The organism is Streptomyces sp. NPDC088747 (assembly GCF_044751025.1).
Classification (GTDB): Bacteria; Actinomycetota; Actinomycetes; order Streptomycetales; family Streptomycetaceae; genus Streptomyces.
Genome location: NZ_JBIVKZ010000008.1, coordinates 300,511 through 356,660, shown reverse-complemented (window position 1 = coordinate 356,660; position 56,150 = coordinate 300,511). Strand labels below are relative to the sequence as shown.

Genomic DNA, 56,150 nt, shown 5'->3' with positions numbered 1-56,150 from the left:
TCCATGCGGGCGAGCGCGAGGAACCCGGCGGTCTCCGGCACGTCGATCGCGTCGAAGGTCCGCCCGGTGGGCAGCAGGATCGACGCCGTGGGCTGCTTCGCCCACATCCGGCGCGCGACGGTCGCACTGCCCGTGGCCTGCGTCGACCAGTCCTCGCGCGCCGGATGCGCGCCGGGCGCGGCGCACGCCTTCTCGCCGCAGGAGCAGCGCTGCGTCCCGTCGACGGCTTCCAGCCAGGTGCCGGGGAACACGTCCCAGTGGCGCTCCTCTGCGTAGCGCACGGCTGTGTCCTGCAGCGATTCGCCGCGCTGCTGGGGGATCTGCGCGGTCTCGGTGCCTGCGATGGTCTCGTCCACGTGGAACTCAACTCCCGCGTCCACCTCGGGTTACGGGGGACGCGCGCGCGGGGGAGGAGCATCGATTCCGCACGTGGGGCGCATGGATGCACGGGTGGGGGCGCGCATGGGGAATCGCGGCGGGTGCCGGGTAACCACGTGAGGGGTCGGGGCCACCGCCTCTACCCCGGCAATCCTCACATGTCTCGCATCTTCGCCGTGTTCGCGGGGCATTGATCTTCATGGCCGACTTCTTTCGCTCTTCCACGGGGGTCCGGCCGCTGAGGGCACGTCAACTCGGTGCGCGGGAAGGCACCGCAGCCACAGGGGGTACGCCAATGGCCGCAAGGCCGCTCGTCGCGCGGCAGCCGAACGAACGACTGCAGGCGCTCATCCAGGAAGCGGGATGCTCGAACGCCGGGCTGGCCCGCAGGGTCAACATGTGCGGCGCGGAGCACGGTCTCGATCTGCGGTACGACAAGACGTCCGTGGCGCGCTGGCTGCGCGGACAGCAGCCGCGTGGGCGGGCCCCGGCGATCATCGCCGAGGCGCTCGGCCGCAAGCTCGGCCGTACGGTCACGATCGACGAGATCGGCATGGCCAACGGCAAGAACCTCGCGTCCGGCGTCGGCCTCCAGTTCTCGCCGACAGTCCTGGGAGCCATCGAGCAGGTCTGCGAGCTGTGGCGCAGCGACGTCGGCCGCAGGGACTTCCTCTCCGGCTCGTCCGTCGCCGCCTCCGCGCTCGTCGAGCCCAGCCGGGACTGGCTGATCTCCTCGCCGGACTCCCAGGTGGCGCGCTCGGCGGGGCCGCGGGTCGGTGTCTCGGACGTGGCCGCGGTCCGGGCGATGACCCAGGCGCTGGTCGACCTGGACCACCAGTACGGCAGCGGGCACGTCCGTCCGGTCGTCGTCCACTACCTGAACAGCGTGGTCTCCGGGCTCCTCGCGGGCTCCTACCGGGAGGCGGTCGGACGCGAACTGTTCGCCGCGGTCTCCCGGTTGACGGAACTCGCCGGCTACATGGCCATCGACACCGGCCAGCCCGGCCTCGCCCAGCGCTACTACATCCAGGCGCTGCGGCTCGCCCAGGCGGCCGGTGACCGGGCGTACGGCGGGTACGTACTGGCCGCGTCCATGAGCCACCTGGCGGCGCAGCTCGGCAATCCGCGGGAGATCGCGCAACTGGCGCGCGCCGCTCAGGAGGGGGCGCGCGGCCGGGTGACTCCGCGGGCGGAGTCGATGTTCCACGCCGCTGAGGCGCGCGGGCACGCGCTGCTGGGCGACGCGCGCGCCGCCCAGGCGGCGTCGGGGCGGGCCGTGAGCGCCCTGGAGTCCGCCGACGCGGCCTCCGGGGACGACCCGACGTGGATCAGGCACTTCGACGAGGCCTATCTGGCCGACGAGTTGGCGCACTGCCACCGGGACCTCGGCCAGGCGGAGGCGGCCGCGCGCTGCGCGGAGGAGTCCCTCGCCGGGCTTCCCGAGTCCAAGGCCAGGCGGCGGGCGATCGGTTATGTGCTGCTCGCCACCGCGCAGGTCCAGCAGCGCGAGGTCGAGCAGGCCTGTCACACGGGGCTGCGCGCCGTCGAGTTGCTCGGCACGCTCCGTTCCAACCGGGGCGCGGAGTATCTGGAGGACTTCCAGCAGCGCCTGGAGCCCTATCAGGACGAGCCGGTGGTAAGGGAGTTCGGGGCACGGATGGACCTGCAGGCGGCGGCGTGAACGTCCGCAGGCCGAGGGCGTGAACGCACGGCAAACGATCAAGGAGGTTGCGGGGGGCGGCAGATGCGGCGCGAGGGGAGCGGTTTTGTTACCGCGGTCACAGGGGTAGGGGTCTGGGTCTGTGCTGCGTGGCACCGGGTTGTCGGGACCCGGTAGCGTGAGCCGATGATTCCGAAGGTCCCCCATTCGTAGGAGTCCCGGTGACGCAGAGTGGACAGGGCGAAGAGCCTTCGTCGCGACCCGCGCGCGAAGGCATCGTGCTGCCCTCCGACGGCGGCGCGCCCTTGTTGCCCGGCACGACGGGCGACCGTACGACCCCGGCGGGCGGCCAGTCCTGGGACCGGCCCTGGGGCCCCGACCAGCAGGCCGCGCCCGACCCGCAGCCGGAGCAGCAGCCCGACCAGGGCTGGGGAGCGCCGGTGAACGGCACCCAGACCTGGGGCGCCCAGCCGCCCCAGGCCGCCCCCGCCCCGGACTGGGGCACCCCCGAGGCCTCCCGGGGCTGGACCCCGGCGCAGCCGCGACCGGGCTGGGGCGACAGCCCGGCCCAGCAGCCGTCCGGCCCCGACGGCTACGGCGCCCAGGAGTCCCCGGGCGCACAGGGCGCTCAGCAGCAGGGCTTCACGCCACGCCCCGCGCCCGGCGCCGGACCCCTGCCGCCCGAGGGCACCCAGAGCTCGTCGTACGGGGGTACGCAGCCTCCGTCGTACCCGGGCGCGCAGGCTCAGTCGTACGAGGGCGCGCAGGGTCAGCCCTACGAGGGCGCGCCGGCTTCGTACGACGGCACACAGGCCCAGTCGTACGAGGGCACACAGGCCCAGTCGTACGAGGGCACGCGGTCTTCGTCGTACGAGGGTCGTGGCGGCGTCGTACCGCAGGGCCGGGGTGGCTATGGTCCCGGCGCGGGTCAGTCGTCCTCGCCGTCCGCCGCGCAGCCGCTGCCGCCCGAGAGCGCGGGCATGGGAGCGGGGCCCGGTGCGCCGCTGCCGCCCGTCGCCGAGGAGGGTGTGACGCAGTACATCCCGCACATTCCGGCGGCCCCGGGCGGTGACGAGGGTGCGACGCAGTACATACCTCACATACCCCCCGCTCCTTCCGCGCCCGACGAGGGCGCCACCCAGTACATCCCGCCGGTGGGCCCCGGGGCGCTGCCGCCCGAGGTGCACGCCGACGCCACCCAGTACCTGGGCCGGCAGGCCCCGGGGAGCGCCGCGCCGTCCGCCGCGCACCCCGACGCCCAGCCCACGCAGTACATCCCGCCCGTTCCCGCGGAGCCGGACGGGGTGTCCTACGGGATGCGCCCGGCCGCCTCCGAGGACCGGCAGCCGCCCGCGGAGTTCGACAACCTGTTCCGCAGCGAGCCCGAAGGGCCGCCCTCGACACAGCAGTTGCCGCGATTCGACCAGGCCGCCCCACAGGCCCCGTACGGCGCGCAGGCTCCCGGTGGGCCCGGAGCACCCGGTGGGCCCGGCGGACGCGCCGCCGCTCGGCGCGGGGGCGGTAACGACGGCGGAGGCGGGCGCCGCGGCTCCCGCGTGCCGCTGATCGCCGCGGTCGGCATCGGCATCGTCGTGCTCGGCGTCGGCGCCGGTGCGCTGCTCAGCGGCGGCGGCGACGAGGACAGCGGCGACAACAGCGCGACCGTGTCAGCGACGGCTCCCGCCACCGAGGGCTCGCCGTCGGCCTCCACCGACCAGGCCAAGGCGCAGGCCGTCGAGCTGGACAAGCTTCTCGCGGACGCCAACGCCGGCCGCGACTCGGTGATCAACGCCGTGGCCAACGTCACGGCGTGCAAGAACCTCGGCCAGGCGGCCACCGATCTGCGCGACGCGGCCAACCAGCGGGGCGAGCTGGTCACCCGGCTCGACGCCCTCACGCTGGACCAGCTCCCGAACCACGCCGAGCTGTCCACCGCGCTCACCAACGGCTGGAAGGCCTCGGAGTCGGCCGACAACCACTACGCGGCCTGGGCCGACCAGGCGGCAGGCAAGAAGGGCTGCAAGGACGGCCGCGCCCGCGGCACGGGCCAGAGCCAGGCGGGCAACCGGGACAGCGGCACGGCCAGCACCGCGAAGGAGAAGGCCGCGAAGCTGTGGAACTCCATCGCCTCGCAGTACGGACTCACCGAACGGACCCGGACCCAGCTGTAGGGCAGGTTCCGGGACGCGTCGGTCCCGGTCGAGCGCCGGTCGGGGCCGGTCCCGCAGTCGATGCGGGGCCGGCCCTTCGCGTTCGCGCTAGTTCGCACTAGTCCGCGCTAGTCCGCGCTCTCCAGGGTGTCCGACATGTTCACGAAGCCCTTGCGGGCCGTCGCCAGCTGGCCCTTGCGTACGACCTGGAAGGTGACGTCGGCGTTGACGAGGCGGGGGAAGTCGACCGCCGCGATCATGTCCTCGAAGCGCCAGCTGAGGGTCGGGGTGAGCCCGCCGGTGGTCACCTTGAGGCCGTCGTCGAGGGTCCGCCGGATCGTCAGCGCGTTCACGTCACCCTCGCCGAGCGACTCGACGGCCTTCGCCAGCACGGTGTACGCGATCCAGGTGGTCTGCACACCCGCGTCCGCCGGGTCCACCCGGTTGTCCTCGAAGGCGTGCTCGGTGATCACCTTGCGCATCGAGTTCCAGCTCGGGTCGCTCGCGGGCGGGTACCAGCCGGTGACGAACGCGCCCTCGTACGGGCTCGACGCGCCGCCGGTCGAGTTGATGACCGACTGGTCGACACTGCCCAGGACGGTGCCCACGCCCACCTTCGGGTAGGTCTCGCGGTCGCGCCGGAAGGAGTCCATGAAGTTGTCCGTGCGGTCGCCGAGCGCCGGCACCACGCAGCCGTTCCTGTCCGCGTCGGAGGTCGCGTTCTGCAGGGCCGCCCGGGTCTGCCCGGAGTACTCGGTGGCGTCGTCGGCGGCCCGCTGGTCGGTGACGGACGCGTGGTCCGCCGCCTTCAGACCGGAGTCGATCAGCACCGGCAACTCGTCACCGGCGATGGTGTCGGGACGTATCAGCGAGACCGGACCGCAGGTCCTGCCGAGCTGCTCGCCGAGGCCGGCCAGCAGCGCCGGCTCGCCGCCGTTGACGGGGTAGGACAGCGGGCTGGTGAACTCGTCGTCGGTGACGCCGTAACCGCCGATGTACGGGATTCCGGCGCCCTCCAGCGGCGCGAGGAAGGAGCGGCCGTGCTGGCTGTAGGAGCCGACGACCGCGACGACGTTCTCCTTGACCGCGCGCCGGGCGCAGGTCGCGGCGTCCACGCTGTTGTTGTGGTCGTTGCAGGTGAGGATGTTGAGCTTGTGGCCGTTGATGCCGCCGTTGCTGTTGACCCAGCGGGCGTAGGCCTTCGCCATGGCGGGCATGCCCGGCTTGTTGGTCGCGGCGGTGTTCTCCGGCGCCCAGGTCATGACCGTGATGGAGCCGTCCCCGGAGCCCCCCGAGACCCCGGGGACGACCCCGCATCCGACGGCGATCGACGTACACGCCAGCAGCGCGCCCGCGGACAGCAACGTGGCTCTGAGGCGCCGGGGTGATGTGGGGGAGGTGGTGCTCGTTCGTCGCCTGCCGCTCATGCTCACGCACGATTCCCCCACACCAATAACCCGATGGTGACCGGCGGTCAACGAAGGGTGGCGCAGAGGTGAATTACGGGGGCGGATGATCTGTTTTTCACAGGGAACGTACGATCGGTGACCGTGCAAGGTTCGGAGAACTCTTCCCGTCGCGGCCGTCGCTCGCCCACTATGGGCGACATGCCACTGAACGACATGCCCTGGTGGCGCTGGCGCAGCAATGTGCGCTCCGCGCTGCACATGCTTTCCGACACCGACTTCCAGCGAGGCGTCTGGCTCGCCGGCGTCGAAGGGTACGGCGACGTCACCGACGCCGTGTACCGCCTGGTCGAGGACACCTGGCTGGACAACTGGTCCGCCGAGAAATACGTCGGCACGATCTTCCGCGACTCCCAGGAGGCGGCGCTCGTCGACACCGCCGTGCTCCGCGTCCTGCGGATCATGCACCAGGTGGGACCCGACGCCCTGGTCTCCACGTATCTCGACCACCAGGGCTGGCCGGACGCGGTGCGCGCGGCGCGCGACGCGCATGTGCGCCTCGCGGTGAGTGACGGGGAGGATCCCGACCTTCCGCCGCGCACACTGAAGGTCCTGAAGATCCTCACGCGGTCCGCGTAGACCCGCCGTGATCGGCCGCCCAGGACGGGCGGCCGGACCCGTACCGCCCCCTGACCTGGTCCGCCTGGCGGGACGACGGCACGTCCGAGGCGGGTGGTATGGGACCCTGTCCCGCATGAACGAGCAGTCCGTCCGCGGGGCAGCACCCGCCGAGCAGTACGTCCTGACCCTCTCGTGCCCCGACAAGCAGGGCATCGTGCACGCCGTGTCGAGCTACCTCTTCATGACGGGCTGCAACATCGAGGACAGTCAGCAGTTCGGCGACCACGACACGGGTCTGTTCTTCATGCGCGTCCACTTCTCGGCGGAGCCTCCGGTGACGGTGGACAAGCTGCGCGCGAGCTTCGCGGCCATCGGTGACGCCTTCCAGATGGACTGGCAGATCCACCGGGCCGAGGACAAGATGCGGGTCGTGCTGATGGTCAGCAAGTTCGGCCACTGCCTGAACGACCTGCTCTTCCGTGCGCGGACCGGCGCGCTGCCGGTCGAGATCGCGGCCGTGGTCTCCAACCACACCGACTTCGCCGAGCTCGTGACCTCGTACGACGTGCCCTTCCACCACATCCCGGTGACCAGGGACACGAAGGCGGAGGCCGAGGCGCGGCTCCTGGAACTGGTCAGGGCCGAGGACGTCGAACTCGTCGTCCTCGCCCGCTACATGCAGGTGCTGTCGGACGACCTCTGCAAGCAGCTCAGCGGGCGGATCATCAACATCCACCACTCCTTCCTGCCGAGCTTCAAGGGCGCGAAGCCCTACCACCAGGCGCACACCCGGGGCGTGAAGCTCATCGGCGCCACCGCCCACTATGTGACGGCCGACCTCGACGAGGGCCCGATCATCGAGCAGGAGGTCGAGCGCGTCGGCCACGGCGTGACGCCGGACCAGCTCGTCGCCATCGGACGCGACGTCGAATGCCAGGCGCTGGCGCGGGCCGTCAAGTGGCACGCCGAGCGGCGCATCCTGCTGAACGGCCGCCGGACGGTGGTTTTCGGCTAGGGCGAGACCCTTCAGCCCGTCCGGCGCTTGAGGACGAGCGCGTAGCGCGAAAGGCGCGAAAGGGGGGTCTGGGGGCGCAGCCCCCAGGAACGGGACGGGAAGGGGCGGAGGGGGCGAAAAAACCCACGGCCGCCCCCCGCCGCCGACCTACATCCGGCTCAACGCCGCCGCCGCGAACAGCACATCCCTGATCGCCTCACGGTCCCCGTCCTGCCCGGCGGCCGCCTCCTCCGGCGACACGTGCCCCGCCGCCAGCCGGCAGAACTCCACACCGTCCAGCGCGACATGCGCCACCTCGCGCTCCGCGGAGGCGACCGCGCCGGGGGAGTCGAGCGGAATGAGCCACTCGCCGCCTCCGGAGCCCTCGATCTCCAGGCGCAGGCTGCGTCCGGGCTCGCCCGCCGCGACGAGGTGGCGGGGCGGCGGCGCGGAGAGCCCCGCCCGGCGCCGCTCGGCCAGCGAGGCGGGCAGCATGCGGACCGCCAGGTCGATCATGCCGTGCAGGTGCCGCGGGGCGGGCGGGTCGTAGGGATAGTCGACCGCCTCCGCGATGTCCGCCGCGTGCACCCAGCACTCGAAGGCCCGGTCCAGCATCGCGTCGCTCAGCGGCAGTTCGAAGTCGCCGTACGGCACCGGCAGGCGCCCGGAGCCGCCGCCCGCGAACGACACCGTACGGACGAGGTTGTGGCTCTGCTCACGCCAGGGCCCGCGCACCGAACGGGTGGGCGGGAAGTGCGCTGCGTTCCAGTACTCCTCGGTGCGGGCCGTCGGCGTCGAGGGGCGCGCGGGCGTGCCGAGCGGGTCCTCCAGGCCCAGCGCGACGGCGACCAGTCCGTCGACGGTGAGCAGGTGGGCGATGACCCCGGCGACGGTCGTACGGCGGCTGGCGGGGTTGTCGCCCTCGAACCAGCGCAGCCGTACGGGCGCGTGCCACTCGGCGTCGCCTATGTCCTGGAGCAGCGCGTCGAGCCGGGCGGTCTCCGCGTCGTACGGAGTCGCCCAGTCGGGCACCGGGATCCGCGGCGGGCGCCGGCCGAGGCAGCCCTCCAGGACGCGGGTGCGCAGCGCCGGGTCGAGATCGAGGCTCTCGGGCGGATGCAGCAGCCCGACCGCCTCACGCAGCCGCAGGGCCTCGTCCGCGCAGGAGCCGCAGTCCCCGAGGTGCAACTCGACGGCGGCGGTTTCCGCCGCCGAGCACGCGGCGAGCGCCCAGGCACCCAGCAGCGCCGTCAGCACCCGGTGATCGAGGACGAGGGGTTCGGCCGCGGGAGCGGGGGCGGCCGTGGGCAGCGGCAGTCCGGTGTCCTCGACGGAGGAACGCGGCAGGGGTATGCGAGGCGGCCCACCCGGCACGTCGTCCCGGCCGCCGACCGGCCGGCCGGGTCCCCGCGGACCACCGGGACCGTCGGGGCCCGACTCCTGCGGACCGTCGAGACCGCCGGGACCGCCGGGACCGTCCGGGCCTGACTCCCGCGGACCGCCGGGACCGCCGGGACCGTCCGGGCCCGACTCCTGCGGACCGCCGGGACCGCCGGGACCGCCGGGACCGTCCGGGCCTGACTCCCGCGGACCGCCGGGACTGCTGGGACCGTCCGGGCCCGACTCCTGCGGACCGCCGGGACCGCCGGGACCGTCGGGGCCCGACTCCTGCGGACCGCCAGGACCGTCCGCGCCCGACTCCCGCGGACCGCCGGGTTCCCCGGGGTGTGCCGGATCCTTGCCGGTGCCGCCGCCGGTCTCCTCCCGGTGCTCGTCCGCGTCCTTCTCCTGCTCCTCGCCCTCGTCCCCGTCCTGGCCCCCGGCGCTTTCGCCGAACGACTCGAAGCGGTCGGCCCTTCCGCTCACCTGGCACCCCCGTACCCGGGCGGCGGTGCCCCGGAGGGGCCGCCGGCGTCGTGGGCGGTGGCGAGGAGCTGGAGGCCGAGGCGGAGCCTGCGGCGGGCCTCGTCCTCGGTGACGCCGAGGTCGGCGGCGGCCTGGCGGTAGTCGCGGCGCTGGAAGTAGGCGAGGTCCAGGGCGGCGCGCAACGGGGCGGGCATGGACGTGACGATGTAGTCGGCGCGGGCGGCGACGGAGGCGCTGCGCACCTTGCGCTCCAACTCCTCGGTGGTGCCCAGCCCGCCACGGGCGAGCGCGGCGGTCTCCGTGGCGCGCAGTCGCCGGACGGCGAGGCGGTGGGTCAGCGTGGCGACCCAGGAACGCAGCGGGCCCTGCTTGGGGTCGTAGGCGTCGGGGTTCTCCCAGACATGGGCGAACACCTCACGCGTGACGGCGTCGGCCGCCCGCTCGTCGCCGAGCACGCGGTGGGCGAGGCCGTGCACCAGCGAGGCGAACCGGTCGTACAGCTCACCGAGCGCGGCGGCCTCCCCGCGCGCGAGCCGCTGCTGCATCTTACGATCCCAGCGAGGCGGTGCGTCCTGCGTGGTCATGCGGCCCCCTCACCTGGTCGTGCCCGGCACCTGTCCCTGTGTCCTGCCCGCGTGTCCGCCTGCCCGTGCTGTGTCCAGCCTGCGCCCACTCCTTGTCCCGAATGTAGTCGGCACGTCCGACAGCGCACGCCCCTTTGCGTCATTGTGCGCCCCTGGCGGTCCAGGAATGGTAGGCGCCTGCCCTGTATCGATCAGATCAGAACGCATGCGACCGAAATGACTCGCTCGTCACGCGCTTTCGACCGTAGAACGACGTTTCTTCGTGCCCGGACCGGTGTTTCATGGAACGACAGTCGGGCAGGCGCCGAGAAACGAAGCGTACGAATCACTTCCGTTTCCGGTGCGTGAGGCACGTACCGCGTCGGGCAGTCAGACGCCGTCAGGTGCAGTCGGGCGTACGAAGCGGTTGAGACCTGTGCGGCGGCCGGGACCCGCGATTCACGCGGGTCCTGCGAGGCGAGCGAGAGGCATGGCGGTGACGGTGACGCTCAAGGTGACCGGGGGCGAACAGAGCGGCTGGGCCGTGCTCCGGGTGTCCGGCGAGATGGACCTCGTGTCGTCGCCCGTCCTGCGCCAGCGGGTGCACGACGTGGTGGCCGAGGGCTGCCACGACATCGTCCTCGACCTCTCCGAGGTCCTCTTCTGCGACTCCAGCGGTGTCGGCGTCCTGATCGCCGTCCGCCGCCTCGTCCGGTCCTGCCAGGGGCGGCTGCGCCTGATACTGCCCGCGCAGGGGGCGGTCGACGGCTCGCACGTCAACCGGGTCCTCGCGGCCCTCGGCGTGCGCCGCCTCTTCGACGTCTACCCGGACGTCACCGAGGCCGTGGGCGAGGAGTCCACCCCGCTGTCGGCGTGAGTGACGCGCCCCGCACCGGCGCTTCATGATCACCTGGCGTGAGGAATCCCTCACCGGGGGAAATGACGCGCCACACACCGTTGTCCCGGAATTCCCGCAGTCTTGGTACAAGCGTCGTTTTCCCGCTCCCGGGGTGCCCATGACGTCGTACGCTCCGTCCCAGACTGACCCTCACGTGACGTAAGGCGGCCCGAACGACATGGCCAACAGCGAGTACGAGCGCAGGATCGCTGCCCGGTTCTCCGGCTTCGACCAGGACGGCAACGGCTACATCGACCGGGAGGACTTCAACGCCGCGACCAAGGCGGTCCTCGCCGAGTTCGGTACGGCGGCCCGGTCGGACAAGGGCCAGGCCCTCTACATGGGCGCGGAGGCCTTCTGGCAGGGCATGGCGGGCATAGCGGACCGTGACGGCGACCAGCGCATCACCCGTCAGGAGTTCGTGAACGGCGCGGTCAAGCGGCTGCGCGACAACCCCGACCGCTTCGCCGAGATCGCCCGCCCGTTCCTGCACGCGGCCCTCGCCGTCGCGGACACCGACGGGGAAGGCACGGCCACGGTCGATCACGCCGCGCGGGTGCTCAAGGCGCTGGGCGCCCCCGAGGACGTCGCCGCCGCCGCGGCCGGCACCCTCGACACGGACGCCGACGGCCGGATCGGCGAGGTGGAGATCGTGACCGCGTTCGCCCGCTACTTCACGGTTCCCGAGTGAGACCCTGTGAATAGCGCTCCCTGAGCTTGTACTTGAGCACCTTGCGCAGGGTCTCGTTGCGCGGGAGGGCGTCCACCACCTCCAGCTGTTCCGGCAGCTTGTGCACGGACAGCCCTTCCGCGCGCAGGTGGGACGTGATGGCGGCGAGGGTCAACTCCTCGTCCCCCGGCGACTGTTCGGCCGTCTCGATCACGGCGCAGACCCGCTCGCCCCGCTCGGCGTCCGGCAGCCCGATCACGGCGGCGTCCCCGACGGCCGGATGCCGGTGCAGCAGGTCCTCGATCTCCTTCGCGGAGATGTTCTCGCCCTTGCGGATGATGACGTCCTTCAGCCGCCCGGTGAGCACCAGGTGCCCGCTCTCCGTCAGATGCCCGACGTCACCGGTGATCAGGAACCCGTCCGGGTCGAAGGCCTCCGCCGTCTGCGACGGGTCCAGGTACCCCTGGCAGACGGCCTCCCCGCGCAGCCGCACCTCGCCGTCCACGATCCGTATCTCCATGCCCTCGGGCGGCCGTCCCTCCGTTGTCGCCAGGTTCTCCACCGAGTCGTCCGGTGACCCCATGGTGATCATCGGGACCTCGGTCATCCCGTACCCGTGGGTGAGCTGGACGCCCATCTCGCGGACGACCGAGTGGTAGACCTCGGGCGGTTTCGGCGCCCCGCCGCCCGCCAGGAGCCGCAGGGTTGGTATCAGCGGTTCCCCCGGCCGCTTGCGCTGCTCGGCGAGGAACATCGAGTAGAAGGCGGTCGAACCGCCCGCCACCGTCACACCGTGCCCGCGGTAGTCCTCCAGGGCCGCGGGCAGCGCGAAGTGCTCGAACATCACGGCGGGGAAGCCGTAGAGCAGCAGCATCACCGTGTAGTCGGGCCCGGCGATGTGCGCGTACGGGAAGGCCATCGAGCCGACGTCGTCCGCGGACAGCCGCAGCGCGTGCGCCAGGCAGGAGCCGCCCGCGATCAGCGAACGGTCGGTGTGCAGCACGCCCTTGGGGTCCGAGGTGGTGCCCGAGGTCCAGTAGATCCAGCGGACCGAGGTGCCGTCCGAGGGCGGGGCGGGGAGTACGGAGGGATCGCCGTCCGGCAGCCGGTCGTACGCCTCGAAGACGCCCTTCGCGCCCAGCCGCCGTGCCATCGCCCCGTGGTCGAACCCCCGCCACTCTCCCGGTACGGCGAAGAACTCGGCCCCCGACTCCCGCAGCGCGAAGCCGACTTCGCGGTCGCGGTAGAAGGGGATCACCGGGGACTGCACGGCGCCGATCCTGGCCAGCGCGAAGGACAGCAGGGCCGTCTCGATCCGGGTGGGGAGCTGCCAGGCGACCACCGTGCCAGGGCGTACGCCCATGTGGTGGAGACCGGCCGCCACCCGTTCGGCACGGTCGCGCAACTCCCCGAAGCTCAGGGTCCGGTCGCCCTGGAGGAGGACGGGCCGGTGCGGGGTGAGGGCGGCGCGGCGGGCGACCAGTTCCCAGAGTGTGCGGGAGGAACCCAGGGCGTGTGCGGTGTCGTTCACTTCGACCCCCTGTCGTCGACCGGCGGCCGGCCGGTCGGTATCTGACGTTCAGTCAGATCGTGCGCAGAGCGTAGAGCCCATCGCCTTGTCGGTCCATAGACGCGGGGTTAGCCTGCGTTCTGACGAACTGTTCTGACGAACCATCAGATCGCTTGACGGGTCACGCACTTCCCCATCGGCTCCCACCAGTGGACGGGCAATGGATCTCGCGTACACGGAGGAAGAGGAAGACTTCCGCGCCCGGCTGCGCGAGTGGCTCGCCAAGGCCCTCCCCGCGCTGCCCCCGAAACCGTCCCCCGACGACTGGCCGGGACGGCGCGTGTACGACCTGGGCTGGCAGCGGATGCTGTACGACGCCGGCTACGCCGGGCTGCACTGGCCCGCCGACGCCGGCGGCCGGGGCGCCACCCCGACGCAGCACCTCATCTACCTGGAGGAGACGGAGAAGGCGGGCGCGCCCTACGTGGGCGCCAACTTCGTCGGGCTGCTGCACGCGGGCCCCACGATCGCCGCGGAGGGAACCCCAGAGCAGCGGGCGCGCTGGCTGCCGCCCGTGCTGCGCGGCGAGGAGGTCTGGTGCCAGGGGTTCAGCGAACCGGACGCCGGTTCGGACCTCGCGGCGCTGCGCACGCGCGCACGGCGGGACGGCGACGACTACGTGGTGAGCGGATCCAAGATCTGGACCTCCCACGCGGAGGTGGCCGACTGGTGCGAACTGCTGGTCAGGACCGACCCGTCGGCCCCGAAGCACCGCGGGATCAGCTGGCTCGCCATGCCCATGGACGCGCCCGGGATCACCGTACGGCCGCTGCGCACCCTCGCCGGTCCTGCCGAGTTCGCCGAGGTCTTCCTCGACGAGGTGCGGGTACCGGTGGCCAACCGGGTCGGCGCGGAGAACGACGGCTGGCGCGTGACCATGGTGACGCTGTCCTACGAGCGCGGCACCGCCTTCGTCGGCGAGGTCGTCGCCTGCCGCCGGGTGCTCGGCGAGATCGCCCGCGAGGCGCGCGGGAACGGCCGCTGGGACGACGACGTGCTGCGCCGCCGCCTCGGCCGGCTGAACGCCGAGTTCCGCGCGCTGTGGCGGCTCACGCAGTGGAACGTGAGCGAGTCGCAGCGGAGCGGGGGAGTGCCGGGCGTCGGCGGCTCCGTCTTCAAGCTGCGGTACTCGCAGGCGCGGCAGGAGTTGTACGACGCCGCCGCCGAGGTGCTGGGCCCCGGTTCCCTCGACCTCGGTCACGAGTGGACCCTCGACCGGCTCTCGTCCCTCTCCTACACCATCGCCGCCGGCACCTCGCAGATCCAGTCGAACATCGTGGCCGAGCGGATCCTCGGCCTGCCGAAGGGGCGGTGACTTCGTCTCCGTGGACTTTCAACTCGACGACGACCAGGTGGCGTTGAAAGCGGGCGTGCGCGAACTGCTGGCCGCGCGCTTCGGCCGTGACAGCCTGCGGGCCGCCGTGCGCGAGGAGCCGGTGCTCGACCGGGCCCTGTGGCGCGAGCTCGGCGAGAAGGGCTTCTTCGCGCTGCGGCTGCCGGAGGCCGACGGAGGCGCCGGACTGGGGCTGCCGGAGGCCGTGTTGGTCTTCGAGGAGGCCGGCCGGGTGCTGCTGCCCGGTCCGCTGGTCGCCACCCACCTGGCGGCGGGCACCGTGGAAGGCGCCGCCACCGGCGAGACCGTGGTGACCGCCGTGGACGGGGAACTGGTGGAGTGGCTGGTCCAGGCGGACACCGTACGAGGGGACGCGGCCGGCGCCGAGCCGCTGAAGCCGGTGGACCCGCTGACACCGCTGCACCGGGTGCCCGTGCCCCAGGAGCCCGACCCGGCCGACGCGCTCCTCACCTCCCTCCTCACCGCGGCCGAACAGCTCGGCGGCGCCGCCAGGGTCTGCGAACTCGCGGTGCAACACGCCCGGACGCGTGAGCAGTTCGGGCAGCCGATCGGGGCCTTCCAGGCGGTGAAGCACCTGTGCGCGGGGATGCTGGTGCGGGTGGAGGTGGCACGCGCCGCCGTCTACGCCGCCGCAGTGACGGGTGGACCGCAGGATGTCGCGGCGGCCCGGCTGCTCGCCGACGACGCCGCCGTGCGTGGCGCCCGGGACTGCCTCCAGGTGCACGGCGGCATGGGCTTCACCTGGGAGTCGGACGTCCATCTCCATCTCAAGAGGGCCTGGACGCGGGCACGACGTACGGGCGGCGCGACACGGAGTGAGGAACTGCTGGCGGACGATCTGGTGGCCTGAGCGGGCCGGGCAGGGCCCTGTGCAGGAACGGTTCTGGAAGTGCCGCAGACGGATGTCGCGGATCGTGGCACGCGAAATCACGGAGCGTTGATATCGGGTTGTGTCCTAGGCGTGACTCGTCACGGCCCGGAGTCGGTGCCACGCTCCGGTACCTTGTGTGAGATGCGAGTGGTTCTGAGCTTGAGCCATGCCGGTGTTGCCCGAGAGGCGGCTCCGGACCCGGCGATGCACGGCGCTCGCAGGGCAGGGCGAATCCTCGCGCCTGCCTGTTCGACTCCCCGTGGCGAGCGTCGCACAGTATCCCGCACGCGTACTCCTTCGCGCTGGAATATGCCCGAAGCGCTTGTTGGGGTGACTGTACGTCAACCAAGCTGTCTCACAAGGGAATCACGTTCCGTGATCCTTGTTCTGGCCATGCAGAATATGGCCACGATCGTGGCCCTTGTGCGGCGCGAGGCGATGTGTCCGCCGGTTCGGATGGTGTGAGCGGTGCAGGTGCTTCAAGTGCAGCTGGAGATTCGGCCCGACCCCGCAGAGGTGGGGCGAGCGCGGAGGTGGGCGCGCTCCCGGCTCGCCGGGTCCGGGATAGAGGCTGACGAGCCGCTGGCCGAGACGCTGATCCTGCTCGTCTCCGAACTCGTCACCAACGCCGTCGTGCACACGGGCTGTCCCGCCGTGCTGCGGCTGTCGTTGCCGGGTGGCGCGGAGATCAGCACGGTCCGTCTCGAAGTGGCCGACTCCAGCACCCGGCCCCCGATCCCCCGGCATGCCGAGGGCGACGAGACCAACGGCCGCGGCCTGGAGCTCGTCGACGGCCTCGCGGACCGCTGGGGCTGGAGCCCCGAGGGCGCCGGCAAGCGCATCTGGGTCGAGGTGGACCGCTGTTCGCCGGGTGCGACGGCGGGAGCCGCGTATCCGGGATACGAGGACTTCGCGTACGAGGCGGTCTAGCGCACCGGAACCCCGGTGCGAGGCCGCACGTTCCCGCGTGCCCGTACGGGCGCCGTTCCTTCGCATATATGCGTGAGCGCAGCTCCGGGGCCTCGGACGGCGGCCGAATGCGCCGTGCCGTGCTTCCGTGCGCGCCACCATGAATGGGGCGTAAGTGATAAATCTCCGAACGGGTGTTGACGTGACGTGTCCGTTTGATCACGCTTGTTGTCAGCGATTCGCCGCGAGGGGACGGCAAGGGTTCCGGTGACGGGAGCCCTCGCCGAGTGCGGGTCGCGACTCGGCGTCAGCTCCTGCGGGGCAGCGGGAGTGGAGCGGATACGCCGGAGCCGGATGGCGGCGCGCGGTGCCGCGCTCGGGGCGAGCAGGAGCGCGCCGCCAGCCGACGCCCAGGCGTGCCGTCGCTACAGCACCGCCACGGGCGCCACCGGCGTCCCCGTGCCGCCGACGAACGGTTCGGGCATCGCGGACAGCAGGAACGCGTACCGTCCGACTTCTCCACAGGCTGTGGACAACTCTTCGAGATTCCAGTTCTGGCCCTGGAGCATCCCCATCTCGACCAGGTCGAGCGCGTGCACGGGCAGCCACAGGTCCTCGATCTCGGGCGGAAAGATCTCGAAGGTGAGGGTGTCGTTGGCGACGGCGGCGACATCACGCGCGTGGAACCACTCGGGGGCGCGTACGGAGAGGCCGGGCGAGGGGTACCCGTAACCCTGCTTGTCGCCCGCGAGGTACAGCCGCATCTGCCCGGTCCTGACGAGCACGATGTCGCCCGCCCGCACCCGTGTCCCCGCCAACTCCTCGGCCGCCTCCAGGTCTTCGGGTGTCACGGCGTGGCCCCCGTCGAGCCGGTCCCGGCCCCGGGCGCGCGCCACGTCGAGCAGCACGCCGCGGGAGACTATGTGCCGCGGTTTGTCGATGCCGCCGAACTCGGCGCCGCCGTGCGGGGTGACGGTGCCGGCCGGGCGGCCGTTGTAGAGCTTCCCGGAGTGCGAGACATGGGTGAGGGCGTCCCAGTGGGTCGCCGCCTGGAGCCCCATCGTCACGGCGTCGTCGCTGCACGCGACGGTGCCGGGGCCGAAGATCTCCTGGTTGATCTGCACCATCACATGCAGGGGGTTGACCCGTCCGGGGATCAACCCGGTCTGCACGCCGTCCTGCTGGAGGGGGAGGGCGAGAGGAACGCGGCGGCCGGTGCGGACGGTGGCGGCGGCCTCGCGCACGACCTCGTCGGTGATCAGGTTCAGGGTGCCGATCTCGTCGTCGGCCCCCCAGCGCCCCCAGTTGTTCACGCGTTTGGCGATGTCACGGAACTCCGGGTGAAGCGCCGGCGCTGACATGGGTCCTCCCGGGGGCTTGTCTCCAGGTATCTGACGGGCCGTAGAATCCAGTTGAATCTAACGGACCGTCAGAAACCGCGGGAAGGGGCCGGGCGTGGGGAACTTCCTGGCAGGCAAGGTCATCGCCGTCACGGGGGCCGGGCGGGGCATCGGGCGTGCGGTCGCGCTGGCCGCGGCGGCGGAGGGGGCCTCGGTCGTCGTCAACGACTACGGGGTGTCCATCGAGGGTGCCCAGCCGACGAGTTCGGTCGCCGAGGCGGTGGTCAAGGAGATCGGGGCGGCGGGCGGCGACGCGGTCGCGGTGGCCGACGACGTCTCGACGATGGCGGGCGGGCAGCGGATCGTCGACGTGGCGCTGGCCTCGTACGGGCGCGTCGACGGTGTGGTGTGCGTCGCGGGGAACCTGCGCGAGCGGATGCTCTTCAACATGACCGAGGAGGAGTGGGATCCGGTCCTCGCGACCCATCTGAAGGGCACGTTCACCGTCTTCCGGGCGGCCTCGGCGGTGATGCGGAAACAGGGCTCGGGGACGCTCATCGGGTTCACCAGCGGCAACCACCAGGGGTCCGTCTCGCAGGCCAACTACAGCGCCGCCAAGGGCGGGATCATCTCGCTGGTGCGCAGCGCGGCGCTCGGACTGCACAAGTACGGGGTGACGGCGAACGCGGTCGCGCCCGTCGCCCGTACCCGCATGTCGGCCAACGTCCCCATGGAGCTGACGGAGATCGGCGAACCGGAGGACGTGGCCGCCCTGGTGGTCTACCTGCTGTCGGAGCGGGCGCGCGAGGCGCGGATCACCGGGCAGGTCTACACGGTCGCCGGGCCCAAGATCGCGGTGTGGGCGCAGCCCCGGGAGCTGCGGGCGGCGTACGCGGAGGGTTCCTGGACTCCGGAGAGGATCGCGGACCTGCTGCCGGGGACGGTGGGAGTGGATCCGATGCCGCTCCTGGAGCGGGTGGCGGAGATGGCCAGGGCGGCGGCGGAGAAGGGCCGGCCGAACCGGTGAGGGTGTCTTTCGGGCTGGGCGGGAGGGGCGGCGCGTGGAGTTCGGATTCGGTTCTGAGGACGAGGTCTTCCGTGGTGAGGTGCGCGGCTGGCTGGCGGCGCACCTGGACGGCGTACCGGCCCGCTCGGCCTGGGAGCGTGAGCTCGGCCGGGGCGGCTGGATCGGCCTCGGGTGGAGCGAGGACGGGTACGGCAACCGGCGGGCGAGCCTGACCCAACAGGTCGTCTGGGCCGAGGAGTACGCCCGTGCCAAGGCGCCGCCGCGCTCGGGCCACATCGGCGAGAACCTGCTCGCGCCGACCCTCATCGCCCACGGGACGGACGAGCAGAAGGCCCGCTTCCTGCCTCCGGTCGCCCGCGGCGAGGAACTCTGGTGCCAGGGGTACAGCGAGCCCGGCGCGGGTTCGGACCTGGCGGGGATACGCACAACCGCCGTACGGGACGAGGGACATGATTCCGGGGACTCGTACCGCGTGACCGGCCAGAAGATCTGGACCTCCCTCGCCCACGAGGCCGACTGGTGCTTCGTCCTGGCCCGTACGCGGCCGGAGTCGACGCGCCACCACGGGCTGACCTTCCTGCTCGTACCGATGGACCAGCCGGGCCGGATCGAGATCAGGCCGATCCGGCAGCTGACCGGTACGAGCGACTTCAACGAGGTCTTCTTCGACGGCGCGGTGGCCCGTGCCGAGCACGTCGTGGGCGGTGAGGGCAACGGCTGGCGGGTGGCGATGAGCCTCCTGGGCTACGAACGCGGTGTCTCGACCCTGGCCCAGCAGATCGGCTTCGCCGAGGAGTTGGGGCGGGTGGTGGAGACGGCGGTGGCGAACGGCGCGGCCGGCGATCCCGTCGTACGCGATCTCCTCGTACGGCAGTGGGCGGAGCTGCGGACGATGCGGTGGAACGCGCTGCGGACGCTGGGGAGTTCGGGCGGGGGACAGGGGGCGGCCGGGGCGCCCAGTGTGGCCAAGCTGCTGTGGGGGCGGTGGCATCAGCGGCTCGGGGAACTGGCGGTGCGGGTGGGCGGCGCCGGAGCCGCGGTGGGTCCTGCGGACTGGTCGGCGGACTCGCCCTACCGACTGGACGCGTTCCAGCACCTGTTCCTCTTCAGCCGGGCCGACACGATCTACGGCGGCTCCGACGAGATCCAGCGCACGATCATCGCCGAGCGGGTGCTCGGCCTGCCGAAGGAGCCCCGGGGATGAGCCGGGGGGAGAGGGGAGCCGGCGTGATGCGAGGCGTGGTCTTCGACGGGAAGCGGACCGAGGTCGTCGACGATCTGGAGATACGGGACCCCGGACCCGGCGAGGTGCTGGTCGAGGTCTCCGCGGCCGGGCTGTGCCACAGCGACCTGTCGGTGGTGGACGGGACCATCCCCTTCCCCGTTCCGGTGGTGCTCGGCCATGAGGGCGCGGGGGTCGTGGCCGCGGTGGGCGCGGGCGTCACCCATGTCCAGCCCGGCGACCACGTGTCGCTGTCCACCCTCGCCAACTGCGGGACCTGCGCCGAGTGCGACCGGGGACGGCCGACGATGTGCCGCAAGGCGATCGGGATGCCGCAGCAGCCGTTCACCCGGGCGGGCCGGCCGCTGTACCAGTTCGCCGCCAACTCGGCTTTCGCGGAACGCACGTTGGTGAAGGCGGTCCAGGCGGTCCGCATCCCTGAGGAGATCCCGCTGCCGGCCGCCGCGCTCATCGGCTGCGGGGTGCTGACGGGGGTCGGCGCGGTGCTCAACCGCGCCCGGGTGGACCGGGGCGACACCGTCCTGGTGATCGGCACGGGCGGCATCGGCCTCAACGTCATCCAGGGCGCGCGGATCGCGGGCGCCCTGACGATCGTCGCCGTCGACGCCAACCCGGCGAAGGAGGCGATGGCCCGCCGGTTCGGCGCGACGCACTTCCTGACCTCGACGAGGACCGTCAAGGACATCCTGCCCACCGGCGCGGACCACGCCTTCGAGTGCGTCGGCCGCGTCGAACTCATCCGTCAGGCCGTCGACCTCCTCGACCGCCACGGCCAGGCGGTGCTGCTCGGCGTACCCCCCGCCACCGCCGAGGCGTCCTTCCTCGTCTCCTCCATGTACCTCGACAAGTCGATCCTCGGCTGCCGCTACGGATCCTCCCGCCCGCAGCGCGACATCGCCCTGTACGCCGAGCTCTACCGCCAGGGACACCTGCTGCTGGACGAGCTGGTGACGGCGACGTACCCGGTCGAGGACTTCGAGAAGGCGGCGCAGGACGCCCACGCGGGGAGGGTGGCGCGGGCGGTGCTGACGTTCTAGGCGTTGAGGGCCTGGGCGCCGAGCAGGCCGCCGTCCGCGTCCGGGACGGCGGACGTGCTGCCGGACCGGAAGGTGCGCCGGTAGGCGGTCGGGGTGACGCCGAGGGCCGTCTGGAGGTGCTGGCGCATCGACTGGGCGGTGCCGAAGCCGGATTCGCGGGCCACCTGGTCGATGGACAGGCCGCTGGACTCCAGCAGGTGGCGGGCCCGTTCCACGCGCTGCTGGGTGAGCCACTGGCCGGGGCTGACGCCGACCTCCTCACGGAAGCGGCGGGTGAAGGTGCGCACGGACATCGACTCCTGCTCGGCCATGTCGCGGAGCTGGATCGGCTCATCGAGGCGGCCCAGCGCCCAGGCGCGGGCGGCGGTGGTGGTGGCCGCGCGTGCCTCCGGAACCGGGCGCTGGACGTACTGCGCCTGGCCGCCGTCCCGGTGTGGCGGTACGACGGTGCGGCGGGCCACGTCGTTGGCGACGGCGGTGCCGTGGTCGCGGCGTACGAGGTGGACGCAGAGGTCGATGCCGGCCGCCACACCGGCGGAGGTGAGGACGTCGCCGTCGTCGACGAAGAGCACGTCCGCGTCGACCCTGACCTTCGGGAAGAGCTGCTGGAAGTGCTCCGCGTGCATCCAGTGCGTGGTGGCCGGGCGGCCGTCGAGCAGGCCCGCCGCCGCGAGGACGTATCCGCCGGTGCAGATGGAGACGAGGCGGGTGCCGGGGCGGATGTGGGCGAGCGCCGCGGCCAGTTCCGGGGTGAGCTCGCCCTTCTCGTGGACGGGGCCGAGCTCGTAGGAGGCGGGGATCACGACGGTGTCGGCGGTGGCCAGCGCCTCGGGGCCGTGCCCGACGAGGACCGCGAAGTCGGCGTCCGTCTCCACCAGGCCCGGCGGCCGCACCGAGCAGGTGACGATCTTGTACAGGTGGTGGCCGTCCGCGTCGCGCGCCTTGCCGAAGATGCGCTGCGGGATGCCGAGCTCGAAGGGCAGCAGCCCGTCGAGGGCGAGGACGACCACACGGTGTCGGCGGGGCCTCCCGTCGGGGCCGGGTTCTTGCGCTTGCTCTCGGCTCATGGCCCGATCCTAGCTAATGCTGACCTTCGGGCCACTCGTTCGGGGAGATCGGGGGCCCGAAGCTCTATGACGTGAACCAGACGACCGACTCCGCCGACTCCGCCGACGCTCACGCCGCCGCCGCCGACTCCGCCGACGCTCACGCCGCCGCCGCCGACTCCGCCGTGACCGGGGGCTCTGCCGAGACGGCGTCCTCGATCGAGACCGGGGGCTCCATCGATGCCGTGAGGTCCGTCGGGGACGCCCGCTCCGTCGGGGACAGCCGCCCCGTCGGGGACGCCCGCTCCGTCGGGGACGCCCGCCCCGTCGAGGACGCCCGCCCGATCAAGGACAGCCGCCTCATCGAGGACAGCCGTCCCGGCGACCTTGCCGGGCAGCCGCGTCCCGTCGCGCGGCACCGTATCCACCGCGCGTGGTTCGTCGCCGCCGTCACCTTCGTGACGATCATCGGCGCGGCGGCCTTCCGCTCGCTGCCGGGGCTGCTGATCGACCCGCTGCACCAGGAGTTCGACTGGTCACGCGGCACGATCGGCGCGGCGGTGTCGATCAACCTCGCGCTGTACGGGCTGACGGCGCCGTTCGCCGCCGCGCTGATGGACCGCTTCGGGATACGGCGGGTGGTCGCGATCGCCCTGCTCGTGATCGCGCTCGGCTCGGGGCTGACGGTGTGGATGACGGCGGCCTGGCAACTGCTGCTCTGCTGGGGGCTGCTGGTCGGGCTCGGATCCGGTTCGATGGCGCTCGCCTTCGCGGCCACGGTCACCAACCGCTGGTTCACGGAGAAGCGCGGCCTGGTGACGGGCATCCTCACCGCGGCCTCGGCCTCCGGCCAGCTGATCTTCCTGCCGGTGCTCTCCTGGATCGTCACCGAGCACGACTGGCGGCCCGCGGCCGTGACGGTCTCGCTCGCCGCCCTCGCGGTGGTCCCCTTCGTCTGGCTGCTGCTGCGCGACCACCCGGCGGACGTGGGCCAGAAGCCCTACGGGGCAACGGAGTTCGTGGAGAAGCCCGCCCCCGTGCCCGGCGCCGCCCGGCGTGCGGTGACGGTGCTCCTGTCCGCGGTCCGCACCGGACCGTTCTGGCTGCTCGCCGGCACCTTCGCGATCTGCGGCGCCTCGACGAACGGCCTGGTCCAGACGCACTTCGTGCCCGCGGCCCACGACCATGGCATGCCGATCACGGCGGCGGCCTCGCTCCTCGCGGTGATCGGCGTCTTCGACGTCGTCGGAACGATTGCCTCCGGCTGGTTCACCGACCGCTACGAACCGCGCCGTCTGCTGGCGGTCTACTACGCGCTGCGCGGCATCTCCCTGCTCTTCCTGCCGATACTGCTGGCCCCGACCGTGCACCCGCCGATGATCTTCTTCATCGTCTTCTACGGCCTCGACTGGGTGGCCACGGTCCCGCCCACGCTGGCCCTGTGCCGGGAGCACTACGGCGAGGACAGCGCGATCGTCTTCGGCTGGGTCCTCGCCTCGCACCAGATCGGGGCCGCCCTGGTGGCGTTCCTCGGCGGCGTGGCACGGGACGCCTTCGGCTCGTACGACGTGGTCTGGTACGCGTCGGGAGCGCTGTGCGCGGCGGCGGCGCTGATGGCGCTGGTGATCCGGAGACGACCGGCGCGGACGGCGTTGCTGGTGGCCTGAGGGGGGCCTCGTCAGGGGTGACCGTGCCGCGGCCTGAGGGACCCTCCTCACGGGGTAGCCATGTCCTCAGGCGAACCGGCCCCGGTGGAACAGCAGCGGCGGGGTCTCGTCGTCGCCCGTGCCCAGCGCCTCCACCCGGCCCACCACGATCAGGTGGTCGCCGCCGGTGTGCACCGCGTGGATCGTGCAGTCGATCCAGGCGGTGGCCTCCGCGAGGCGTGGGGAGCCCGTGACGGGCGCCGCGTCGAACACGACCCCGGCGAACTTGTCCCCGCCGCGCACCGCGAAGCCACGGCACAGTTCGCCCTGGTGCGCTCCGAGCACGTTCACGCAGAAGACGCCCGCGCGGGCGATCCGCGGCCAGGTCGAGGACGTACGCCCGACCATGAAGCAGACCAGCGGAGGGTCGAGGGAAAGGGAGGAGAACGACTGGCAGGCGAAACCGGCGGGACCGGATCCCGGGCCGCCGACCTCGTGGCCGGCGCCCTCGGGACCGTCGGTGGCGGGCGCCGTGACGACGGTCACCCCCGTCGCGAAGCTCCCCAGCACCCGGCGGAACTCGGTCTGGTCGAGCGGTGCGCGTTCGTCGTCCGCGACCGCCCTCAACTCCGGTCGTGGCAGCGCCTCGACGGGCTCCGCGACCGTGGGTGCCCCGACCGACCTGAGGTATCGGACAGCGGTGGCCGCCATCCCTGCGTGTCCCATCACAGTGTCCATTGAAGCTGACGGATCGTCAGAAGTGAATGCCGCGGGGCGACTCACTCCGCTCCACTCCGGTTCGACGGGGTCGAACCGGGTCAGCGTCCGCGGTACTTCGGCTCGCGCCGTTCCACAAAACTCGCCACTCCCTCGTTCGCGTCCACCGTCGTCATGTTGATCTCCTGGGCGGCTGCCTCGGCGGCGAAGGCCGTGGCGCGGTCGCTCTCCAGGGAGGCGTTGACGAGCTGCTTGGTGAGGGCGAGCGCGCGGGTCGGGCCGGTGGCGAGACGCTCGGCCCACCCGCGCGCCGTGGACTCCAACTCCCCTGCTGGTACGACCTTGTTGACGAGCCCGAACCGCTCCGCGTCGGCGGCGGGCAGCGCGTCGCCGAAGAACATCAACTCCTTTGCGCGCCGGGGACCGATCAGCCGGGGCAGGAGATACGCGCCGCCGCCGTCCGGGACCAGGCCGCGGCGCACGAACACCTCGATGAACCTGGCCGAGTCGGCGGCGAGCACCAGGTCGCACGCGAACGCGAGATGCGCGCCGATCCCGGCGGCCGTGCCGTTCACCGCCGCGATCACCGGCTTCTCGCAGTCGAGAACCGCGGAGACAAGCCGCTGGGCGCCGAGACGGATCGTACGGGCGACGTCGCCGGGCACCCGGTCCCCGGCCGGCGGCCCCCCACGCAGGTCCGCGCCCGCGCAGAACCCGCGGCCCGTCCCCGTGACGACCACGGCCCGCACCTCCGGGTCGGCGGAGGCCGCCGCGAGCAGGCTGATCACGCGTTCCCGCTGGTCCCAGGTGAGGGCGTTCATCGCCTCGGGCCGGTTCAGGGTGATCCACGCGACCGCGTTGTCAGTGGCGTGAAGTATCAATGAGTCGAGGGATCTTTCGGGAGGATCGGGAAATTCGTGAGAATCCGTGAGTGCGGCGGATTTGGGAGGGGAGCCGGACATGGGGGGACTCCGTTTCGTCCGTTCGGTACGAGCAGCGGTGGGCCTCGCGCTCAGGGGGTGCGGCCTTCGCCTCCTGCCGGGGAGGCGCGGTCGTTCAGTGGCACACCACCAGCGCGTCGAGCGCCACCGCCCCCTGCCCCCGGGGCAGCACCATCAGCGGATTGATGTCCAGCTCCGCGATGTCGTCACCGAGTTCGAGCGCCATGCGCTGGACGCGGATGACGACCTCCACCAGCGCGTCGATGTCGACGGGCGGAGCGCCGCGGACCCCGTCCAGCAGCGCCCGCCCCCGCAGGTCGGCGAGCATGGCGCGGGCCTGGTCGTCGCCGAAGGGCGGCACACGCACGGCCGCGTCGCGGAGCACCTCGACGAGGACACCGCCGAGACCGACGGTCACGGTCGGCCCGAAGAGCTGGTCGTGCGTGACGCCCACGAACATCTCGACGCCCCGCTCGACCATCTGGCACACGAGCACCCCGTCGAGCGAGATCCCCTCGTAGCGCGCGATGTCGGTCAGCTCGCGATAGGCGTCGCGGACCTGGCTCGCGGAGGTCAGGGGAAGCTTCACCAGACCCAGTTCGGTCTTGTGGGCGATCTGCGCGCCGGAGGCCTTCATCACGAGGGGGTAGCCGATCAGGCCCGCCGCGCGCACCGCCGCCGCCGCGCTGGTCACCAACTGCTCCCGGGGCACCCTGATCCCGTAGGCGCGCAGCAGTTGCTTCGCCGCGTGCTCGCTCAGCTGCCGGCCCGGCCGCATCAGGGCCTGCGCCTTGCGGAAGGAGGGCGAGGGGGTGCGGGGAGCCTCGTCGAAGGGGGAGCGGTAGGCGGCGGTGAACCGGTGGTGATCCAGGTAGGCGCGTACGGCGGTGATGCAGTTGGCGAACGTACGGAAGGTGGCGACCCGGGACGACCCGAGCAGCGTCTCCCGGTACGCGGCCTCCGTGCCGACCGGCGACCCCCACACCACGCACACCAGCTTGTCCGTCTGCTCCGCCGCGTCTACCAGGTCCTGCGCCAGCTTGTCGCTCATCGGCGGGAAGGGCCCGGTGATGGGGCAGATCAGCACGCCGACGGACGGGTCGGCGAGGATCGCGTCGATGATCCTGCGGCCGCGCCAGTCGCCCACCGGGTGGCCGCCGTTGTCCACGGGATTGGCGACGTCGAGGTAGTCGGGTATCCACTCGTGCAGTTCGGCCTGCTTGTCGGGCGACAGCGTGGGCAGGGACAGCCCCGCCTCGCTCGCCAGGTCCGCGAAGTGCGCGCCCGTGCCGCCCGAGATCGAATAGACGGCGACCCCTTCGGCGCGCGGGGCGCGGGCGCGGGCCAGCAGGGCGGCGGTGTCCTGGAGTTCGTCGAGTCCGTCGACGCGGATCACGCCGTACTGCCGCATCGCCGCGTCCACGACCGTGTCGGCGCCGGTCAGTTTGCCGGTGTGCGACGCGGCCGTGCGGGCGCCGGTCTCGGTGCGGCCGACCTTGACGGCGACGACGGGCACCCCGCGCCGGGCGGCGCGGTCGGCGGCGAGCAGAAAGGAGCGGCCGTCCTTCAGTCCCTCGATGTAGCAGGCGATGGCGCCGACCTCGGGCCGTTCGGAGAAGTAGGAGATGAAGTCGGCGGTCTCCAGGTCGGCCTCGTTGCCGGTGGGTGCCCAGTGGGAGAGCCGCACCCCCAGCTCCTGCATCGAGAACACCGGGCGGCCCTGGTGCCCTGACTGGGTGATGAGGGCTATCGCCGGTCCTTCGAGGTCGTCGCGGAACCTCTCGAAGGCGTTGAGGTTCGTGTTGGGCCCGAGGAGCCGCAGGCCCGAGCCGGAGACGGCGGTGGCGAGCCGGGCCTGCGCGAGGGCTCCCTCGGCTCCGGTCTCGGCGAACCCGGAGGCGAAGGCGACCGCGAACCTCACCTTGGCCTCGGCCAGCTTCTCGATCACCGGAAGGGGATCGCCGACCAGCAGCACGGCCAGGTCGACCTGTTCGGGCAGGTCCGAGACGGAGGGGAGGCACGGGATGCCGAAGACGGACTGACGGGTGGGATGCACCGGGTGCAGCCGCGCGCCGCCCCGCTCGGCCCAGGCGATCAGCTGTCGGGTGATGCCGGTGTTCGGCCTGCCCTCGGCGTCCGAGGCGCCGATCACGGCCACGGACTCGGGACGGAAGAACCGGTCCAGATCGGGTACGCCCGCGTAGAGCGGACGGCCGCTGACGTCCAGGTCGTGGACCTCGGCCGGCCGGCCGTGCACGACGGGTGAGGGTTGCTCGCCGCAGGCGATGACCCGGGCCCGGCGGGAGTCGGTGGTGAGGGTGCCGTGGGTTGATCCAAGCATCGGTCCGCCCGCTCCTGTGTGACAGCCAATTAACTGACGCACTGTCAGATTACTTAACTGACGCCCTGTCAGGAACCGTCGTGCACGCAAAGACGCGTGGCGGGCACCAGGTTGGTACCCGCCACGCGTCGAAGGGGAACCCTTCCGGGGGCGGCCGGGGAGGTCCGGCCGGAACTCATCCGGGATGGCTGAGGAAGCTCACCGGGGTTCGGGAGGCCGGGACGCCGCCCGGGGAGTCGCGTCAGCTGGTCGTCGGTGATGGTTTGCGGGTCGGGGAGTGGCGGGCGACGGCCTTCGCGATCTTCTCGGCGTCCAGGGCGAGTTCACGGAACATGCCGCTGATGGGGTTGGTGTAGCCGCTGAAGTAGAGGCCGGGAGCGTTTCGCGGGGTGCGGGCCCCGTGCACGACCGGGCGGCCGCGCTCGTCCAGTACGTCGAGGTGGCCGACGAGGTCCTCCAGCGCGCGCCGGTAACCGGTCGCGGCGATCACTACGTCAGGGCCGATCCGGGTTCCGTCGGCGAGGACGACCTTGCCGTCCTCGAAACCCTCCACCGCGGCCACTATCTCGACCCGGCCCTTGCGGACGGCGTCGATGATGCCGACGTCCTGGACGGGGATGGAGCCCTCGTTGACGCGGGAGTAGAGGCCGGTGTCGGGGCGGGGCAGCCCCTGGGCGGAGAGGTCCGGCACGCTCAGCCTGGCCATCGGTCCGGCGAGGCGGTCGACCAGGCCGACCGGCAGCCGCCGTACGACGATGCCCGTGAACTGCGCGGCCCACCCGGCGGTGGAGCGGCGCACGATGTGCGGGGCGGTCCGGACCGCGAGCCGGACCCGGGAGGCGCCGCCCTCGACCAGGTCCACGGCTATCTCGGCGCCCGTGTTGCCGACGCCGACGACGAGGACGTCGTGGCCGGCGAATGGGGCGGGGTTGCGGTAGTCGGCGGCGTGCAGGAGTTCGCCGGTGTAGGCGTCGCGGCCGGGCCAGTCGGGGATCAGCGGTGTGTGGTTGTAGCCGGTGGCGACGACCACCGCGCTGCCCGTCAGCTCCCGCCCGCCGGTGGCACGCAGCAGCCAGCCGTCGCCGCCGGGAGCGGGCTCGACGCGCGAGACCTCGACCCCCGTCACGATCTCCAGCTGGTGGTGCTCGGCGTACTTCTCCAGATAGCGCACCACGTTGTCCCGCGACACCCACCGCCCGAACGAGCGCGGCATCGGCAGGCCGGGCAGTGCGGACAGCCGCCGGGTGGTGTGCAGGCGCAGCCGGTCGTAGTGGCGCCGCCAGGACGCCCCGACGTGGTCGGACTTCTCCAGCACCACGGCGCGTACGCCCTGCGCGCGCAGGGCGTGTGCCGCGGCGAGTCCGCCGGGGCCGCCGCCGATCACGTACACGGGGCGGTCTTCGTGGGACGGCACCGGGTGCGGCGTCGAGGAGGAAGAGGAGTCGGCCATGTCCGCGAGCGTAATCAAAGGGTCATTTGTTAGGTCTCGGTCAAGCCCGGAATCGGTTGCGAACTGATCACGGCTGTGGGAGGGGTGGGTGGGGTCGGTGGCGTAGGTCGCCTGGTTGTGCGCGCGGGCGGTGGGGTGTGTGGGCGGCGGAGTCCGTTCGGCGGGGTGTACGCCTCTTGCGCGGGCGCTCGGGTCCGGTGAAACTGACGTACCGTCAGAAACCGAGAGGGGCGCGGGAGTTCATGGACACGATCTGGCTCAGTGGGGCGGAATGGCTGGCCGTGCTCCGTATCGGGCTCGGGCTCTGGTGGCTGGAGAGCTGGCGGCACAAGGACAAGAAGGCGTGGTTCGAGCGGGGGAGCGGCATCGCGTGGGCGGCGGACGTCGCGGCGAAGCACCGTTGGAAGGCGGTCAGGAGCGGCTTCGACACCGTCGTCGCGCCGCGTCCCCGCACGATGGCCTACGTGGTCGCGTACGCGGAACTCGCGCTGGGCCTCGGGCTGATCCTCGGTTTCCTGACACCGGTCGCCCTGGTCGGAGGCCTTCTCCTCAACCTCCTCTACCTCGTCCTCATGATCCACGACTGGGCCGAGCAGGGGCAGAACTCGATGATGGCGCTGATCTCGGTCGTCGCGCTGTTCGGGATGGCGTGGCAGACGTGGTCGGTGGACGACGCGCTCGGGCTGTTCTCGTGAGCGCGGGGGCGCGGGCCTACGCCGGGGGGTTGCTCGCTCGCCTCGGTGCCGGGCCGCTCCCGGTTCTGACGGGCGTCGGGCCGCTCCCGGTTCTCGTGGGCGCCGGGTCGGGCCCCGTTTCTCTCGGTGCCAGGTCGGCCCCCGTTTCTCTCGGTGCCGGGAGCGGCTCGTGACGGGCGCGCGGTTCGATCTGCCTGAGGTGGATGCCTTCACGCGGCCGTACTGGGACGCGGCGGCGGAGGGGCTGCTGCTGGTGCGGCGGTGCGGTGGGTGCGGGCGGGCCCACCACTACCCCCGGGAGTTCTGCCCGCGCTGCTGGAGCGAGGACGTGCGGTGGGAGCGGGCGAGTGGCCGCGCCACGCTCTACACGTGGTCCGTCGTCCACCGTAACGACCTCCCGCCGTTCGGCGAGCGCGTCCCGTACGTCGCCGCCGTCGTCGACCTCGCCGAGGGGCCCCGGATGATGACCGAGGTCGTGGAGTGCGAGGAGGGTGCGCTGCGGGCCGGGATGGGGCTTGAGGTGACCTTCCGGGCCGTGGGGGACGTGTGGGTGCCGGTGTTCCGGCCCGGGGAGTGAGCCGCACGGGCGGAGCGCCGGGTGCGGCCGGGACACCCGCGACGGCCCGCGGGCCCGCCTTCGCCCCGTATCGGGCCCCGGGTGGGAGTTGTAGGCACCGAGGGGTTTCAATGGCGGAATGTCCGACGTCCACGAGCAGTACGCCATCCGTCCCTTTCCCGAGCAGCGCGGTCACGGTCTGTGGCTGCGCCCCTGGAACGCCGAGTCCGACGTCGACGTCTCGGCGTGGCTGCGCGGGCTGTCCGACCCTGAGTTCCAGCGCTGGAACACGCCCCTGAGGGTCGTCCGGGACATCGACGGCGCGCGCGAGTCGATCCGCTCGCGCGCGGATGCCGCGGTGGACGGGAGCGGCGTGTCCTTCTGCGTCGAGGACGAGGACACCGGCACGGTCCTCGGGCACATCGGCGTCAACGAGATCGACCACGTCATGCACTGCGCCCGCGTCGGCTACTGGGTCCTCCCCGAGGCCCGCGGCCGGCAGGTCGCCACCCGTGCCCTCCTCGTCGCCACCCGGTTCGGCTTCACCGACCTCGGCCTGCACCGGCTTGAGCTGGGCCACGCCCTGGGGCACGAGGCGTCCTGCCGTATCGCCGAGCGCTGCGGATACCGGTACGAGGGAACGATGCGGGGCGCGATGTTCGAGTCGGGCCGGCTCGACGCGTTCCGGGACGTACATCTGCACGGCAGGGTGGCCACGGATCCGGAGCCGGCCGCCGACTGACGAGTGCTTCATCGCTTGGACGAGGGGGACACGTCGGCCCGTGATTGCTCATCGCGGCGTGGATTAGGACTACGAGGCCGTGCGAGTAGGTGTCGTAGTCACCAGAGACGGCGGCAGTGCATCGGTCGAAGATTCATTCGTCCAACTAGCGCCTGCTCATCACCTTGCGTCCTCGTAATGCCCATGGATGACTGGCCAGGGCCGTCCTCGACGGGTTGATCTCTGGCTGGCAGTCAAACGTGATCACCGCGCTCCGTGGCGCGTGGCGTGAAGTAGGGGGCGCTTTTTGGAGCACAGGCCCAAACCCGCACGGGGTATGCCACGCTGACGTTTCCGGTATCGAATCGGGGGTGGCGTATGACAGCGATTCACGAGCAGTATGCCAGCGAGATGCGCCAGGAGTTCGGCTATCTCGCGGCCTGGTTGCCAGGGACAGCGATCGCTCTGGGCGACATCGGGGTCCTCCGTGGAACGCGTTTCGAATCCCTAACCAGTCTTTCCGCGTTAGGCGTTGACTTTGCCTCTCAGCCCATGCGAGCTGTGGGCGATCTTGAGTACGCGTCTGCCGGGCAGGTTGACGTCGAATGGCATGGTCGCGGAGGTCTTCTGGGCGGGGCAGGTGCCGAGGGTGGGGTCACCGTCTCTTTCAAACGATCCAATGCAATCTTCTTCCAGGCAAGTGGTTGCGTCACCGGAACGATGGCGGATCTGCCGACAGTGGAACAGGCCTTGATCGGGATGGACAAGGAGCGGTGGCGTCGCGATTGGGCCGTGGTCACGGAAGTAGTTGTGGCACGGTCGGCGGCGGTCATCATCTCGAGCCGGTCGGGTGGACGGCTGGACCTGCGGCTTCAAGGCGGTGGTGGCGGGGCCTCACTGGCTGAATTGGCGTCACGGTTGCGGATTGCGTCGGAGGCGGGGATCGCAGCGAGAGTGCTGACTGCGTCGGGGCTGACGCCCTTGTTCAGGGTCTGCCAGCTTCGTGGGGGAGTAGTGCGACGGATGACATTGGTCTACCGCGGCGAGGGGCAGGTCGCCGGTGCGCGCTCCGGCAGCGGGGTTGGGTCGCTGGACGAGGAGAAGTCCCCGCAATGAGGTGGGCATGCACGCTGGCAGATGTGGAACAGGCTGTTGGCCAGGCGCTGTCGTCTCGTCGTTGCGTGGTTGCGCTGGAGCGGGCGGGGGTGCCGGCCCGGGCGGATGCACTGTCCGACGTCGTGTATGAGGCGCTGTCTCGCGCCCTGACTGGTGGCGTTCCCCCCGACGGCAACTACGGGGCTGCGCTGCCTGTGACGGTGCGGGGCCACAGCGGCCTGGCGCTGTTGTCCGCTGCGGAGGGGAGAGTGCGCTGTGACGGAGTCCTGCCTGTGCTGGGTGGGCGCTTCGCACATGGGTTGGACAGTGTGATTTTCGGGCGGTGGGACGCCTTGCTGGCGGTATCGCCGGAAGCGTCATGGCGCGTCATCCCCGCTCACGGTGGCGAGTTCATTCCAGGAGAATTAGACGATCACGTTGAGCGGTTACGGGCGGTCACACGGGGCGAAAGCCGAGGGCCTGTCCAAGTTGATTTCGATGTGAGCATGGCTTGCCCGTCCTCGTGCTCATTCTGCTTCTCCGCTCCCTACCGTGCCACCCGCAGAGACGGGCGTCTGCTGGACGGCGATCTCCTGTTGAAGCTGATCAAGCAGTGGGCTGCGGACGGCGTGCGAGTGGTGCGCTTCGATGGGGGAGGCGATCCGCTGACGCATCCACGGTTACCAGAGGCTTTGTCCTTATGCGCGCAACTGGGCATGCGCACGGCTGTACTGACTGCGGGCGACCTGTTGTCGGGGGCGTTGCTTCCAGTGTTGCTTGCGGCTCGGACGTACCTTCGGGTGAGTCTTAATGCGGCTTCGGACGGGACGAGGTGGAGGCTGCACGGTCAGCGATCCGGGAGCGGAGGGCTGACGAAAATTCTGCGGATGATCGATGTACTGGCACGGTTGCGGGACGAGGAGTGGGGCCCGGAGGCTGGTGCAGTGATGCCGCTGGGAGCGACGTCCATGATTCATCCCGCGAATGCCGATGAAGTCGCGTCTTTGGCTCGTCTGGCCCGTGATACAGGATTTGATCACCTTTCTTTTCGGGTAATCCTGGGCCGGGATCATAGGATGAACTTCTCCACTGAACAGCTTGCCTCGCTGAGGACGCAGTTTGCTGAGATACGGCGAAGTGTTGTCAGCGATAGTTTCCAGGTGTTTTTACCGACGCGTGATCTGACGGACACCGGATATGTGCCCAGCCGGCACTTCACTGTATGTCGTGCGTCCACTCATCGTGCTGTAGTCGAGGTGGGTAGCGCACCGGACCGGGCGGCTGTGGTCCCCTGCGGGCGCTACCGCGGAGAGGGCTACCGCTCGGAGGGGGCGGACGGACGGAGGACGCTGTTCGGGGAACTGGACGGGAGGGCGACGCTGAGCGGTTTACATGGGACGGCGAGCAGTCAGCGGATGCTCGCTGAGTTCCCTCATCGGTGCGGGGACTGCATCGATCGCTCGATGAATAAAGTATTGGAAGGCATCTCTGAGTATCTGGTGAAGTCGCCTGGGGCTCAATTCCACCCGTTCGATACCGATGGGGTGTCGGGAGATGGTGCCGGTGCGTAACTACCTCGATTTCCGAGTGGAGATCTTCTCCCTTCATGACGCTGAGTGGGCAGTGCACGCTTCCTGTGCGCTGGGAGAAACGCGCGGCACGACAGCCGTACCGATCGACCGGGCCAGGATCGACCATCTAGTGGCGGAGTTGGATGCGCACACAATCAGCGCCGGAGCCTGCTTTGAATTGGGCACGCTGCTGGGGGGCCTGCTGCTGCCCGGTGAGGTTCTGGATCTCTTTCGTGCCGCGTTTCCGGCTGAAGTCGACGCTGATCAGGGCATCCGCCTTCGTCTGGTCATTCGTGAGGCTTGGGCAGCGAGCCTGCCATGGGAACTGGCTCATGTGCCGCTGAGAGTTGCCGATGAGGTCAACCCGTACTTGGCTGTGCATCCCGCGGTGTCCCTTTTGAGGCACGAGGCGATCCCCTCACCGCAGCCCATGCTGGAGGCGACCGAAGGTCCTTTGCGTGTGCTGTGCGCCAGCGCCCGTCGCTTACCAGGACTGGACACACTGAGGGCAAGTGATATGGCGGGGCCTGGTTTGACCGGGCTGGCGGGACTGCGAGTCGAGGAATTGCCGGACCCGGTGTCAGCGGGCCCGCTGGAGGAAGCCCTCTGCTCGCCCTGGGACGTCTTTCACTTTGCCGGTCATTCGCTGCGCCGCCCGCGGGTTGACGGGACCGAAATGGTGGGTCTGGCAATTGCTGACGACCGCGGAGAGAACGCTCTACTGTCGGCTGATCGTCTGGCAGTACTGTTGCAAGCTGCAAAGGTGAAGATCGCTGTACTGAGCACCTGTAACCCCAACCAAGGGCTGGGGGAGCATCGCCTGGCTCTGGGCACCTTGCTTGTTGAAGCGGGTATCCCAGCCGTGATCGTTATGCAGTTTCCTGTAGAGGACTCTCACGCGGCTGCTTTCAGTGGCGGATTTTACCGTGCACTAGCCTCGGGGGCGTCCCTGGACGAGTCTGTCGCTGATGGACGGCGCAGGGTTCTGGAACTAGGAATTCTCACCGACTGGGCGGCACCGGTCACGTTTTGCCGTTCCACCCACAACACCTTCTTCACCCGCCGCGGGGACCAGGCCGGCGGTCATACTTCCTCCTACCGAGCCGGCCACGGAGGCGTGCGGCCGACAGAGGATACCCAGATCTGGGAGGGTCTGCGTAATCTGTGCGATCAGTGGGAGCCCTCAGCCTCTGTCGACGAGCGCATGGAGATCACCCGGCTCGCCATGTTGTGGCAGGCCGAAGCGAGCCAGAAAGGCGCAGTCTCAGCAGCCCTGGTGAAGGTCCTGGGAGAGGCGTATCCCACTGCTGTTCCAGAATATGAGCTGCGGACGAAACTCGACCTTCCGGACCGGCGAAAGTTGGCAGCGGCTGTGAGGGAGGCGAATCAGAAACTGGCGGAAGATAATCGCGAAGAGCTTTCGCGGTTTACTGTCGCCGGGCCCGAGGGGGCCGGACAGTCCTACTTCCTGCAGCGTCGTCCCGTTGCCGATCTAATCGAGCGATCCCCCACTGCACATGCAAAGCTCGACTACCATCTGCGGCTCGCGTTCGGGCTCTATGACGTGGGAGACTACAAGCAGAGTACGGCGAACCTCATCGACAGGCTAGATTCCTCCCACCGTAATAACGGCCTGCTGACCGTTCCCGAACATGCTCTGCTCTTTTACTACCTTTCGAAGTCACTTCTTAAGCTCAACCGTTACGAAGAACTGCTCGCCGTCATTGAAGGCCCCTATCGCAAGCTGTCGCACAGCGTGCTTGCCGACCTCGAGGTTGAGCGACTGCACGTCGCTGGTGTCCGGCACCGTCATCTCGGAGAACTGTCACCCGCGCAGACATGCTTCGAGCGCGCGATAGGCACCTTGAGGGGCACCCCCGAGGCGGCTCGCGAACCAGCTGCCCTGTGCAGCCTGGGCGACAGTTGGGTCCTGCTCGCGCAGTGCCGACTGGAGCAGGCGTTGGACCGCTCGGTGTCGTTGATCGTGCGGGAGGCCGCCCTTATCTCTGCCCGTGATGCCCTGCGCGAGGGCACCGCGCAGTTCAGCGAGCTCCGAAGAATCACTGGCGTCGGCACCCACTACGAAGGGCGCCTCAACGGCACACAAGCCTTTGAGACTGTGGTCAGCAGCCTAATATGCGCGGACTCGGTGACAGCGGACAAGTGGGACCAGGCGGTCTCTTTCGCGGAGGCCGGCTTCAAACCGGAACGGGACCGCAAACCATTCGGCATCGTCGCCGGGAAGTTCGCGCTCAGCAGCGTCCTGCTCGCCTGCGCGCGCTGGCACTGCCTTGCCAGCGCTGGATCCGGGGGCATCCGGGCGGGAGTTCTCATCTCCCAGGCTCTCGGCCATCTGAAATCACTGCGAGCTGACCAGATGGAGGGGAAACGCGTCTATTTGGGTCCCCGGTTCGAGGTAGCCAAGATCGAACTTGCCACGCGCACAGCAAGGGAACTCGTAGCACGTCAGGACGTCTACAGCGTCGAATTGTGGGATGACGTGGCCTCACGCGAGGCCGTTTGGAGCCCCCTCGTATGAGAAGAGGCCTTGTGTTTCCGTACACAGATGTCAAAGCGAAGTCCTCCCCCGCCGCCAAAGGAAGCTACTCCCTTTACATGGCTGCGGCCTTCGCGTTTATTTTCTCGCCGGATGGAAAACTTCTGCTCCTAAAGGAGGACGAGAAGAAGCGAAAGTACATGTGGGACCTGCCTGGCGGTACTCTTGGCAATCGGGAAGTGCCGCTTGACGGCCTGCACCGCGAAGTTCAAGAAGAAACGGGGCTCAATATCACCGTTCTGTCGCCGACCTGCTGGCTGAAATGGGACCTCCATGAGAGCGGAAATCCCATTCTGGTTGCCTTCTATCTGGCGGCCACTGAAAACCCCCAGGTCACAGTCTCGGAAGAGCACACGTCCTACCGTTGGGTCACCTCTTCGGAATACTTCGACGAACGACTGAAGGTTTCCGCGGAGGAACCCATCGTCGTGGATTGCTTTGACCGCTACCGAGAACTCACCAGGCATGGGTGAGCCATGCCCAGCCCGCGTCACCGTTCTCGGCGACGTGAACCTCGAAATTACCGGCGCGATAGGCCAGCGCTTCGGCGACCTCACCGCCAGTCGCCTCATTTCCGCACCGCTGACTGTCTGGGTGGGAGGAACGGGTGCCAATTTCGCCACAGCGGCGGTCCCCCGCTTCGCCAAAGTTCGACTCCTGGGCGCCGTAGGGGCCGACAGGCCAGGTGCAATGATCGAATCCTCACTGCGCGCACTCGGAATCGACGCCCGGCTATACCGCTGCCCGGAGCGACCGACGGGCACGGTGGTGACCCTGCGTGAAGGAGGTGCTGATGGGGGTGCGCGGCTCATGGTCGCAAGCCCTCTTAGCGCCAACGACAGCCTGAGTAGAGCCAAGTTGGAGCAAAACGCGGACTGCCTCGATGATGTTCACTTACTGGTTGTGGATGGTTACGGCCTCCTGCACGAGCCACGACGGACGGCAGTCCTCGCCGCCATGGCACGTGCGCGTGCTGCCGGAGCCCAGGTGATGCTCGATCTCGTACCGCACCACTTGGACCAGTTGATCAGTCGCCAGGAGCTTCACGTCTGGCTGACCCATGTCTCCATCATCGTTACCGAAGTTGTCACGGTCCGCGCGTTGCTGAACCTTCAGCCGTCGAAAGAATCCGCAAACATTCACGATGCTACGGAGACAGCCAAACACCTGGAGCGGAACTTCCCCGGTCGTGCATTCCTCCTGCGTTTCGGGGCGCATAACATCGACGAATCGCTCGTCTGGCGATCCTCTCAGAAGGTCCATAGGTACACAGGCTTCACCCAGACGGCCGTAGCCCATGGTTTCGGCGACCGCCTCACGGTTGAGGAAGTGTCCCGCTACTTCACTGACTGCTGGCTGAGGCATTCCTGCGAACCGTAGTTGCCCCGTGCTCCGGACGCTCGCGTGCATCGGCCTCGTCATTACATGGTGGCTTGTCACCAACTCCTCCGCCGTCCCGTAGTCGGCGGGGTTCACGGCCACAGCAGTTCTCTGCTCCAACCGGACTCCGTGCGGCGGTAGTCGAGGCGTACGTGGCGTCGCTGGGCGTCTCCCTGGAAGAACTCCACCTCGTCGGGGCGGAGATGGTAGAGGGTCCAGGTGGGGGCGGGGGTGTCCGGTGTGTGCCGGGCCTGGGTCCAGGCCGCTTCCGAGGCGCGCTCCAACTCCTCGTACGACGGCAGGACTTCGCTCTGGCGGCCGACGAGGGCGGCGGCCAGCGCGCCGGTGGAACGGGCGTGCAGATCCGCCTGGCCCTCCTCCGCCGGGGCGACGGTGACCGGGCCGCGGAGGCGGATCTGGCGGCCCTGCGCGGGCCAGTAGAAGCCGAGGGCGGCGTACGGGCGGGCCGCCAGTTGCCGGCCCTTGCGGCTCGTCGAGTGGGACGCGAACGACCAGCCCTCCGCGTCCGCCCCGTGCAGCATCACCGTGCGCACGTCCGGCAGCCCGTCCTCGCCCGCCGTGGCGAGGGACATCGTGTGCGGCTCGGTCTGGCCCGCCGCCACCGCCTCCGCGAACCACCGCTCGAACAGCGGCAACGGTTCGTCGGGTGCCGCGCCCGGATCGAAGGGCGGCAGGTCGGTGTCCCAGACCCGCTGGGACCGGAGCAGACGGACGAACTCGGCGGACGGGCCGGTGGTCGCGGACGGTCCGGTGGTCGCGGACGGTCCGGTGTGTACGGGGTGCTCGGCGCTCATCCCCCGATTGTCACTCGGGAGGCCGCCCGGCACACGAACGGGAGGCCGTTCCGCACACGAACGGGCAGCCGTTCCGCACACGAACAGGGCGGCGTACGCCGACGCGGTGTCGGGGTACGCCGCCCTCGGGTGGGACGGGTCGCGGGCGGGTGGCCCGCGTGGTCATGGCGATTACTTCGGGTCGTCGTTGAACCTCGCGGTCGACCAGCGGTAGCCGAGCACGGCCAGGCCGACGCACCAGGCGATGGCGATCCAACCGTTGTTGCCGATCTCGGTGCCGAGGAGCAGGCCGCGCAGCGTCTCGATGGCCGGGGTGAAGGGCTGGTACTCGGCGACCGGCTGGAACCAGCCCGGCATCGTGTCCAGGGGGACGAAGGCGCTGGAGAGGAGCGGCAGCAGGATCAAGGGCATCGCGTTGTTGCTGGCGGCCTCGGCGTTCGGGCTGACCAGGCCCATTCCGACCGCGATCCAGGTGAGCGCCATGGCGAAGAGCACGAGCAGCCCGAACGCCGCCAGCCACTCCAGAACGGTGGCGTCGGTGGACCGGAACCCGATGGCCACGCCGACGGCGCCGACGAGGACCACGCTGGCGACCGACTGGAGCACGCTGCCGATGACGTGTCCGACGATGACGGAGCCTCGGTGGATCGCCATGGTGCGGAAGCGGGCGATGATGCCCTCGGTCATGTCGGTGGAGACGGAGACCGCGGTGCCGATCGTGGTGCTGCCGATGGTCATCATCAGGATGCCCGGGACGATGTAGGCGATGTAGTCGGAGCGGTCGGCGCCGCCAATGCCCGCGCTCATGGTGTCGCCGAAGATGTAGACGAAGAGCAGCAGCAGCATGATCGGCGTGAGCAGCAGGTTGAGGGTCATGGACGGGTAGCGCCGGGCGTGCAGCAGGTTGCGCCGCAGCATCGTGGACGAGTCGCGCACGGCGAGGGACAGAGAGCTCATCGGACAGTCTCCTTCGACTGGTCGGCCTGGCTGGGGACGCTGGTTCCGCCGGTGATGGCGAAGAAGACGTCGTCGAGGTCGGGGGTGTGCACGGTCAGTTCGTCGGCCTGGACGCCGGCCGCGTCGAGCCGTTCGAGGATGGTGCGCAGGTCGCGCTGGCTGCCGTCGCTGGGGAGTTGCAGGGCGAGGCTCTCGTCGTACCGGGCGGCGTCGGGCAGTTCGACGGCGGCGGAGCGGTAGGCGGCGGGGTCGGTGAAGCGGAGCCTGACGTGGCCGCCGGGGATGAGCCGTTTCAGTTCGTCCGCGGTGCCTTCGGCGGCGAGTCCGCCGTCGTGCAGTACGGCGATGCGGTCGGCGAGTTCGTCGGCCTCCTCCAGGTACTGGGTGGTGAGGAAGACGGTGACGCCGTCGGAGACGAGCTCGCGGATGATCTGCCACATGTTGTGGCGGGAGCGCGGGTCGAGTCCGGTGGTTGGTTCGTCGAGGAAGATGATCCGCGGGCTGCCGACCAGCGTCATCGCGATGTCGAGGCGGCGTTTCATGCCGCCGGAGTAGGTGGACGCGGGTTTCTTCGCCGCTTCGGTGAGGTCGAACCGCTCCAGCAGTTCGGCGGTGACCCGCCGCCCTTCCTGCTTGGAAAGGTGGTGCAGGTCCGCCATCAGGAACATGTTCTCCTCGCCGGTGATCAGGCCGTCGACGGCGGAGAACTGACCGGTGACACCGATCGCGGCCCGCACGCCCTGCGGGTCGGTGGCCAGGTCGTGGCCTGCGACCTGCGCCTGCCCGCCGTCGGCGCCGATCAGCGTGGAGAGGATCTTCACGGCGGTGGTCTTGCCGGCGCCGTTCGGGCCGAGGAGGGCGAACACCGACCCCGCAGGGACGGCCAGGTCGATGCCGTCGAGGACGGTCTTGTCGCCGTAGGACTTGCGCAGCCCGTTCGCCGCGATGGCCATGCTGGTCATGAGGGGTGCTCCTTCAGAGGCCGCGTGTGACGGTCAGGGGTCGTGTGTGACGTGCCGGTCGGATGCTGCGTGTGCTGGTCAGAGGCTGCGGGCGGTGATGTCGCCGTAGGAGGTGGTCGCGTGGATGTCGAGGCCGGCGGCGGCGCCGTCGGTGTTCTTGAGCGCGTTGTGGATCCGGCCGTGGGCGGTGCCGGCGTCGAGGGTGGCGGAGACCCCGTGGGCGGCGCCGACCGAGATCTCGCCCTGCTGGGTGCTCAGGGTGACCGTGCCGCGTACGGCTTCGGCGATGGCGATGTCGCCCTTCTGGGTGCTGATCTCCGCGGCACCGCCCAGGCGGCCGACCGAGATGCCGCCGGCGAGGACGGCGAGGCGGGCGCTCCCGGTCTCGTCGAGCTTGACCGTGCCCTGCGCGCCCTCGAAGGCGACGTCGCCGAGCCGTCCGACGCCGCGGAACTCGGCGTCGGCCGCCTTCGCCTCGATGTCGGAGCCCGCGGGCAGCTGGACGGTGACCTCGATGGATCCGGAGGCGCCGAGGATCCGGTTCTTCGCCGCCGGGACCTCGATCCGCAGGACACCGGCCTCGTAGGCGACCTCGGTCTGTTCCGCCGCCTTCATGTCGCGGCTCTTCGAGGCGTCCGCGGGCAGGACCTCGACCGTGGTGTCGGCCCGGTCGGCGGCGATGAACCGGATGCGTCCCGCGGGGATGTCGAGGACGACCGAGACGGCGGCGGGGGTGTCGAACCTACGCATGGTGCTCTCCTTCGTTTCCTTGTTTCTGTTGTTGGAAACGCTACGTTGCATTTACGGAACCGGCAACGGTTTTGTTGCACTGGATGCGCATCAGGGCAGGTGAGAGCTGTTAAATCGTTGCAATCGTGCTGAGAGTTAACGCAACACTGACATCAGTGCGTTGCAATGGAATGGAAGTGAACGCTATGGTGAGGGCATCCGAGGAGTACGAAGGAGATCGCGATGCCGGGCGGCAGGCTCACTCAGCAGGAACGTCAGCAGATCGCGCTGGGGCTGGCCGACGGCCTCGCGTACGCGGAGATCGCCCGACAGCTCGACCGTCCGACCTCGACGGTCACGCGTGAGGTGATGCGCAACGGCGGTCCCACCGGCTACCGCGCCGACCTCGCCCACCGCGCCACCGAACACCGCGCCCACCGCCGCGGTCAGGCCGCGCCCCGGGGGGCGGAGGCGACCCCGCAGGACCACGGACGCGACCCGGAGGCCGTGCGCGAGTACGTGGAGACGCTCACGACCGTCTTCATGCAGTCGGGCATGCCCAAGATGATGGCCCGGGTGCAGGCCTGCCTCTGTACGTCCGACACGGGCAGCCTCACCGCGGCCGAACTGGTCCAGCGCCTCCAGGTCAGCCCGGCGTCCATCTCCAAAGCGGTCGCGTTCCTCGAGAGCCAGGGCCTCATCCGTCGGGAACGGGACGAACGCCGCCGCGAGCGCTACGTCGTCGACGACGACGTCTGGTACCAGTCGATGATGGCCAGCGCCCGGTCCATCACCCAGATAGTGGAAACCGCACGGCAGGGCGTCGGCACCCTTGGCGCGGGCACTCCGGCCGGCGCCCGTCTGGAGAACATCGCCCGCTTCCTCGACTTCGTCGGCGAGAGCACCGCCCGCGCCGCGGACCAGGCCCGCGCGATCCTCCACACAAAGCCGGAACCCGCCTCGGACGGCACTGCCGAGACGGGTTCGGATCGTTGAGGGGTGAGGACTACACCGTGCCGAGGTCGGACGACACCCAGCGCTCGGGGCGCATGCGGACGATCACGTAGACGCCGTGCTCCTTCCAGGCGGAGTCGACGTAGCCGTCGACCTTGTCGGCCGGAAGGTAGCGGGCCGAGATCTCCTGGAGCTGTTCGCGGGTGGCGGGCGTGGTGTCGAGCACCGGCCCCTCGACCGACACGTACCGGATGGTGGGTTCGAGCCGGTCGACCATCAGGGAGTACCTGCCGGCCGCGCTGATCAGTACGTTCTTCCGCGAGTCCCGCTCAGTCATGATCCACACGGTGCCGTCGGACTCGTACTGGTACCAGATCGGCACGGTGAGCGGGGCCCTTCCCTCCCCGGCGTCGACCGCGATCGCGGCGATGTGCGGTTCGGCGAGGAAGGCTTCGCGCTCTTCGCGGGTCAGGGCCATGGTGGTCTCCTCCGTGTTGCGGACGTGTGCGGACGTACTGCGCGAACAGTGGATGTCCGCCTCAGCGTGCCCGGCACCGTTCCGTATTCCGGGTGACGGCGTTTCGGTAGCGACCCCCGGCCGAGGGTAGGGCTAGCCACACCATGAGTTGGGTAGTGCACCTCCTCGTGCCGACGCGCGGGCGACGACATTGTTGAACCCAGTTGGTCCCAGAGGTTCACGGCCCCGCCCGGAAGGAAACCCCTCCCATGAAGTCGCTGCTCTCGTCGAAGCCGGAAACGGCGTGTGCGGTGACTGCGTATGCGGAAACGGCTTACTCCGTACGGGAGTTCGCGCCGGTGACGCCGGTGACGCCGGTGACGCCGGTGACGCCCGCGAGGTCCGTGACGTCGGCGGGGCCGGAGACGCCGGTGGCACCCGGCCCGCTCGCCTCCTTCGCCCGCTTCGTGCTCTGTGGTGGCGGCGTCGGTCTCCTCTCCAGTGCCGCCGTGGCGGAACTCGCCGGGGCGCTGCCCTGGGCGCTGGCGAACGCGCTGGTCACCGTCGCCTCCACACTCCTGTGCACGGAGTTGCACGCGCGCTTCACCTTCGGGGCCGGGCGGCGGGCCGGATGGCGCCAGCACTGGCAGTCGGCGGGATCGGCGGCGGGCGCGTACGCGGTGACCTCCGCCGCGATGTTCGCCCTGCACCTCGCGCAGTCGTCGCCCAGGACGCTGACCGAACAGGCCGTCTACCTCGGCGCCTCCGGGCTCGCCGGAATCGGACGCTTCCTGGTGCTGCGCCTGTTCGTCTTCGCGGGCGACCGGAACCGGACACCGGCACCGGCACCGGCGATGAAGCCGACGCCGGTGAGGGCGGTACGTCCGAACCGGTCGACGCCGAACCTGTCAGCGCCGAACTGCCTCGTCCTCTCGGCGGGTTGAGGCGCTCAGGGCCTTGTCCATGCGGCGCAGCCGTCGGTGCTGGAGCCTGCTGTTGCCGATGGCCCAGGCGAGGAAGACCACGGTCAGCACCGAGAAGCCGACCGTCTGCCGAGTGCCCGCCGTCATGGCCGTGGCCGCGGTGACGGAGCAGAAGAGCAGGGCGAGGAAGACCAGCGCGGCGACCCGGTGCCGGGTGCGGTGCAGCCGCTGCCCGACCAGGGCGCGCATGGCGTCCCGCTCCTGCGGGTCCGTGGGGACCTCGTCCTTGCGGAGCTTCGCGTCCAGCGAGACGAGCCCGTCCGTGGATCCACCCGCCGCCCGCCTCTCCTTGCGCCGGACGAGGAACACGACGAACACCCCGCCGATCGAAGTGAGCGCGACGCCCAGGAGCACCGACAGCGCCGAGTCACCGGGATAAAGCAGCATGACCAGCGCACTGGCGCCGAGGACGGACAGGGCGATCTGGAGCCAGAGGTGCCTGCTCAGAAAGACGTTGATTCTCTCCATGGTCAGCGGCCCCTCGCATCCGTGTCCCTGACGCCCGTGTCCCTGACATCCGTGTCCCTGGCATCCGTGAGGCTGACGCCCGTGTTCCTGCGCCGGAACGTCATGACGCGCAGAGCCACCGTGACGACCAGCAGCACGCACGCCACGATGCTGTACGCCCACCCGGTCGTGCCCCGTGCGGCGCCGACGACGCCGGCGACCGTCCAGAGCAGCAGGACCGTGCAGAGCGCGGTCCACGCGATGTCCGTGAGACGGAACCGCAGTTGCGTGCGCTGCCTGGTGCCGGGTTCGAGTTCACCGAGTTCGTGGCCCTCGACGCGTTCACGCCCCTCTACGCGTTCACGGCCTTCGGCGCCTTCGCCGCGTTCGGATGTCGCCGGTGCTGGTCCCCGCCGTGCCATGAGTCGGCCCCTCTCCGCTCGCTTCCCCGCTTGCCCACGGGTCTCCCGCGTACCCCGGGTGCTGTCCGACATGCGAGTGAAGTGCCGTACGCGGAAATGGTGTTGGGGTTGCGGGGGGTCGGGGGAGGCTCACCCGCGTCCCAGCACCACCGTCCCCGAGGAGCAGAACCACCCGCCCGTCCCGGAGGCGACAGCCAGCTCGGGAAGGCGTCCGCCCGCCTTCGTCACCTGGCGGTCGCCGGCCTCGCCGCGCAGCTGCCGTACGGCTTCCACCAGCAGGAACAGGCCCCGCATGCCGGGGTGTTGGGCCGACAGTCCGCCGCCGTCCGTGTTGACGGGCAGCTCCCCGCCCACCAGCAGCCGGCCCTTCCCGGCGTCCACGAACGGACCGCCCTCCCCCTTCGCGCAGAAGCCGAGATCCTCCAGGGTCACGAGCGTCATGTAGGTGAAGGCGTCGTAGATCTCGGCGAGGTCGATCTCCTCCGGGCGGACCCCGGCGCGGGAGAAGGCGAGGCGGCCGCTCACCGCCGCCGGGGAGACGGTGAAGTCCGCCCACTCGGACATGGTGGTGTGCGAGACGTGCTCACCGGTGCCGAGCACCCGGATGGGGACGGTACGGCAGTCCCGTACGTACTCCTCGGCCGCCAGCAGGACCGCCGCGCCGCCGTCCGAGCGGATGCAGCAGTGCAGCTTGGTGAAGGGGTCAGCGATCATCGGGCCCGACAGGACGTCGTCGACGGTGACCGGGTCGCGGAACATCGCCTCCGGGTTCGCCGCCGCGTTCGCGCGGGCCTGGACGGCGACGGAGGCGAGCTGTTCCGGGGTGGTGCCGTACTCGTGCATGTGGCGGCGGGCGGCCATCGCGTACTTGGCGACGAGCGTGTGGCCGTACGGGGCCTCGAACTGGAGCGGGCCCCGGGCGCCGAAGGACAGGTCGCCGGTGCGGCGGCCCGCCCTGATGTCGGCGCGGGCGGTGGAACCGTAGACCAGCAGGACGGCGTTGGCGTGGCCGGCCGCGATCGCGTCGGCCGCGTGCGCCGCCATGACCTCCCAGGTGGAGCCGCCGACGGAGGTCGAGTCGACCCAGGTGGGCCGCAGTCCCAGGTACTCGGCCACCTCGACCGGCGCCAGCGTGCCGAGGCCCGCCGACGCGAAACCGTCGATCACCTCCCGGCCGAGCCCCGAGTCGGCCAGCGCGCGGCGCGCTGCCTGGGCGTGCAGGGCGTACGGGGTCGCCTCGTCGACGCGCCCGCAGTCGGAGAGGGCCACGCCGACGACGGCCACCCCGCGCTTACCGGAAGTCCTGGGAGTTCCTGGCGTCATAAATCTGACGGTACATCAGGTAGTGGTGGGCGGGGGAGGGCGTCGTGGGCCTGTGCATTCCCGGGGCGCGGGCCTAATATGACGGCCCGTCAGATCTGGGGAGGAGGCCGCCATGGACGCCCGTTTCACCGCCGAGCAGGAGGAGATCCGGCGCACGCTGAGGGAGTTGCTGGTCAAGCGGTGCGGGCCGGAGGAGGTGCGGGCCGCCGTGCGAAGCCCCGCCGGGTACGACCCCGCGCTCTGGGACGCGCTCGCCCAGCAGCTCGGACTGCCCGGACTCGCCCTTCCCGAGGCGTACGGCGGCGTCGGCTGCTCCGTCACCGAACTCGCCCTCGCCTGCGAGGAGTCGGGGCGCGCCCTGGCCCCCTCGCCGCTCCTGTCCACGGCCGTCCTCGCGGCCCCGCTGATCCTCGCACTGGGCACCGGGGCCCAGCGTGCGGAGCTGCTGCCGCTCCTCGCCTCCGGCGAACTGACCGCCGCCCTCGCCGTGCCCGGCGCGAGGCTCGCGACGGCGCTCGGGCTGGTCGGCGACAACCGCGGGGACTGGTCAGGGGGTGGCCGCTCGGGCGGCGTCCAGGCACGCCGGGCCGACGGCGGCTGGCGCCTCTACGGGCAGGCGGCCCAGGTGCTCGACGGACACAGCGCGGGACTGCTCGTGGTGGCGGCGCACACGGGGGGCTTCGTGCGGACACGGACGCTGCTGTTCCTCGTACGGGCGCGGGAGTGGGATGCCGTCCGGCTTGAGCCAGGGGCCGGCGTAGGGGCTGAGGCTGGGGCCGCGGTACGGGCGCGGGTGGAGAGCGGCGGCGGGCTCGTGCGGGTCCGGCAGACGGCTCTCGACGGGACGCGGCCCCAGGCCCGGATCGAACTGCGGGACGTGGAAGCCGAGTTGCTCGGGGACGAGGACGCGGATGTGAGCGGAGCGCTCGCCGGTACGGGTGACGTCGCCGCCGCCGTACTCGCCGCCGAGGCGGTGGGCGCCGCGGACCGGGTGCTGGAGCGGACGGTCGAGTACGTGCGGCAGCGGGAGCAGTTCGGACGGGCCATCGGCTCGTTCCAGGCGGTGAAGCACCGGCTGGCGGATGTGTACGTGGCGGTGCAGGCGGCGCGGTCGGCGGCCTATTACGCGGCGTGGGCGGCCGGTGCCGGTGCCGATGCCGGCGGTGAGCGGGTGGGTGGGCTCGCGCTCGCCCAGGCCCTGGAGGCGCTGCGGACCGCCGCGTCCGAGGGGATCCAGCTGCACGGCGGCATCGGGTTCACCTGGGAACACGAGGCCCACCTGTACTTCAAGCGGGCGGCCGGTGACGAGCTGCTGTTCGGGCCGGTGCACCGGTTGCGGGGATACGCGGCCGATTTGGCGCACCTGTTCGATCGCGGTGCCGATGGTGGAAGCGGCCGTGGCGGCGGGAACCGTGCGGAGGTGGCTGTCTGATGGCCAGAGCCAAGGTGGGGGACAGGGGTGGCGGCCGGGTTCCCGGGGTGCGGCTCGTGCAGAAGGTCTCCTCGACGCGGGTGTTCGCGCGGGTCGCCCCGCACGTCATTCCCGCACTGGACCGTGCGGTGCACCGGCTGACGCGCGGCAAGGTGCTGCTCAGCGCGCGGATGCTGCCAGGAATCATCCTCACCGTGCGCGGCGCCAGGAGCGGACTTGAGCGGCGTACACCGTTGGCGTGTATGCCCGAGACGGCCCTCATGGGTGCCAAGGACCCGACGGGTGCCAATGCCCCCACGGGTGGCACGGGTGCCGCGGGGCCGGAGAGCTGGATCCTCGTCGGTTCCAACTTCGGCCGCGCGGACCACCCCGCCTGGACGGCCAACCTCCTCGCGCATCCGGAGGCCCGGATCAACTGGAGGGGCGAGGACATCGCCGTGACCGCGCGTCTCCTGGCGGGGGACGAGCGGGCCGCCGTGTGGAAGGCGGCGGTCGCGTTCTGGCCGCCGTACGTCACCTATCAGGAGCGGATCGACCGGGAGATCCGGCTGTTCCGGATCGTGCGGCGCTGAGTCCGCTTCCCTGCTCCCTACCTGCGCGCCCGCCTGCGCGCCCGCCTGCCCGTCCGTCCCGCTCGCGCAGCGCAGCGGGCGGCAGTCCGCATCGGTGGACTGCCGCCCGCATGACAGGAATGGGAAGGGGGTACCCGCTGGGCTACTTGGTGGGCTTCTTGCCGGTGACTCCCAGGTGCACCAACAGGGCGAGATTTGGCTTGAGTTCAGCCTGCTTGACGCCCCAGGACTGGAATCCCCGTTGGTGCGAGGCCACCGCGGCGAGCATGGCGACGAGTGATCCGGCCATCGCAGCCGGGTTCACGTCCTTGTCGACCTTGCCCTTGGACTGGAGCTCGGTGACCGTGTCCGTAAGGGAGTTGTTCACGGAGTTCAGGATCTTCATACGGATCTTGTAGAACCGTTTGTCGCCCTCGGCGGCGCCCAGATCGACGACCCTGAGGATCGCGTCGTTCCGCCGCCAGAACTCCAGGAACCCGTCGACGAGTTCCTGCGCGGTCTGCCATCCGGCCTTGCCGACCCAGGAACGGCCGTCGAGCAACTGGGTCAACCCGGCGCCCTCCGTGGCCATTTGCTCGGCGATCTCCAGGACGGCGCCTTCGACGTCCGGAAAGTACTGGTAGAAGGTCGCGGGTGAAGTGCCCGCCTTCCGGGCGACATCAATGACTTTGACGTCCCGGTAGGGCGAGGAGCTGAGCATCTCGCTGAGGCAGTCGAGCAGCTTCTGCCGGGTCGCCTGCCCACGCCGCCCGGCCACGCGGCCGTCGACGGTACGCACTTGTCCTGTCATGCCGTCAGCTTACCGAGGGGTGATCGGAGCGCGATTCGGCCGACTGCAAATGGGGTGCGGCTGTCTGTCACAGGGGTTCACGGCGGCTGACGCGCCCGTTCACAACGGTCGACGTGCCTGTTCACAAAGGGGTGCGCATGCCCTGCGGGATACCCGCGAGGCCGTTAGCTTGGCCGCATGGCCGAATCCGCCCCCTTGCCCGCGGGCCCCGCCGCCTTCCCCGAAGGCGTCCCCTGCTGGGTCGACGCACAGCTCCCCGACGTAGCGGCGGGCAGGCGCTTCTACGGCGAGCTCTTCGGGTGGACCTTCGAGGAGGGCTACGGCTCCGGAGGCCCGGACGGTTCCCGGGCCGCGGCGGCCGGGGATCCCGCGGGCGGGGGCGCCGTGTGGGCGCGACGGGACGGCAAACCCGTGGCCGCCCTCGTGCCCAAGCGGGACGGCCGGATGCCCACCGTGTGGACCGTGTACTTCGCGACGCCGGACGCCCGTGCGCTCGCCGGCCGGATCGGGGACGGGGGCGGCCAGGTGATCACCGCGCCGACGCCGGTGGGCGACCTCGGTACGGCCGCCCTCGCCGCCGACCCGGAGGGCGCCGTCCTCGGCCTCTGGCAGGCGGGCGGGCACCCGGGTTTCAGCAGGCGGTACGAGCCGGGCACCTTCTCCTGGGCGGAGTTGTACGCCCGGGACACGGCGGCCGTCGACCAGTTCTACGGCACGCTCTTCCGGGAGGCGCTCTTCGGCCCCGACGCCTCTCCGGACTTCGGCCGCGCTCCCGTCTCCGACGTCTTCCCGGCCGAGATGCCGCCCCACTTCCTCGTGCACTTCGGTGTCGAGGACTGTGACGCCGTACTGGGTACGGTGAGCCGGCTCGGCGGCCGTGTCCAGGCGGCGCCCTTCGACGCCTCGTACGGGCGGGTGGCGGTGGTCACGGACAACCAGGGCGCGTCGTTCGCCGTGCTCCAGCGGTCCTGAGCCGGTCCTGAGCCGGACGGTTCGGCGGTCCCGAGCCGGACGGTTCAGCGGTCCCGAGTCGGACGCTCGGCGGTGTCGGGCGGCCCGCACGCACCCGTACCCCCCAAGGTGCTGTCATTTTGCCCCAAGACACCCCGATCCGCCCCCGGGTTCGCAACCATCGCCTCGGACAGGAAGAATCGGGGTGCGTGCCGCCATGGCGGTGCGGTGGTGAGACGCTGCACGGGGCCGCGTTCACACGTGGATGACGTGGCTCGTACGGGGAGGTGGCAGGCAAGTGGTGGATCAGCTGACGCAGCACGATCCGCGTCGGATCGGGCCGTTCGAGGTGCTGGGGCGGCTGGGTGCCGGCGGCATGGGGCTGGTCTATCTCGCGCGCTCGGCTTCCGGCCGGCGGGTGGCGATCAAGACGGTCAGGACGGAGCTCGCCGAGGACCAGTTGTTCCGGGTCCGTTTCTCGCGCGAGGTCGAGGCGGCCCGAGCCGTGTCCGGCTTCTACACGGCGGCCGTGGTCGACGCCGACGCGCGCGCGGCCGTGCCGTGGCTGGCCACCGCGTACGTTCCCGCTCCCTCGCTGGAAGAAATAGTGAATGAGTGCGGGCCGATGCCCGCCCAGGCGGTGCGCTGGCTGGCTGCCGGTGTCGCCGAGGCGCTCCAGTCCATCCACGGGGCGGGTCTCGTCCACCGCGACCTCAAGCCCTCGAACGTCCTCGTCGTCGAGGACGGCCCCCGGGTGATCGACTTCGGTATCGCCTCCGGTGTCTCCAACACCAGGCTGACCATGACGAACGTCGCCGTCGGCACCCCCGCGTACATGTCGCCCGAGCAGGCGAAGGACTCGCGCAGCGTGACCGGCGCGAGCGACGTCTTCTCGCTCGGTTCGATGCTCGTCTTCGCCGCCACCGGCCACGCCCCCTTCCACGGCGCCAACCCCGTGGAGACGGTCTTCATGCTGCTCAGGGAGGGTCCGGACCTCGAAGGCCTGCCCGCCGAGCTGCGTCCCCTCATCGAGTCGTGCATGCAGATGGAGGCCGCGGGCCGCCCCAACCCCGCCGACCTCCAGGCCCAGCTCGCGCCGCACCTCTTCGGCTCCGGATCCGACGACAGCGGTACGGCGTCGGCGTGGCTGCCCGAGCGAGCGGTGAGCCTGATCGAGGCGCGCCGCGGCGGACGCCCGCCCGCGAAACCGTCGCCGTCCGGAGGCCGCAGCGGGGGGCGCGGTGCCATCCCGCCGCCGCCCGCGCACGCGCCGGTGGCCGTCGGGGCGCCCGACACCGGGCCCGTCCGGCTCGCCGGCGGCCAGGTGCCCATCGGCCCCGGTCCGCGGGTCGCCGACGCCCGTGCCGCCGCCGTCAAGGCGCCCCCTCCGGAGGCCGGCCTCGCCGCTTCCTGGTCCCGGCCGCGCCCCGGCGTGAACGGCGCCGACTCCGCGCCCGTCGTCGCGCCCCCCGCGCCGGACTCCCCCGCGGGCTGGCGGCCGTGGCGCTTCCGCATGTCGAACGACGTCTGGGGTACGCCCGCCGTCGCCGACGACCTCGTCTACGTCACCTCCTTCGAGGTGCACGCCCTGGACGTCGCGACCGGCCGGCGCCGCTTCAAGACGCGCGACGTCGCCTGGTCCATGTCGGTGGCGGACGGCCGTATCCACGCCTCCGACGGCCCCACCCTCTTCGCGCTCGACGCCCGGGAGGGCGGTGACCTGTGGCGGCTGTCCACGGACGCCTGGGTGTACTCCCTGAAGGCCGACCGCGGCACCGTCGTCACCGCCACGCGCGGCGGCGGCGTACAGGCCTGGGAGGCCGCCAACGGCCACAAGCTGTGGGAGATCACCGGCACCCAGACCGACTTCGAGTCCCCGGAGGCCGGGCCCGCCGTCCACGACGGCACCGTGTACGTCTGGCAGGACGCTCGGCTGCGTGCTCTGGAGGCCAGGACCGGCGAGGAGCGCTGGTCCTATCCGATCGGTGACGCCGCCTCCTGCGGGGGTGTGCCGGTGCGGATCAGCCAGGGGGCCGACGGGTTCGTGTACGTCTCCGCCGGCACCCGGGTGCTCGCCGTCGACGTCGCGAACGGCCGGGTCCGCTGGCACTTCGAGGCCCCTGCGGTCTTCCTCTGTCCGCCGGCCTTCGTGCCGGGGCCCGCCGTCACCGGCGGCGGGGTCTATCTCGCCGACTACCTCGGTACCGTGTACGCCCTCGACGCCACCGACGGCCGTGACCGCTGGCGGATCGCCACCGAGTCGCGGGCCTCGATCGAGCCCGTGCTCGTCGCGGCCGGTCACGTCCATGTCGGCAGCGGCAAGGGGCTCTACACCCTCGACGCGGTCACCGGCACGCCCAAGTGGCGCTTCCAGGCGGGCGGCGATCTCGTCGGCGCGCCCGCCGTCGCCGAGGGGCGGATCCACTTCGGGTCCACCGATCATCTGCTCTACACGTTGAAGGCGGACGACGGGCGGTTGCGGTGGAAGCTTGCCACCGGTGGTGAGATCACCGGGGCTCCCGTCGTCAAGGACGGGGTCGTGTACGCGTGCAGCAAGGACCGCTGCGTGTACGCGCTGGACGCGGAGAAGGGGACGGGCACGGCCCGGACGGTCTGAGCGGTTCTCGCCCCCTCCGCCCCTTCCCGTCCCGTTCCTGGGGGCTGCCGCCCCCAGACCCCCGCATCGCGCTGACGCGCTCGTCCTCAAACGCCGGACGGGCTGAAAGATTTCTAGCGCCGTCCGGGGAAAATTTCAGCCCCTCCGGCGTTTGAGGAGCGGGGGTTCGGGGGCGGAGCCCCCGAGTACGGGACGGGTAGGGGCGGAGGGGGCGAAAAAAGGGCTCAGCGGGTTCGGTGGGATCGGGTTCGGGTGGCGAACAGGGCTGCCTGGTGGGCGGTGGGGAGGTTGCCGAGGGAGATCAGGTAGGGCGCGTGGGCGAGGGCCTGGGCGCGGACGGCCTCCTGGGCGGACCACAGCGCACGGACGGTACCCTGCACCGCCTCGGCCGGATACGAGGCGATGACCGAGGCACACTCGACGGCCGCGGCCAACGCCTCACCGGGCATGGTGAGTTGCGACACCAGCCCCACCTCGTACGCCCGCCGCGCGGAAACCCGCTCGGCGGTCCCCATCAACGCCATCCGTGCCACCTCCCCGTACGGCATCCGCTGCGCGAGGTAGATGGACTCGAACGCGCTGACCATCCCGTACGTGGTGTGCGGATCGAAGAAGGTGGCCGTCTCGTCCGCGACGACGAACTCCGACTCCCCGAGCAGATAGAACGCGCCTCCGCAGGCCATGCCGTTGACGGCCACGACGACCGGCTTCCACAGGTCGTTGGCCTTCGGCCCGATGGAGATGAGCGGATCGTCCACCATGTAGGGCGAGTTGGGCTGCGGAACGTCGACGCCCCGGTCGACCCCGGTACAGAAGGCCCGTTCCCCCGCCCCGGTGAGCACGAGGGCTCGCACGGAGTCGTCGAACCGGAACTCCCGCCAGGCGGCGGCGAGTTCGGCGGCGAGCGTGAGGTCGATGGCGTTGAGCTTCTGCGGCCGGTCGAGGGTGAGGACGGCGACGCCGGTGTCCTTGTCGGTGGTGACGCGCAGACCGTTGCCGCTCATGACCGCTCCAGGATCCACTGGGGCACGGAGAGGGGCGCGGGCTCTCCGGCGGGCTCGGTGTAGACGGCCTGCACCCGCGCGCCGATCCGGATCCGTTCCGGCGCGACGGAGTCGAGCGGCGCGCCGGGCCCGCTCACCAGGTTCCCCACCAGCCGGATCCGCGGCGCCTCCGCGAGCTCCACCACGATCGCGTTGTACGGGGCCTGCGCGGCGTAGGCGGGAAGGAGCGGCGGATGCGGGACGACGTAGGACCAGATGCGCCCGCGCCCGCTCATCAGCCGCCACTCGCTCGCGAAGGAGTGGCAGTGCGGGCAGCAGGGGCGGGGCGGGAAGCGGAGTTCGCCGCAGCCGGCGCAGGCCTGGACGCGGAGTTCGCCCCGGGCGGCGTACTGCCAGAAGGGGGCGCCGTCGTCGTCGGGGACGGGGGAGAGCAGGGCGGCGTGGTCGTCGCTCATGGTCAACTCCTCAGCAGGAGGGCGGAGGTCGGCACCCCTTCGCCGGCCGTGACCAGACAGGTGGCGGCGCCCGGCACCTGGGCGGTGCTCGTGCCGCGCAACTGCTTCACCCCTTCGTTGATGAGGTTGAAGCCGTGCACGTACGCCTCGGAGAGGCCGCCGCCGCCGGTGTTCAGGGGCAGCCGGCCGCCGATCTCCAGGGCGCCCCCCTCGGTGAAGGCGGCGCCCTCGCCCTTGCCGCAGAAGCCGTAGCCCTCCAGGGAGAGCGGTATGAGAGGCGTGAACGCGTCGTAGATCTGCGCGACGTCCACGTCCTCCGGGGTGAAGTCGGCGTGTTTCCACAGGTGCCGGGCGGCGGTCCAGGCGGGGCCGGTGAGGGGGTCGTCGTTCCAGTAGTTGACCATTCCGTGGTGCTGGGCGGGCAGGCCCTGGGCGGCGGAGTGGACGTACACGGGGCGTTGCCGGCAGTCGCGGGCCCGCTCGGCGGAGACGATGACGCAGGCCAACGCCCCGTCCGTCTCAAGGCAGTTGTCGAAGAGGCAGAGCGGCTCACTGATCCAGCGGGAGGTCATGTACATCTCGCGGGTGAGAGGGCGCTCGTACATGATCGCGGCCGGGTTCTGGTTGGCCCGGTTGCGGCAGGCGAGGGCGACGTTGAAGAGGTGGTCGCGGGTCGCGCCGTACTCGTGCATGTAGCGGCGCGCCAGCATGCCGATCTCGTCGGCGGGTCTGAGGAGCCCGAAGGGGCGGGTCCACTGGGCGGGGGTGGGGAGTTGGGCTGTCGTGTTCTTCCAGGGCCGGGGGCCGCTGCCCCGCTTCCGGGACCGCCAGGCGACACCGACCGTGGCCTGCCCGGTGGCGATCGCGGCGGCGAGATGCGCGACGGTGGCGCACGAACCGCCGCCCCCGTAGCCCACCTTGCTGAAGAAGGTGAGGTCGCCGAAGCCGGCGGCCTTCGCCACCTCCACCTCGTCGGTCTCCTCCATGGTGTAGGAGGCGAGTCCGTCGACCTCGGCGGGCGCGATCCCGGCGTCGTCGAGCGCGGCGAGGATCGCCCGACAGGCCAAGGCCTTCTCGGCCTCGGGTAGTTGCTTGGCGAAGGCGGTCTGGCCGATCCCGACGACGGCCGTGGCGTCCTTGATCCCGTTCCCCGGCATCCCTCTCGGGGCTCTCGTCGCGGGCTTCCTCGCCGTTCCGGCCGCCGCTCTTGTCGCGGTCCTTGCCATGTGCGCGCACCTCCGCACGGAGTCCCGACTGCTGACAGGGCGTCAGGCTACAGCTAATCTGACGGTCAGTCAGCTACTGAGTCCCGGCTACGGGGAGGCGTGAGATGCGCGGAGACCTTCGGTGGGGCAGCATCCCGGGGCTGGTCCGGTCGGCGGCCGAGCGGTACGCCGGTGCCGAGGCGGTCGTCGGGGGTCGTACCCGTGTGTCGTACGAGGAGTTGGGCGCCCGCGTCGAACGCGCCGCGGCGGCCTGTCTCGCGCGCGGCGTCCGGCCCGGCGACCGGGTGGCCGTCTGGGCCCCGAACACCCTGGACTGGATCGTCTGCGCCCTGGGAGCGGTGTCCGCGGGCGCGGTCCTGGTCCCGCTGAACACGCGCTTCAAGGGGACGGAGGCGGCGTACGTCCTGAACCGCAGCCGGGCCAGGCTGCTCTTCGTCACCGGCACCTTCCTGGGCACCTCGTACGTGGCCTCGCTGCGGCGGGCCGCGGGGGAGGGCGACGGCGCGGGCCCGCTCCCGGGCCTCCCGCACCTGGAGGAGGTGGTCGTCCTCTCGGACGACGCCCCCGCCGACTTCCGTACCTGGAAGGACTTCCTGGCGGGAGGGGAGGGCGTGGGAACGGCGCGGATCCGGGAACGGGAGGCCGGCCTCGACGGATCCTCCCCCTCCGACATCGTCTTCACCTCCGGCACCACGGGCCGCCCCAAGGGCGCGGTGATCACCCACGCGCAGACCCTGCGCGGCTACGCGATCTGGAGCGAACTGGCCGGGCTGCGCGAGAGCGACCGCTACCTGATCGTGAACCCCTTCTTCCACACCTTCGGCTACAAGGCGGGCATCGTGGCCTGCCTGATGCGCGGCGCGACGATGGTCCCGCAACCGGTGTTCGACGTGGACACGGTCCTGGCGAACATCGCCGCGGAACGGATCTCGGTCCTTCCGGGCCCGCCGACCCTCCACCAGTCGCTCCTCGACCACCCCTCCCGGGACGCCCACGACCTCTCGGCGCTGCGCCTGGTGGTGACCGGCGCCGCCGTGGTCCCCCTCCGGCTCGTCGAACGCCTCAGGTCCGAGCTGAAGATCGAGACGGTACTCACGGCGTACGGGCTCTCCGAGGCCAGCGGAATCGTCACGATGTGCCGCCGCGGGGACGCCCCGGCCGTGATCGCCTCGACGTCGGGCCGGGCGATCCCCGGCACGGAGGTACGGGTGGTGGGCCCGGTGGGGGAGTCCCTCGCGCCCGGCACCCCCGGCGAGGTCCTCGTCCGCGGATTCAACGTCATGCGGGGCTACTTCGAGGACCCGACGGCCACGACCGCCGTGCTCGACGCGGACGGCTGGCTGCGTACGGGGGATGTCGGCGTGCTCGACGAGGCGGGCAACCTCCGTATCACCGACCGGATCAAGGACATGTTCATCGTCGGCGGCTTCAACGCCTATCCCGCCGAGATCGAGCAACTCCTCGGCCTCCACCCGGACGTGGCCGACGTCGCGGTCGTCGGCGTACCCGACGGCCGCCTGGGCGAGGTCGGCCGGGCCTACGTCGTACGGCGCCCCGGATCCGTGGTCACGAGCGACGACCTGATCGCCTGGGCCCGACGCGAGATGGCCAACTACAAGGTGCCCCGCGGTGTGGAGTTCGTGAGGGAACTGCCTCGGAACGCGAGCGGGAAGGTGGTGAAGGGGGAGCTGCGGGGGCGGTGAGCGGGGCGGGTGAGCCTTCAGAGCCGCCCTGTGTGGCTGCTCGACCTCCCTGGCCTGGGCGGCGCGGTTCTCTGCGAC

At 70.8% G+C, this 56,150-nt stretch carries 51 protein-coding genes and 1 pseudogene (1 of these 52 running past the window's edge); 29 read left to right on the top strand and 23 right to left on the bottom strand.

Features of this window, described 5'->3' with window-relative positions; genetic code table 11:
* Nucleotides 1–356, bottom strand: partial view of a bifunctional DNA primase/polymerase gene (locus ACIP79_RS21445; protein ID WP_401225558.1) — the 5' portion only. Its footprint begins 304 nt before the window's first position; 356 of the gene's 660 nt are visible here — the first part of the coding sequence; the start codon lies at nt 354–356; its stop codon lies beyond the left edge, outside the window.
* A gap of 317 nt (nt 357–673) precedes the next feature.
* On the opposite strand from ACIP79_RS21445, the gene ACIP79_RS21440 reads away from it, so the two are divergent.
* Both ACIP79_RS21440 and ACIP79_RS21435 read left to right on the top strand, forming a co-directional pair.
* Nucleotides 674–2,059: a transcriptional regulator gene (locus tag ACIP79_RS21440; protein WP_383678085.1), complete on the top strand. Its 1,386-nt coding sequence runs from the start codon at nt 674–676 to the stop codon at nt 2,057–2,059.
* A 200-nt stretch (nt 2,060–2,259) separates the two neighbouring features.
* Nucleotides 2,260–4,209 carry a hypothetical protein gene (locus ACIP79_RS21435; RefSeq protein WP_401225555.1) on the top strand — a complete coding sequence of 650 codons (1,950 nt, stop codon included), beginning with the start codon at nt 2,260–2,262 and terminating at the stop codon, nt 4,207–4,209.
* Between the two features lie 107 nt (nt 4,210–4,316).
* On the opposite strand, the gene ACIP79_RS21430 is transcribed toward ACIP79_RS21435, so the two are convergent.
* Nucleotides 4,317–5,615 (bottom strand): ABC transporter substrate-binding protein, encoded by a 1,299-nt coding sequence (locus tag ACIP79_RS21430; protein WP_401225552.1) that lies wholly within the window; start codon nt 5,613–5,615, stop codon nt 4,317–4,319.
* A 117-nt stretch (nt 5,616–5,732) separates the two neighbouring features.
* On the opposite strand from ACIP79_RS21430, the gene ACIP79_RS21425 reads away from it, so the two are divergent.
* Nucleotides 5,733–6,233, top strand: a complete 501-nt coding sequence (locus ACIP79_RS21425; RefSeq protein WP_401225549.1) for a hypothetical protein — start codon at nt 5,733–5,735, stop codon at nt 6,231–6,233.
* A gap of 115 nt (nt 6,234–6,348) precedes the next feature.
* Nucleotides 6,349–7,230: a formyltetrahydrofolate deformylase gene (gene purU / locus ACIP79_RS21420; protein WP_401225546.1), complete on the top strand. Its 882-nt coding sequence runs from the start codon at nt 6,349–6,351 to the stop codon at nt 7,228–7,230.
* Nucleotides 7,231–7,377: 147 nt separating this feature from the next.
* Here purU and ACIP79_RS21415 read toward each other — a convergent pair whose 3' ends face one another.
* Nucleotides 7,378–9,075, bottom strand: a complete 1,698-nt coding sequence (locus ACIP79_RS21415; protein WP_401225543.1) for a maleylpyruvate isomerase N-terminal domain-containing protein — start codon at nt 9,073–9,075, stop codon at nt 7,378–7,380.
* On the bottom strand, nt 9,072–9,659 hold the full coding sequence (locus ACIP79_RS21410; protein WP_401225541.1) for a sigma-70 family RNA polymerase sigma factor: 588 nt from the start codon (nt 9,657–9,659) through the stop codon (nt 9,072–9,074). Before ACIP79_RS21410 ends, ACIP79_RS21415 begins: the two co-directional genes overlap by 4 nt.
* 475 nt (nt 9,660–10,134) lie before the next feature.
* Here ACIP79_RS21410 and ACIP79_RS21405 point away from each other — a divergent pair, with 475 nt between their 5' ends.
* The gene (locus tag ACIP79_RS21405; RefSeq protein ID WP_383678197.1) at nt 10,135–10,515 is read left to right on the top strand and encodes an STAS domain-containing protein; all 381 of its coding nucleotides are present in this window, start codon (nt 10,135–10,137) and stop codon (nt 10,513–10,515) included.
* Nucleotides 10,516–10,714: 199 nt separating this feature from the next.
* Nucleotides 10,715–11,227 carry an EF-hand domain-containing protein gene (locus tag ACIP79_RS21400; protein ID WP_401225539.1) on the top strand — a complete coding sequence of 171 codons (513 nt, stop codon included), beginning with the start codon at nt 10,715–10,717 and terminating at the stop codon, nt 11,225–11,227.
* On the opposite strand, the gene ACIP79_RS21395 is transcribed toward ACIP79_RS21400, so the two are convergent.
* Nucleotides 11,211–12,737 carry a class I adenylate-forming enzyme family protein gene (locus tag ACIP79_RS21395; protein WP_401225536.1) on the bottom strand — a complete coding sequence of 509 codons (1,527 nt, stop codon included), beginning with the start codon at nt 12,735–12,737 and terminating at the stop codon, nt 11,211–11,213. The two genes, ACIP79_RS21400 and ACIP79_RS21395, sit on opposite strands and share 17 nt — an antisense overlap.
* A gap of 199 nt (nt 12,738–12,936) precedes the next feature.
* Here ACIP79_RS21395 and ACIP79_RS21390 point away from each other — a divergent pair, with 199 nt between their 5' ends.
* From ACIP79_RS21390 to ACIP79_RS21380, 3 genes are all read left to right on the top strand, one after another.
* A complete protein-coding gene (locus ACIP79_RS21390; protein WP_401225533.1) occupies nt 12,937–14,091 on the top strand; it encodes an acyl-CoA dehydrogenase in 1,155 nt (384 codons plus the stop codon).
* 10 nt (nt 14,092–14,101) lie between these two features.
* On the top strand, nt 14,102–14,980 hold the full coding sequence (locus ACIP79_RS21385) for an acyl-CoA dehydrogenase family protein (protein ID WP_401225530.1): 879 nt from the start codon (nt 14,102–14,104) through the stop codon (nt 14,978–14,980).
* Between the two features lie 489 nt (nt 14,981–15,469).
* Entirely contained in the window at nt 15,470–15,931 is a 462-nt protein-coding gene (locus ACIP79_RS21380; protein ID WP_401225527.1) for an ATP-binding protein, read from the top strand.
* A gap of 404 nt (nt 15,932–16,335) precedes the next feature.
* Here the strand turns inward: ACIP79_RS21380 and ACIP79_RS21375 are convergent, their stop codons facing one another.
* A complete protein-coding gene (locus ACIP79_RS21375; protein WP_401225524.1) occupies nt 16,336–17,271 on the bottom strand; it encodes a cyclase family protein in 936 nt (311 codons plus the stop codon).
* Between the two features lie 94 nt (nt 17,272–17,365).
* Here ACIP79_RS21375 and ACIP79_RS21370 point away from each other — a divergent pair, with 94 nt between their 5' ends.
* The 3 genes from ACIP79_RS21370 to ACIP79_RS21360 are packed head-to-tail and all read left to right on the top strand — an operon-like array spanning nt 17,366 to nt 20,557.
* Nucleotides 17,366–18,277: an SDR family oxidoreductase gene (locus ACIP79_RS21370; RefSeq protein ID WP_401225521.1), complete on the top strand. Its 912-nt coding sequence runs from the start codon at nt 17,366–17,368 to the stop codon at nt 18,275–18,277.
* Between the two features lie 34 nt (nt 18,278–18,311).
* Entirely contained in the window at nt 18,312–19,481 is a 1,170-nt protein-coding gene (locus tag ACIP79_RS21365) for an acyl-CoA dehydrogenase family protein (protein WP_401225518.1), read from the top strand.
* Nucleotides 19,482–19,507: 26 nt separating this feature from the next.
* Nucleotides 19,508–20,557 carry a Zn-dependent alcohol dehydrogenase gene (locus ACIP79_RS21360; RefSeq protein ID WP_387183337.1) on the top strand — a complete coding sequence of 350 codons (1,050 nt, stop codon included), beginning with the start codon at nt 19,508–19,510 and terminating at the stop codon, nt 20,555–20,557.
* Here the strand turns inward: ACIP79_RS21360 and ACIP79_RS21355 are convergent.
* Nucleotides 20,554–21,624 (bottom strand): GlxA family transcriptional regulator, encoded by a 1,071-nt coding sequence (locus ACIP79_RS21355; protein ID WP_401225515.1) that lies wholly within the window; start codon nt 21,622–21,624, stop codon nt 20,554–20,556. The genes ACIP79_RS21360 and ACIP79_RS21355 overlap by 4 nt on opposite strands.
* A gap of 341 nt (nt 21,625–21,965) precedes the next feature.
* On the opposite strand from ACIP79_RS21355, the gene ACIP79_RS21350 reads away from it, so the two are divergent.
* Nucleotides 21,966–23,270: an MFS transporter gene (locus tag ACIP79_RS21350; protein ID WP_401225662.1), complete on the top strand. Its 1,305-nt coding sequence runs from the start codon at nt 21,966–21,968 to the stop codon at nt 23,268–23,270.
* A 66-nt stretch (nt 23,271–23,336) separates the two neighbouring features.
* On the opposite strand, the gene ACIP79_RS21345 is transcribed toward ACIP79_RS21350, so the two are convergent.
* The 4 genes from ACIP79_RS21345 to ACIP79_RS21330 all read right to left on the bottom strand — a co-directional run bounded on the left by ACIP79_RS21345 (nt 23,337) and on the right by ACIP79_RS21330 (nt 28,698).
* Complete coding sequence (locus ACIP79_RS21345) at nt 23,337–23,975, bottom strand: flavin reductase family protein (RefSeq protein ID WP_401225513.1); 639 nt, start codon at nt 23,973–23,975, stop codon at nt 23,337–23,339.
* A gap of 92 nt (nt 23,976–24,067) precedes the next feature.
* Nucleotides 24,068–24,928 (bottom strand): enoyl-CoA hydratase/isomerase family protein, encoded by an 861-nt coding sequence (locus ACIP79_RS21340; RefSeq protein WP_401225511.1) that lies wholly within the window; start codon nt 24,926–24,928, stop codon nt 24,068–24,070.
* 94 nt (nt 24,929–25,022) lie between these two features.
* Nucleotides 25,023–27,248 (bottom strand): acetate--CoA ligase family protein, encoded by a 2,226-nt coding sequence (locus ACIP79_RS21335; protein WP_401225508.1) that lies wholly within the window; start codon nt 27,246–27,248, stop codon nt 25,023–25,025.
* Between the two features lie 241 nt (nt 27,249–27,489).
* The gene (locus ACIP79_RS21330) at nt 27,490–28,698 is read right to left on the bottom strand and encodes a flavin-containing monooxygenase (protein ID WP_401225505.1); all 1,209 of its coding nucleotides are present in this window, start codon (nt 28,696–28,698) and stop codon (nt 27,490–27,492) included.
* Nucleotides 28,699–28,940: 242 nt separating this feature from the next.
* Between ACIP79_RS21330 and ACIP79_RS21325 the strand changes: the two genes are divergently transcribed.
* The 9 genes and pseudogenes from ACIP79_RS21325 (at nt 28,941) to ACIP79_RS21285 (ending at nt 37,273) form a co-directional block, all read left to right on the top strand.
* Complete coding sequence (locus ACIP79_RS21325; protein ID WP_401225503.1) at nt 28,941–29,393, top strand: DoxX family membrane protein; 453 nt, start codon at nt 28,941–28,943, stop codon at nt 29,391–29,393.
* Between the two features lie 169 nt (nt 29,394–29,562).
* Nucleotides 29,563–29,970, top strand: a complete 408-nt coding sequence (locus ACIP79_RS21320; protein ID WP_387183323.1) for a Zn-ribbon domain-containing OB-fold protein — start codon at nt 29,563–29,565, stop codon at nt 29,968–29,970.
* A gap of 118 nt (nt 29,971–30,088) precedes the next feature.
* Nucleotides 30,089–30,691, top strand: a complete 603-nt coding sequence (locus ACIP79_RS21315; protein WP_401225500.1) for a GNAT family N-acetyltransferase — start codon at nt 30,089–30,091, stop codon at nt 30,689–30,691.
* A gap of 357 nt (nt 30,692–31,048) precedes the next feature.
* Nucleotides 31,049–31,786 carry a hypothetical protein gene (locus ACIP79_RS21310; RefSeq protein ID WP_401225497.1) on the top strand — a complete coding sequence of 246 codons (738 nt, stop codon included), beginning with the start codon at nt 31,049–31,051 and terminating at the stop codon, nt 31,784–31,786.
* A pseudogene (locus ACIP79_RS21305) lies at nt 31,783–32,598 on the top strand (radical SAM protein); the annotation flags it as partial. The gene ACIP79_RS21310 and the pseudogene ACIP79_RS21305, both read left to right, overlap by 4 nt.
* 54 nt (nt 32,599–32,652) lie before the next feature.
* Nucleotides 32,653–33,336, top strand: a complete 684-nt coding sequence (locus ACIP79_RS21300) for a hypothetical protein (RefSeq protein WP_401225664.1) — start codon at nt 32,653–32,655, stop codon at nt 33,334–33,336.
* A complete protein-coding gene (locus ACIP79_RS21295; protein ID WP_401225495.1) occupies nt 33,329–35,875 on the top strand; it encodes a CHAT domain-containing protein in 2,547 nt (848 codons plus the stop codon). The genes ACIP79_RS21300 and ACIP79_RS21295 overlap by 8 nt, the downstream gene beginning before the upstream one ends.
* A gap of 77 nt (nt 35,876–35,952) precedes the next feature.
* Nucleotides 35,953–36,366: an NUDIX domain-containing protein gene (locus tag ACIP79_RS21290; RefSeq protein ID WP_401225493.1), complete on the top strand. Its 414-nt coding sequence runs from the start codon at nt 35,953–35,955 to the stop codon at nt 36,364–36,366.
* 34 nt (nt 36,367–36,400) lie between these two features.
* Nucleotides 36,401–37,273: a carbohydrate kinase family protein gene (locus ACIP79_RS21285; protein WP_401225491.1), complete on the top strand. Its 873-nt coding sequence runs from the start codon at nt 36,401–36,403 to the stop codon at nt 37,271–37,273.
* A gap of 92 nt (nt 37,274–37,365) precedes the next feature.
* Here ACIP79_RS21285 and ACIP79_RS21280 read toward each other — a convergent pair whose 3' ends face one another.
* The 4 genes from ACIP79_RS21280 to ACIP79_RS21265 form a co-directional block, all read right to left on the bottom strand.
* Nucleotides 37,366–38,088 carry a pyridoxal 5'-phosphate synthase gene (locus ACIP79_RS21280; RefSeq protein WP_401225489.1) on the bottom strand — a complete coding sequence of 241 codons (723 nt, stop codon included), beginning with the start codon at nt 38,086–38,088 and terminating at the stop codon, nt 37,366–37,368.
* Between the two features lie 171 nt (nt 38,089–38,259).
* Nucleotides 38,260–39,045 (bottom strand): ABC transporter permease, encoded by a 786-nt coding sequence (locus ACIP79_RS21275; protein ID WP_401225487.1) that lies wholly within the window; start codon nt 39,043–39,045, stop codon nt 38,260–38,262.
* Nucleotides 39,042–40,007, bottom strand: coding sequence for an ATP-binding cassette domain-containing protein (locus tag ACIP79_RS21270; RefSeq protein ID WP_401225485.1), 966 nt, complete (start codon nt 40,005–40,007; stop codon nt 39,042–39,044). The genes ACIP79_RS21275 and ACIP79_RS21270 overlap by 4 nt, the downstream gene beginning before the upstream one ends.
* Nucleotides 40,008–40,085: 78 nt before the next feature.
* Nucleotides 40,086–40,757 (bottom strand): DUF4097 family beta strand repeat-containing protein, encoded by a 672-nt coding sequence (locus ACIP79_RS21265; RefSeq protein WP_401225482.1) that lies wholly within the window; start codon nt 40,755–40,757, stop codon nt 40,086–40,088.
* 222 nt (nt 40,758–40,979) lie between these two features.
* Between ACIP79_RS21265 and ACIP79_RS21260 the strand changes: the two genes are divergently transcribed.
* Entirely contained in the window at nt 40,980–41,732 is a 753-nt protein-coding gene (locus ACIP79_RS21260; protein WP_401225480.1) for a helix-turn-helix domain-containing protein, read from the top strand.
* Between the two features lie 10 nt (nt 41,733–41,742).
* Here the strand turns inward: ACIP79_RS21260 and ACIP79_RS21255 are convergent, their stop codons facing one another.
* Nucleotides 41,743–42,168 carry a pyridoxamine 5'-phosphate oxidase family protein gene (locus ACIP79_RS21255; RefSeq protein ID WP_383678138.1) on the bottom strand — a complete coding sequence of 142 codons (426 nt, stop codon included), beginning with the start codon at nt 42,166–42,168 and terminating at the stop codon, nt 41,743–41,745.
* Between the two features lie 383 nt (nt 42,169–42,551).
* Here ACIP79_RS21255 and ACIP79_RS21250 point away from each other — a divergent pair, with 383 nt between their 5' ends.
* Entirely contained in the window at nt 42,552–43,091 is a 540-nt protein-coding gene (locus tag ACIP79_RS21250) for a GtrA family protein (protein ID WP_401225659.1), read from the top strand.
* Here ACIP79_RS21250 and ACIP79_RS21245 read toward each other — a convergent pair.
* From ACIP79_RS21245 to ACIP79_RS21235, 3 genes are all read right to left on the bottom strand, one after another.
* On the bottom strand, nt 43,056–43,598 hold the full coding sequence (locus ACIP79_RS21245) for a hypothetical protein (protein ID WP_401225478.1): 543 nt from the start codon (nt 43,596–43,598) through the stop codon (nt 43,056–43,058). The genes ACIP79_RS21250 and ACIP79_RS21245 overlap by 36 nt on opposite strands.
* A gap of 2 nt (nt 43,599–43,600) precedes the next feature.
* Complete coding sequence (locus ACIP79_RS21240) at nt 43,601–43,999, bottom strand: hypothetical protein (protein ID WP_401225476.1); 399 nt, start codon at nt 43,997–43,999, stop codon at nt 43,601–43,603.
* A gap of 129 nt (nt 44,000–44,128) precedes the next feature.
* Nucleotides 44,129–45,322: a thiolase C-terminal domain-containing protein gene (locus ACIP79_RS21235; protein WP_401225474.1), complete on the bottom strand. Its 1,194-nt coding sequence runs from the start codon at nt 45,320–45,322 to the stop codon at nt 44,129–44,131.
* 112 nt (nt 45,323–45,434) lie between these two features.
* Between ACIP79_RS21235 and ACIP79_RS21230 the strand changes: the two genes are divergently transcribed.
* Together ACIP79_RS21230 and ACIP79_RS21225 are read left to right on the top strand one after the other, a co-directional pair.
* Nucleotides 45,435–46,754: an acyl-CoA dehydrogenase family protein gene (locus tag ACIP79_RS21230; protein WP_401225471.1), complete on the top strand. Its 1,320-nt coding sequence runs from the start codon at nt 45,435–45,437 to the stop codon at nt 46,752–46,754.
* Entirely contained in the window at nt 46,754–47,326 is a 573-nt protein-coding gene (locus ACIP79_RS21225; RefSeq protein ID WP_401225469.1) for a nitroreductase/quinone reductase family protein, read from the top strand. The genes ACIP79_RS21230 and ACIP79_RS21225 overlap by 1 nt, the downstream gene beginning before the upstream one ends.
* 142 nt (nt 47,327–47,468) lie before the next feature.
* Here the strand turns inward: ACIP79_RS21225 and ACIP79_RS21220 are convergent, their stop codons facing one another.
* Nucleotides 47,469–48,104, bottom strand: a complete 636-nt coding sequence (locus ACIP79_RS21220; protein WP_383678203.1) for a TetR family transcriptional regulator — start codon at nt 48,102–48,104, stop codon at nt 47,469–47,471.
* Nucleotides 48,105–48,293: 189 nt separating this feature from the next.
* Here ACIP79_RS21220 and ACIP79_RS21215 point away from each other — a divergent pair, with 189 nt between their 5' ends.
* Both ACIP79_RS21215 and ACIP79_RS21210 read left to right on the top strand, forming a co-directional pair.
* Nucleotides 48,294–49,088, top strand: coding sequence for a VOC family protein (locus ACIP79_RS21215; protein WP_401225467.1), 795 nt, complete (start codon nt 48,294–48,296; stop codon nt 49,086–49,088).
* A gap of 277 nt (nt 49,089–49,365) precedes the next feature.
* Entirely contained in the window at nt 49,366–51,684 is a 2,319-nt protein-coding gene (locus ACIP79_RS21210) for a PQQ-binding-like beta-propeller repeat protein (protein WP_401225465.1), read from the top strand.
* Between the two features lie 224 nt (nt 51,685–51,908).
* Here the strand turns inward: ACIP79_RS21210 and ACIP79_RS21205 are convergent, their stop codons facing one another.
* Genes ACIP79_RS21205 through ACIP79_RS21195 form a run of 3 tightly spaced genes read right to left on the bottom strand, consistent with a single transcriptional unit; the run spans nt 51,909 to nt 54,300 of the window.
* Nucleotides 51,909–52,688: an enoyl-CoA hydratase/isomerase family protein gene (locus tag ACIP79_RS21205; RefSeq protein ID WP_401225463.1), complete on the bottom strand. Its 780-nt coding sequence runs from the start codon at nt 52,686–52,688 to the stop codon at nt 51,909–51,911.
* Complete coding sequence (locus ACIP79_RS21200) at nt 52,685–53,143, bottom strand: Zn-ribbon domain-containing OB-fold protein (protein ID WP_401225461.1); 459 nt, start codon at nt 53,141–53,143, stop codon at nt 52,685–52,687. The genes ACIP79_RS21205 and ACIP79_RS21200 overlap by 4 nt, the downstream gene beginning before the upstream one ends.
* A 2-nt stretch (nt 53,144–53,145) precedes the next feature.
* Entirely contained in the window at nt 53,146–54,300 is a 1,155-nt protein-coding gene (locus ACIP79_RS21195) for a lipid-transfer protein (protein ID WP_401225458.1), read from the bottom strand.
* Between the two features lie 173 nt (nt 54,301–54,473).
* Between ACIP79_RS21195 and ACIP79_RS21190 the strand changes: the two genes are divergently transcribed.
* Complete coding sequence (locus tag ACIP79_RS21190; RefSeq protein WP_401225455.1) at nt 54,474–56,072, top strand: FadD3 family acyl-CoA ligase; 1,599 nt, start codon at nt 54,474–54,476, stop codon at nt 56,070–56,072.
* Nucleotides 56,073–56,150: the final 78 nt, after the last annotated feature.

Excerpts from the sequence above, each read along its gene's own strand:
- ACIP79_RS21265 (WP_401225482.1), bottom strand. The coding sequence starts at position 40,757 with ATGCGTAGGTTCGACACCCCCGCCGCCGTCTCGGTCGTCCTCGACATC.
- ACIP79_RS21200 (WP_401225461.1), bottom strand. The coding sequence starts at position 53,143 with ATGAGCGACGACCACGCCGCCCTGCTCTCCCCCGTCCCCGACGACGAC.
- ACIP79_RS21190 (WP_401225455.1), top strand. The coding sequence starts at position 54,474 with ATGCGCGGAGACCTTCGGTGGGGCAGCATCCCGGGGCTGGTCCGGTCG.
- ACIP79_RS21440 (WP_383678085.1), top strand. The coding sequence starts at position 674 with ATGGCCGCAAGGCCGCTCGTCGCGCGGCAGCCGAACGAACGACTGCAG.
- ACIP79_RS21345 (WP_401225513.1), bottom strand. The coding sequence starts at position 23,975 with ATGGGACACGCAGGGATGGCGGCCACCGCTGTCCGATACCTCAGGTCG.
- ACIP79_RS21390 (WP_401225533.1), top strand. The coding sequence starts at position 12,937 with ATGGATCTCGCGTACACGGAGGAAGAGGAAGACTTCCGCGCCCGGCTG.
- ACIP79_RS21205 (WP_401225463.1), bottom strand. The coding sequence starts at position 52,688 with ATGAGCGGCAACGGTCTGCGCGTCACCACCGACAAGGACACCGGCGTC.
- ACIP79_RS21300 (WP_401225664.1), top strand. The coding sequence starts at position 32,653 with ATGATCGATGTACTGGCACGGTTGCGGGACGAGGAGTGGGGCCCGGAG.
- ACIP79_RS21215 (WP_401225467.1), top strand. The coding sequence starts at position 48,294 with ATGGCCGAATCCGCCCCCTTGCCCGCGGGCCCCGCCGCCTTCCCCGAA.
- ACIP79_RS21315 (WP_401225500.1), top strand. The coding sequence starts at position 30,089 with ATGTCCGACGTCCACGAGCAGTACGCCATCCGTCCCTTTCCCGAGCAG.
- ACIP79_RS21225 (WP_401225469.1), top strand. The coding sequence starts at position 46,754 with ATGGCCAGAGCCAAGGTGGGGGACAGGGGTGGCGGCCGGGTTCCCGGG.
- ACIP79_RS21360 (WP_387183337.1), top strand. The coding sequence starts at position 19,508 with ATGCGAGGCGTGGTCTTCGACGGGAAGCGGACCGAGGTCGTCGACGAT.
- ACIP79_RS21375 (WP_401225524.1), bottom strand. The coding sequence starts at position 17,271 with ATGTCAGCGCCGGCGCTTCACCCGGAGTTCCGTGACATCGCCAAACGC.
- ACIP79_RS21255 (WP_383678138.1), bottom strand. The coding sequence starts at position 42,168 with ATGGCCCTGACCCGCGAAGAGCGCGAAGCCTTCCTCGCCGAACCGCAC.
- ACIP79_RS21310 (WP_401225497.1), top strand. The coding sequence starts at position 31,049 with ATGACAGCGATTCACGAGCAGTATGCCAGCGAGATGCGCCAGGAGTTC.
- ACIP79_RS21400 (WP_401225539.1), top strand. The coding sequence starts at position 10,715 with ATGGCCAACAGCGAGTACGAGCGCAGGATCGCTGCCCGGTTCTCCGGC.
- ACIP79_RS21355 (WP_401225515.1), bottom strand. The coding sequence starts at position 21,624 with ATGAGCCGAGAGCAAGCGCAAGAACCCGGCCCCGACGGGAGGCCCCGC.
- ACIP79_RS21340 (WP_401225511.1), bottom strand. The coding sequence starts at position 24,928 with ATGTCCGGCTCCCCTCCCAAATCCGCCGCACTCACGGATTCTCACGAA.
- ACIP79_RS21260 (WP_401225480.1), top strand. The coding sequence starts at position 40,980 with ATGCCGGGCGGCAGGCTCACTCAGCAGGAACGTCAGCAGATCGCGCTG.
- ACIP79_RS21235 (WP_401225474.1), bottom strand. The coding sequence starts at position 45,322 with ATGACGCCAGGAACTCCCAGGACTTCCGGTAAGCGCGGGGTGGCCGTC.
- purU (WP_401225546.1), top strand. The coding sequence starts at position 6,349 with ATGAACGAGCAGTCCGTCCGCGGGGCAGCACCCGCCGAGCAGTACGTC.
- ACIP79_RS21280 (WP_401225489.1), bottom strand. The coding sequence starts at position 38,088 with ATGAGCGCCGAGCACCCCGTACACACCGGACCGTCCGCGACCACCGGA.
- ACIP79_RS21275 (WP_401225487.1), bottom strand. The coding sequence starts at position 39,045 with ATGAGCTCTCTGTCCCTCGCCGTGCGCGACTCGTCCACGATGCTGCGG.
- ACIP79_RS21410 (WP_401225541.1), bottom strand. The coding sequence starts at position 9,659 with ATGACCACGCAGGACGCACCGCCTCGCTGGGATCGTAAGATGCAGCAG.
- ACIP79_RS21230 (WP_401225471.1), top strand. The coding sequence starts at position 45,435 with ATGGACGCCCGTTTCACCGCCGAGCAGGAGGAGATCCGGCGCACGCTG.
- ACIP79_RS21240 (WP_401225476.1), bottom strand. The coding sequence starts at position 43,999 with ATGGCACGGCGGGGACCAGCACCGGCGACATCCGAACGCGGCGAAGGC.
- ACIP79_RS21245 (WP_401225478.1), bottom strand. The coding sequence starts at position 43,598 with ATGGAGAGAATCAACGTCTTTCTGAGCAGGCACCTCTGGCTCCAGATC.
- ACIP79_RS21270 (WP_401225485.1), bottom strand. The coding sequence starts at position 40,007 with ATGACCAGCATGGCCATCGCGGCGAACGGGCTGCGCAAGTCCTACGGC.
- ACIP79_RS21325 (WP_401225503.1), top strand. The coding sequence starts at position 28,941 with ATGGACACGATCTGGCTCAGTGGGGCGGAATGGCTGGCCGTGCTCCGT.
- ACIP79_RS21195 (WP_401225458.1), bottom strand. The coding sequence starts at position 54,300 with ATGCCGGGGAACGGGATCAAGGACGCCACGGCCGTCGTCGGGATCGGC.
- ACIP79_RS21290 (WP_401225493.1), top strand. The coding sequence starts at position 35,953 with ATGGCTGCGGCCTTCGCGTTTATTTTCTCGCCGGATGGAAAACTTCTG.
- ACIP79_RS21430 (WP_401225552.1), bottom strand. The coding sequence starts at position 5,615 with ATGAGCGGCAGGCGACGAACGAGCACCACCTCCCCCACATCACCCCGG.
- ACIP79_RS21330 (WP_401225505.1), bottom strand. The coding sequence starts at position 28,698 with ATGGCCGACTCCTCTTCCTCCTCGACGCCGCACCCGGTGCCGTCCCAC.
- ACIP79_RS21335 (WP_401225508.1), bottom strand. The coding sequence starts at position 27,248 with ATGCTTGGATCAACCCACGGCACCCTCACCACCGACTCCCGCCGGGCC.